Consider the following 44,275-nt stretch of genomic DNA (forward strand, 5'->3'; position numbering starts at 1 on the left):
AACTCGTCGCCGCCGTCATCAACTCCCGCACCACGAACGTCGAGGAGTTCGAGCGGGCCCTCGACGGCCTGGTCCGGCACGCGCACCGGGACCGCGCCGCCCTCGCCGAAGCCCTGCGCCCGGCGCTCGCCGACCAGTGGTGGCTCGACCCCGCCCGCTCCCGCTGGTACACCGGCGACCTGGAGGGACTGGCGCACGTCGCCGCCGCCGTCCTCGGCGCGCGCCCCACGGGGGTGGCACCGGAGCCGCTCGCGACCTGGCGCAGCGACTGCCACCACACGGCGTTCGCCGTCGCCCGCCACGCACGCCTGGCCGAAGCCGCCCGGCACGTCACGACCCGGCCGCTGCCCTTCCTGCTCTCCACCCCCACCGGGCGGACCGGCACCCTGGACCCCCGGGTGCTCGTCGAGCGCCTCACCGCGTACGGACGCCTCGGCGAGCGGCCCGCCCCGGTGGACTTCGGCCAGGCCCTGCTGCGGGTCCGCCGTGACGCCGCCGTCGTTCCCGCCGCGACCGCCCTCGGCACGCCCGAGGGGGACCGGCTGGCCGCCTGGCTCGGCGAGGCCGGAGAGGCCGCGGCCATCACCCGCCGCACCGCGGCGGCCGTGCCGTACGCCTACGGGGAGACCCCGGCGCACCTCGTACTCGACACGGCGGAACGCACCACCGTGCTACGGGAGTTCCCGGACACCTTCCACGAACTGGCGCAGGCCCGCGAGGCCACCGGCCGCTGCTGGGACGGAGGCGACGAGGCCCTGCTGATCGCGGCCCTGCCCGAGGACCGGGAAACACTGGCCGCGTGGTGGCTCCCCGAGATCACGGCCTGCGCCGTCCAGGAAGGACGCGGCGGCCTCGCCGCCCTCCCCGGGCTCGCGGCGGCCGGCGGACCCGCCGGTCCGGCCCTGCACCTGGCCGTGGCCACCGGCCTGGGCACCCGCCACCCCGAGGACCGGCTGCGGGCCGTGGACGCACTGCTGACCCTCGCGGCCCGCGAGGAACTGGACGCGGGGCGACTGGGCAGTGACCTCGCCGAGCTCCTCGAGCTGGGCACCGTCAAACCCAACCGGCTCGCCGACTCGCTGCGCACCGCCGCCGCGACCGGCGCCTGCGCGACCACCTGGGCCGTCCTGGCCGCCGTGCTCCCCGCGCTGCTCACCGGCACGGCCGACCCCAGGGGCGCCGGAGACCTCCTCGCGACGGCCGCCGACTGCGTGGAGCAGTCGGGAGCGGCGACCCCCGAACCCGAGGGTCTGGCCGCCGTCGCGGCCCGCGCCGGCCGCTCCCGCCTGGTCACCCAGGCCGGCCGCCTCCGCGACGCGCTGCGCCGCAACACACGCGGGTAGCGGCGGCCCCGCCGCGTACGGGCCGCATCCGTGCGGGCCCCTTCGGGAGAAGACGGGGATACGGGCGAACAGCGCCGGCCTTCCCGGCCGGCGCAACGCCGGTCGTCCCACCCGCCTCGACCGTCGAGATCGTCACCCGTAGAAAGGGACCGACGGATCGATGGACCCCCGGAGCGTCATGTCTGCCTCATCACGGTTCACCCGGTGGCTGGTTCCAGCCGTCCTGCTCGTCGCGTGGCTGCTCGTCGGAGGCGGGCTGGGCCCGTACGCGGGGAAGCTCGGCGAGGTGGCCACCAACGACCAGACCGCCTTCCTGCCCCGCAGCGCCGAGTCCACCCGGGTCGTCGAGGCGCAGAAGGCCTTCCGGCAGGACGAGAGCCTGCCGCTGATCGTCGTCTGGACGGCGAAGACGGCCGGCGCGACGCTGGGTCCCGAGCAACAGGCGGCCGCCACCGAGGTCTTGGCCGCACTGGGCGGCGCCGGCCGGCAGGCCGGCCCCCCTCCCTCCGGCGCCGTCCTCTCCGCCGACGGCCGGGCGCTGCAAGGCGTCGTACAGCTCGCACCCGATCTCGGGGAGGAGCTGCCCCGCACCCTGGAGGACATCGCGGCGGCCGCGGCCAAGGTCCCGGGAACCGTTGCCCAGCTCGCCGGCCCCGCGGCGAGCCAGGCCGATCTCTCCGATGCCTTCGCCGGGATCGACGGACTCCTGCTCGCCGTTGCCCTCGGCGCCGTCCTGCTGATCCTCCTGCTGGTCTACCGCAGCCTGCTGCTCCCCCTGGTGATCATCGTCGGGGCCGTGTTCGCCCTGGGACTCGCCTGCGCGATCGTCTACGTACTGGCCGACCGGGGCATCGTCCGCGTCGACGGACAGGTGCAGGGCATCCTGTCGATCCTCGTGATCGGCGCGGCCACCGACTACGCGCTCCTCCTCACGGCACGCTTCCGCGAGGAGCTCCAGGCCCGGTCGGACCGCTTCGCCGCGGTACGGGCGGCCCTGCGCCGGTCGGCCGGCCCCATCACGGCGAGCGCGGGCACCGTCGCGCTCGGACTGCTCGCCCTGCTGCTGAGCGACCTCACCAACAACCGGGCCCTCGGCCCGGTGGGCGCGATCGGCATCGTGTGCGCGGTGCTGAGCACCCTGACGTTCCTGCCCGCCGTCCTCGTCCTGCTCGGCCGCGCCGCCTACTGGCCGGCCCGGATCGGCCACACCGCCGAGGACGGCGCCGGCCACGGAATCTGGAGGAACGTGGCGGCCGTGGTCGACCGTGCCCCGCGCAAGGTCTGGGCCCTCAGCCTCGCCGCCCTCCTCGCCTGCGCCGCCTTCGCCCCCACGCTCAACGCCAAGGGCGTGCCGCTGGACGAGATCTTCGTCCACGACGCCCCGTCGGTGGCCGCCCAGCGGACCCTGAGCGCGCACTTCCCCGGGGGAGCGGGCGACCCGGCCGTGGTGATCGCCGACGCCGGCCGGCTCGACGAGGTCACGCGGGCGGCCGAACGTACCGCGGGCGTCGCCGCCGTCACCCCCTTCACCGCACCGGGCCGGCCGGGCGGCGCGGCACTCGTGGCGGACGGAAGGGTCCGGCTCGACGCCACGCTGGCAGCACCCCCGGACAGCGGGGCGGCGCAGCAGACCCTCGTACGGCTGCGCCAGGCGGTGCACGCCGTACCGGGCGCGGACGCGATCGTCGGCGGCCGCAGCGCGCAGCAGTACGACACGCAGCGCACGGCCGAGCGGGACCGCATGCTCATCATCCCCGTCGTCCTGGTGATCATCCTGATCATCCTCATCGGGCTGCTGCGCTCGGTGCTGATGCCCGTCCTCCTCGTGGCCACCGTCGCCCTCAGCTTCGTCGCGACCTTGGGCGTCTCCGCGATCGTGTTCCAGCAGCTCCTCGGGTTCAGCGGAACCGATTCCTCCGTACCGCTCTACGGCTTCGTCTTCCTCGTGGCCCTCGGGGTCGACTACAACATCTTCCTGATGACCCGCGTCCGCGAGGAATCCCTCCTCCACGGCACCCGCCAGGGAGTACTGCGCGGGCTGGTGGCCACCGGCGGCGTGATCACCTCCGCGGGGGTCGTCCTGGCCGCCACCTTCGCGGCGCTCGGCGTCATCCCGCTGGCGTTCATGCTCCAGATCGCCTTCATCGTCGCCTTCGGGGTACTGCTGGACACGCTCCTCGTACGGTCCCTCCTGGTACCGGCCCTCGTCCGGGACATCGGCCCGGCCGCATGGTGGCCCGGCAGGCTCAGCCGCACCCCCGACGGGGACGCCCGGACCGGGCCGAAGCGTTGAACCGGGCTCCGGGCGGGCAGGACACCACCATGGACACGTCCTCCGCCGCGGACCGGAGCCTGCGGGGCCGGCTCGGCTCGGCGCTGTTCAGCCGCGTCGCGGGACCGGCCGGCCCCGCCAACCGCGCACGGATCCACACGGCACCCGGTCCCCGCTGGTTCGGCCCCGACCGCCCCATCCGGACGGTCCACGGCGACGCCTCCATGTTCATCGGCGGTCTCGCCGCCCTCCTGCTCCAGTCCCTGCACCCGTTCGCCATGAGCGCCGTCGCCGCGCACTCCGGCTTCCGCGGCGACCCCTGGGGCAGGCTCCAGCGCACCAGCACCTTCCTCGCGGTCACCACCTACGGCACGGCTCAGGACGCACAGCTCGCCGTCGACAGGGTCCGGGCGGTCCACGCACGGGTGGCCGGAACCACGACGGCGGGCGAGCCCTACCGGGCGGCCGATCCCCACCTGCTGGGCTGGGTGCACGCCGCGGAGGTCGACAGCTTCCTCCGCGCCCACGAGCGCTTCGGCGCGCACCCCTTGGACGCGGCCGGCTACGACGCCTACGTCGAGGACACCGCGAGGGTGGCAACGGCTCTCGGCGTGCTGGACCCGCCCCGCGACCGGTCCGAGCTGCTCGCCCTTCTGGCCCGCTACCGGCCGGAGTTGCGGGCCACCCCCGAGGCGCTCGACGCCGCCCGCTTCATCCTGCGCGACCCGCCGCTGCCCTGGCCGGCCCGGGCCCCGTACGCGCTGCTCGCCGCGAACGCGATCTCCCTGCTGCCCCCGTGGGCACCGGGCATGCTCGGCCTGCACCCGGCGAGCGCCCCGGTGGACACCTGCGTACGCCTGTCCGGGCAGGCCCTGACACGGGCGATCCGGTGGGCGATGAGCCCACCGCCCCCGCCCCCGCTGCCGGCACCGGGCGGGGGCCAAGAGCCCCCGCGGTGAGCTCCGGGGCGGCGGATAGTGTGCGGGCATGACGATCACGGGGAAGCGGCGGGTCCTGTACCGGCAGGGCAGCGGGTTCTGGCGGATGACGGCGAAGTGGGCCCTCTTCTTCGGGGCCCTGTCCCTGCTCGACGGCGCGCTGCTGCGCTCGTGGGGCGACGCCCTGGTCTGGCCGGTCATCGGAATCCTGCTGTGGGCGCCGTTCGGGGTCGGGGTCGTCTGGTATCCGAAGAAGGACCAGCGCGTCGAGCTGACGGCGCGTGAACTACGGGTGCGGCGCAAGCGGTTGCCGATGGAGAAGGTGAACCTGCTGCACGTGGCGCGGTTGTGGCTGGAGGGGCGATCGACCGCGGACGCCGAACCGGTGCCGGAGTGGACCCGGTCCGAGCGGCTGGTGTGGGTGCCGCTGCGGGACGGCCGGGCGTTCGGCGTCGAGTTCCGCGACCCGGCCGCGTTCGCCAAGGTGTTCGGCGCCTTCGCGGTCGACGCGTGCGGCGGGCCGGACATCGTCCGTGCGAGGGCCGCCGCGGAGACCTACCCGGATCCGCGCCCGACGCGCCCCCGGCGTTCCGCCGACCAAGCGGACTCCTGGCCGGACGTCCTGGACGTCTTCGGCTGAGCGTTCCGCCCCCGAGCGGCGGAGCCGGTCCCGCCCCGCTACCGGGCCCGGCCGGGGGGCGGAGGGGTGCGTGGCCGCAGGCGCTCTCCCTGCGGCCCGAACATGATCAGGTACTCGACCGGTCCGCCGGGACCGGCGTTCGCGACTCCGTGGGCGGTGCGGGTGTCGAACTCGGCGACGTCCCCGGCGCTCAGGACGAGGTCCTGGTCTCCGAGCGCCAGCCACAGCCGCCCGTACAGGACGCACAGCCACTCGTACCCGTCGTGGGAGACCTGCCGCGGCCGCGCCGGCGGTGCGCCGACGGCGGGCAGGACGTGCTTGTGGGCGTGCAGGCCCCCCACGTACCGGGTCAGCGGCAGCACGGCCTTGCCGTCGTCGCCGGGCCGCTGGGGTACGGGCGTGCGCGGTCCGGCCGCGGCGCCGGGCGGCGCGCCGGCGGCCGCGGTGCCGGCCAGCTCGTCCAGGGAGACGCGGTAGGCCTTCGCGAGCTGCAGCAGCACCTCCAGCGACGGCTTGCGCCGGCCGGTCTCGATCCGCGAGAGCGTGCTCGGCGAGATGCCGGTCGCACGGCCGACGCCGGTGAGCGTGACGCCGCGCCGTTCGCGCGCCGCCCGCAGCCGGGGGCCCATGGCGGCCAGTACGGCGGCCGGATCGTGGTCCGTCACCGTCTCACCGTGGTCCGTCATTGCCTCCCCGCTCCTTCGTCCGGCCGTCGCGCCTCCACGCCTCTGTCCTGGGAGTTTGCCAGATTGGCAACGCTGCTCGCGCCGGGAGTCCGCCCCGCCGCATGATCGGTGGGCAGACCGAGGCCGCCAGTGAACCCCCGCCCGTGAACCGCCGCCCGCGAACCGAGGAGAATCCATGCACCAGCCTGTGCCGAGCGACGGCCCGCGCCACCGCACCATCGAGGCACCCGCGGGGCGCCTGCACCTGGTCGAGCAGGGCACGGGTCCGCTGGTCCTGCTCGTGCACGGCTTCCCCGAGTCCTGGTACTCCTGGCGCCGCCAGCTCCCGGCCATCGCGGCCGCGGGGTACCGGGCCGTGGCGCTGGACGTACGCGGCTACGGCCGCTCCTCGAAGCCGGCCGCCCCGGCCGCCTACCGGATGCTCGACCTGGTGGAGGACAACGTCGCCCTGGTGCGCGCGCTGGGCGAGGAGCAGGCCGTGGTGGTCGGTCACGACTGGGGCGCCACCATCGCGGCGACCTCCGCGCTCCTCCACCCCGGGGTGTTCCGCGCCGTCGGACTGCTGAGCGTCCCCTACGCGCCGCCCGGAGGCCCCCGCCCCACCGAGGTCTTCGCGCGGATGGGCGGCGACGAGGAGTTCTACGTCTCGTACTTCCAGGAGCCCGGCCGCGCCGAAGCGGAGGTGGAGCCCGACGTCCGGGGCTGGCTCGCGGGCTTCTACGCCGCCCTCTCCGCCGACACGATGCCCGCCCGGGGCGAGCCCGACCCGCACTTCGTGGTGCGCCCCGGCGGCCGGCTGCGCGACCGCTTCCCCCGCGGCAGGCTGCCCGCCTGGCTGACGGAGGACGATCTCGACGTGTACGCGGGGGAGTTCGAGCGCACCGGCATGACCGGGGCCCTCAACCGCTACCGCTCGATGGACCGCGACTGGGAGGACCTCGCCCCGTACGCAGGCGCCCCGATCCAGCAGCCTTCGCTGTTCATCGGCGGCTCCTCGGACGCCTCCACGACCTGGATGGCGGGCGCCATCGACGCCCACACCACCACCCTCCCCGGCCTGTCCTCCACCCACATCCTCGAGGGCTGCGGGCACTGGATCCAGCAGGAGCGTCCCGACGAGGTCAACCGCCTGCTGCTCGCCTGGCTCGCCTCCCTGGAGGGCTGAACCGCCGGGCGGGCCGGCCCGCACGCGGTCCGCGCGGAACCGGCGCCGCGGCGTCGGTGCGGCCCTGGTGCGTGGGCCGGTGGCCGGGCAGGTACTTTGCTCGGATGAGTCTTCTTGATGATGTGGCCGAGCGCGACAACTGGCTGTGCTGGGTGTGTGACGAGCCGGTCGACCCCGACGAGTCGGTGAACGACCCGCGGGGGCCCAGTGTCGACAGCCGGACCGCCGACCGGAAGGCCAAGGTCGCCGAGCGGCTCGCGCACCGCGGGTGCAACACCCGCAAGGGTGCGGTCAAGGTGGTCATCGCCTGGCCGGAGCGCCTGTACGTGGTCGAACCCGCGCCGCTGATCACGGTGGCCGAGCGGCTGGAGCGCAAGGGCGGCCGCGAGATGGTGGGGCGCTGTCCCACCAAGAAGGACGCCCAGGAGGCGGCGGACTGGCTGGTGGACCGCTTCTCCCGACTCGTGCCGGGCCTCCCGGTGAGCGCCGACATCCAGGCCGGCGGCGGCCAGTTCCTCGTCATTCTGTCCACCGGCCGCCGCTGACCAAAGGCGGGCGGCCTCCGAGGGGAGCGGACCGGAGCGGACCGGAGCGGAGCGGACCGGCGCCGAGCCGGCTCCCGGGAGGGATGGATCATGGCTGACGGGCCGGACTGGGAACAGCGGAACCGGGCCGCGTACGGGACGGTGGCGTGGCGGCGGGCCGTTCTGACCTGCGGCGCGCTCGTGGTGTGGCACACGGGCTACGACAACCGGACCGCGCCGGGCCGGCCCGGACCGCGCCCCGGCCGCCCGGACGCACCCGACGGGGCGCAGTTCACCTCGCGGTGGATGCCCGTCGTCGCGCTGCTGGCCCTCGCGGCCTGCCGGGCCGCCCGCGAGGCGGACGTCCTGGTCGACGACGTGGAGCTGCCCGGGCTGGTCGACTGGGTCGACGGCGCGTACACCGGGCGCCTGCACCAGGGACCCCTGGAGACCGGTGAGGGCCGGGGACGCACCGCGCAGGGGTGGCTGGACCTGATCGGGGACGAGCAGCGCCGGCGCCGGGCCCGCCAGGTCCTCGACGACCACGTCAGGGCCGACGGAACCGAGGAGGCAGAGCCTGCGGACAGCCGCGGCGGTCCGGTCGCGGCGCCGGCTCCGGTGCCGGGTCCGGTGCCAGGTCCGGTTCCGCTGACGATCGGGGACCGGGCCCGCGCGGTCCGGGCCGCGGGGATCGCGGATCTCGCACCGGAATGGGCCGGGGACGTGGCCCGTGCCCGCGCGCGGATCGACCGGCTCGCGGCCGCCCTGAGCGGCGGCCTCTGGCGGCCCGCCCGCCACCACCGGGCGTTCGCCGGGATCCTGCACGGCACGCTGATCGCCGCCCCCGACTACCCGGCCGTTCCCGAAACGCTGCCCGGCCCGCTCTGGGTGCAGCGGGTGCTGAGGATGCCGCACATCACTGCCACCGTCCGCACCCTCACCGACCTGCCCGAGTTCGCGGTGTTCGGCCCGAGGGGGGACGCCGGTGACCCACTCGGCCGCGCGGTCGATGCCCTCGCGCACCACGCGGTGCACTCCCTGGCGAAGCCGGCCGCCGACCTCGAGCAACTCTGGGCGGCCCGCCCGGCGGACCAGCCGGTGGCCGTGTGGGAGCGGACACACCTTCCCGCACCGCTGCGCACCCAGGTCCTGGCCGTGGAGAACGTGACGCACGAGCTCTCCGCGCTCCTCTTCGACATCGCCCACCCCGACGCCGCGCAGTAGCGAGCGAGGGCGTCTTGCGGGTCCGGAGCCGGTCCGGGCGAACGCCCCACGGGCCGGACCGGCGGAGCATACGATTCCGGCACGAGCCGCGCCGTGGGGGAGAACCGTGGATCCATCGCACGTGCAGGACGCGCCCGCCCCCATCAGGGTGGCCGCGGTCGACGACCATCCCATCGTCCTGATCGGCCTGCGCGCCTCGCTGGCCGACACCACGCCCGACATCGCCCTGGTGGCGATCGCGGAGGACGTGGACGCCCTCCTCGCCCAGGAGGACGGGGCCACCGCATCGGTCGTCCTGCTCGACCTGCGGCTGCGCGACGCGAGCGACATCGGGGAGAACGTGCGCCGGTTACGGGCCACCGGCGCCCGCGTGCTCGCCTACACCACCGAGCAGCGGCCCGCCCTGATCCGCAGGGCGCTCGACGCGGGCGCGCTGGGGCTCGTCCTCAAGGAGGATCCGCAGACCAGGCTCGCCGAGGCCGTCCGCGCCGCGCACGCCGGGGAGGCGTACGTGTCCAGCAGGCTCGCCCACCAGATCGTCAGCGACCCGCGCGGGGGCATCCGGCTCTCCCCGCAACAGCACCGGGTGCTGGAGCTGATCGCGCGGGGCCTGCCGCACGGACAGATAGCGAAGCTCCTCCACATCACGGAGGACACCGTCCGCACGCACCGCAAGCGCGCCATCGAGGCCTACACGGACGCCGGTGACGGGCTCCTCGGCAAGAACAGCGAGATCGTCTGGCGGGCCGTCGCCGACGGCCACATCGACATCGGCCCGGAGCGGCCCGGTGCTCCCGGCCGATGACGAGCCGATGACCAGCCGATGATCGGGCCGAAGTCCGGGCCGAAGTCCGGGCCGGTGCCCGGGAGTTCCTACCGTGACGGGGTCGAAGCCGGGCTCTCCCGGTCCGTCGCCGCCGTCTCGGTCCTCTTCGCCCTCAACTGGGCGACGGTCCCCTTCTCGGGCGACCGGCCGCCGGCCGGCGTGACGGCGGTGGCGATCGCCTTCGTCGCGCTCAGCCTCCACCTCGTGGTCCGGGGCGTACGGGCCCGGCTGAACGGGACCGACGCCCTGGCGGCCCTGGCCGTCGCCGTGGTCGCGCACCCCGTCCTGGTCCTCGGCGGAGGCTCGCCGTACGTGGTGATCGGGCAGCGCTGCATGCTGACCGTGCCCGCCGTGCTCCTCGCCACCGGGTTCCTGCCCCGGGCCGCCGGACGATGGTCCTGGCTCGCCGCCCTCACCGCCCTCGCGGCCCAACTCGCCACCAGCTGGCCCGCGGACGGGCCGGCCGCGGCCGTGGAGGGCATCTGGCCGCCCCTGGCGACGGCGGTGGCCGGAGCGGTCCTCGCCCCGCTCATGCGCGGCGCCGGGGACGGCGCCGACCGGTCGCAGCGCCGGGCCGCGGCGGCCCGCGCCGAGGCCGCGCGGGCCGCCGCCCGGCGCGAAGCCCACCGGGACTTCCAGGGGATGCTCCACGACGAGGTCAGTGCCGCCCTGCGCGCCGTCGGCCAACCGGGCATCGCCGCCGACCGCGTGCGGGAGGCGGCGCGCGCCGCCGCGGCCGCCATCGCCGGCGCCCGGACCCCACCCGGCGAGGCGGACCGGGGCGGGGGCGGTGGCCGGGACGGGGACCGGGGCCGCACCGAACTGGCGGCCCTGGTGCGTTCCCTCGCGCCCCCGCAGGGGATCGCGGCGCGCATCATGGCCGGGGACGCCGTCGCCGTGCCCCACGAGGTGGCGGCGGCCACGATCGGCGCGGCCCGGGAGGCCCTGCGCAACGTGTCCGACCACGCCCGGGCCCGCACCGTACGGGTGGACCTGAAGGTCCGGGAGCAGGGCACGGGCTTCGCCCTGTGCGTCACCGACGACGGCACCGGCTTCGTCAGGGAGGAGCTGAGGGCGTCGTCCGTGGGGGTCCGCCGCTCGATGCTGCGGCGGATGGAGGGCGTGGGCGGGCGCGCCGAGGTGCGCAGCGCACCGGGACGCGGAACGACCGTACGCCTGGAGTGGCCGGCGCCCGCCGACGGTGCGCAACGGCACCCGGTGCGGGTCCCGGACGGATCAGGACGGACGGACGAAGCGGCAGCGGCGGCGGCGGGCGAGGCGGCAGCCGGGACGGCCCGCCACGTCCCGGTGAAGGTGGCGCGGATGAACGCCGCCATCGGCGACGTCCGGCGCCCGCTGGCCGCCGTGTGCCTGCCCTTCCTCCTGGTCATGGGCGTCATCGCGGTGATCCACACCCGGCACGTTCCCGGAGCGCTCTGGCTGACGGCCTGGTACGCGATCCTGGCCGCGATCACCGTGGCCCTGCTGCTGCGGGCCCGGAGCGGGATCGGCCCCGCCGCCTCCTGGGCGGCCTGTGCGTTCGCCGTCGGGGGAGCCCTCGGGAGCTTCCTCGTGCTGCCGTTGTCCGGACTCGCCGACTACACCTCCTGGCCGGTCGGCGCGGTGACGCCGCTGCTGACCCTGCTGGTGATCGTGCGGCCCGCGCGGGAGGCGTTGACGGCCATGGCGCTCGAACAGGCGGGCGTCGTCGCCCTCGTGCTCACCGGCCCGCCGGTCGCCCCCACCTTCGGCGCGGTGGTCTCCCTGACGCTCCCCGCCCTGTCCGCGCCGGCCCTCGGCGTGTTCATGGGCCTGGCGATCGGCCGTACGGTCGCACGCCTCGGCGCGGTGACCACCCGCGCCCACGCGGACCGCGCGGCGGCCCTCGCGGAACAGGCCGTACGCGACGCCCGCGAGGCCCTGCACCGCAGGCGTCTCGCCGACCTGGGGGAGGAGATCCTGCCCTTCCTCGACGCCATCGCCACCGGACGGCGCTCGCCACGGGAGCCCGCGGCCCGCGACACGGCCCGTCTCCTCGGCTACGCCGTCCGGGACGAGATCCACATCCCCGGTGTCCTCGACGGCCCGGCACGCGAGCTGTTGAGCGCGGCGCGCACCGCGGGCTGCGTCGTCACGATCCAGTCGGACGCCGACGACCCGCATCCGCCCGCCCTGCTGCGCCTGTTGCTGACCACCGCCCTGGGGACCGGGCCCACCCCCGAGGAACTGGTCCTCAGCGTGACGGCCTCGGCGGACACCGTCGACGCGGCGTTGGTGGTGCTGCCGGGGGACCGGCGGAGAGCCGGCGCCCTGCACGCGGCGGTCGCGGGGCTCAGCGCGGTCGTGGAGGACGCCGCGGAGTCCACCTGGGTCGAGGCCCGCGTCCGTACGGCCTGAACCGGAGCCGGAGCCGGAGCCGGGGGCGTGGACGGTGCCGGTGCCGGAGCTGTCCCCGGGGGCGGGGCGTTGTCGGGGCCTTGTCCCCACTCCCGGGGACAGCCAGGAAGGGGTCCGGGCCGGGAGCATCGAGGGGTGCCGAAAGGTCCGGGGAGGAGCCCCGGAGCCCGTACTCCGGCGCACCTCACGAGGGAGACACCGTGAAGAGGCTCGTCCACACGTTCCGCAAGGAACTGCAAGCGGCGTCGGGTCGGTCCGACGCCCTCACCCCGGCCGAACAGGAAGCGCTGCTGCGGGGGTACGACGCGGCCCTCGACGAGGAGCGCCCGCCCCGGCTGGTCCTCATCGGCGAGGCCGGCGTCGGCAAGTCGACCACCGTCAACGCCCTCTTCAACGCGGGCCAGCCGGTCGGACACACCCGGGCGACCACCGACCACGCCTACGCCATCCAGGTCGAGGAGGTCAGCGGGCGGCGCGGCATGCTGGAGGTCGTCGACATGCCGGGCATCGGTGACGACGTGGCCAATTACCGCCGCTACCTCGACCTCTACCTACGGGTCCTGCCGACGGCCGACGCGATCGTCTGGGTCCACCCGGCCGAGGACCGCAGTGTCCACCTCGTCCAGCAGGCGCTCATGGACCTCCTCGGCCAGAGCGCCCCGGACCTGTCCGAGCGCCTCGTGCTGGCCCTGAACAAGGCCGACGAGATCGATCCGCACGACTGGAACCCGAGCGCCAACCTCCCGTCCGCACGCCAGCTGGAGGCCCTGAGGGAGCGGGCCGCCGATTTCACCGAGAAGATCGTCCGGGTCCTGCCCGGCTGGCAGGGCGGCGCGGTGACCTACTCGGCGCGCCAGCACTACAACCTGACGGCGCTCTTCAAGGAGATGATGCGGGCGGTCCCGCAACAGCGGCGCTGGGTGCTGGAGCGGCGGATGGACCTCGCGGACTTCACCGCCAAGGTGGACCGGAAGCTCTTGAAGGCCGCCTCGGCAGCGCGCATGCTCGCCGAAACCCGGCCCCAGACCGCCGCCGAAGCCGCGCAGGCGGCACCGGCCGCCGCGGCAGGCACCGGGCCCCGTCACGCGGTCGCCTCCGCCTCCGCCCCCGCCCCCGCCCCCGCCCCCGCCCCCGTGCCCGCCTCCGCCCCCGTGCCCGTCCCGGTCCCCGGCGCCCGGCTCTCCGAGGCGTTCGCCGCGCTGCCGGAGGACAAGTGGCGTGAACTGTGCCAGGACCGGGCCCTGTTCCTGGAGTTCACCCGGCGCGTGGAGCAGGAGAGCGGCCGGTGAACACGGAACCGGCCGGCGCCGGGGTGGACGTCGACGAACTGCTCCAACGCGTCTGGACCGCCATGAGGGTGGACGAGGCGAACATGAGCGAGATCGTCCGGCTCTCGGACGTCTCCTTCCGCCTGTGGGTCGACAGCCTGGCCCAGCGACTCTCGGCGGCCCTGGGCCTCTCCCTGGCACGGGTCCACGCGTTCTTCGACGACGTCGGCTCGATCGCGCGGCGCGCGGGCCACACCTTCGCCGACGCCTACCAGGACGGGTACCGCAGGGCGCGCAAGGTGCCGCCGCCCGGCGGTCGGCCGCGAGGGGCACGCGCATGACGTGGGTGGAGTTCCCCTTCCCCGCCTGTCCGGCCTGCTCCCGCGCCTGGGGTGCGAGCAGGCACCGGGACTGCCCGGCCGGACACCGGGGCGGTGCGGCGCTGGACGTCGACCCGGACGCGGCGCGGGTGCGGTGCGCGGACTGCAGGGGGACCTGGAGCGTGTGGGAGACGCGGTTCCACTGCGCGTGCGGGCGCCGCTTCGAGGCGGCCGAGGTGGGGGCCGCCCTGCGGGAGATCATCCGGGTCGCCTCCCTGCTGGCCGAGATCCTGATCCAGCAGGGCCGCGACCTCGCCGAGATCCGCCGGGCGGGCGAGGCGTCCTTCCGCTCGTGGCTCGGACACCTCACCGACGCGCTGGCGGGCACGCTCGGAGCGGCGGCGGGACGCGTCGTGGGCAGCCTCGTGCGAACCCTCCTCTGAACCGTCCCGCGGCCCTGGCCCCGGACCCGGCCCCGGCCCATCGGGGGCCGGGGCCGGGTCCGCGGGCGTTCCGGGGGCAGGAGATCCAGCTCAGCAGGGCCGTGTCATGATGCGAACGTCAGTCGGGGAGCGGACCGCGTTCGACGACTGACAACCGACCATGGACGATTGACGACTGATCACGGGGGCTTGGGGATGGGCGCGGGCACGGAGCCGGACGGTTCTTCCAGATCCGACGAGGAGTGGGAACGGTTCCTGCGCGAATCGGTGGCCGGCGCCGTCGACGCTCCCAAAGAGCCGTCGGCGCGGGCCCGAGCCGTGACGCGGCGACTGCACTCGGAACCCGCGGACGGCGCGGCGGGCTGGCGCACCCATACGCCCGCGCGGCCCAAACGGCGTACGGGCTGGTACGTGGCGGGGTTTCTGCTCTCGCTCGTGCTGCTGGTTGTGGCCCTCGCGCCGGAGCGGGTCCTGGACCTGTTCGCCGGCGGGGGCTCCGGCTCCGCACCGCTGGCGGGCGAAACGGCCCGCCCGACGCAGGTACCCCCCGCATCGTCCGCCCAACGCCCGACCAGGGACGAGCCGTTCCGCGGGTCGCCGGCGGAGAACTGGGCGAGCGGAGCGGCCGGAATCACCGTGCCGCAGGCCGCCGTCGTGGGCCGGATGAGCGCCGCCGAGGTCGAGCAGGCCCTCGGCCGGAGCCGCGACTTCCTCGTCGCGGCCAACCTGGACCCCGCGGTGCTGCGGGGCGAGCGCCCCGAGAAGGCGATCGCACTCATCAACCCGCACCAGAAGGACGTCCAGGACGTTCTGGCCTCCGCCTTCGACAGCCCGAGCGAGAAGAACGACCCCCTCCTCCTCTTCAGCCGCTTCCGCCCCTCCCACGCCCAACTGGTCGGCGACGTCGTCAAGACCCGCGGCCGGCTCACCTATCAAGCGGGCGAGTACGGCGGGCTCCGGGTCACCGCGGACGTCACCTTCGTCTACCCGGTGACCCGCGCGGGCGGGGGCGGCGACGACGAGATCGAACGTACGATCGTGCGGCGCGAGCTGGTCCTGAGCTGGGACAACCCCGACAAGGTGCTCACCGTGCCCGGCACCTTCTCGGTCCTCTCGTACAAATACAACATGACCAACGCCGGCTGCGGCGCCCCCACGGGATACCTCACCCCGTCCTTCGGCACGGACCGCCGGACGACCGGTGAGGGCACGGAGATGGACCCCTACGACCGCAGCGGCCCCCTCGTGCGGGACGAGTCCCCGGTGGACGCATGCGGGAGGGCGACGCGGTCCTAGTCCGCGAAGTCCCGCCCGCCTCGCGGCGCCCGGCACGTGCTCCCGGCGCACCGGGCGGAACGCGAAGTGCCCCGCGGCGGCGTGAACTGGCGCGGATGCCCGTACAACCCCCGGGGCCGCTCGGCAGTCAAACCCCCTGCACAGACCGGATGTCAGGCGCGGGGAGACCAGTGAACAGCTTCAAGAGTCCTATGGCGGCCGTCGGTTCGGCAGCCGTACGAGGGGCGGAGGGTGCGAAGGGCCTCGCCGCCCCCGGCGGGCTCCGCACGGCGTCGCTCGCCGTTCTCCTGGCCACCGCCCTCACCGGCTGCGGTTTCCTGGGAGGCTCGGGCGCCTCGGCGAACGGGGCCATGTCGGCCGGCGGTCATGGGCGGTCCTTCACCGTGGCCGCGGCCGGCGACATCCTGATCCATCCCCAGCTGACCGAGCAGGCCGCCCGGGACGCGAAGTCCGCAGGCCGGTCCGGGTACGACTTCGACCGGATCATGGCGGGCGTGAAACCCGTCATCAGCAAGGCGGACCTCGGCATCTGCCACATGGAACCGGTCCTCGGAACACCGGGCGGCCCCTTCCAGAGCTACCCGGACTTCCTCGTCCCGCCCCAGATCGCCACCACGATCAAGAACGTCGGGTACGACACCTGCTCGACGGCCTCCAACCACTCCCTCGACCACGGCCCCGGGGGCGTGTACCGCACCCTCGACACCCTGGACAAGGCCGGCCTGAAGCACACCGGATCCGCCCGTAACCGGAAAGAGGCCGACACGCCGCTGATCATGGACGTCAAGGGCGTCAAAGTGGCGCAGTTGTCCTACGCCTTCGGGTTCAACGGCCGTGAAGTGCCCGAGGACAAGCCCTGGCTGGTCAACCAGAACGACTTCGACAAGATCGCCGCGGCCGAGAAGGCCGCCCGCAAGGCGGGCGCCGAGGTCGTGATCCTGTCGATCCACTGGGGCCGTGAGCACCAGCCCAACGCGAGCAAGCCCCAGCTCAAGCTCGGCCGCCAGCTCGCGGAGAAGACCGGGATCAACCTGGTCATCGGACACCACGCGCACGTGGTCCAGCCCTTCGAGAAGATCGGCGACACCTGGATCGCGTACGGCCTCGGCAACCAGCTCGCCCGCCACGACGTACCCACCGGGCTGACCGAAGAAGGCGTCATCGGATGGTTCGAGTTCGCCGAGAAGGGCGGCAAGTGGGACGTGCAGGCCCGGTTCGTGCCGACCTTCACCGACATCCCGCCGGACCCCGAGGCCACCGCGGACGGCGCCACCGCCGGGGGCGGGATCAAGCCCGTACGCGATCACCGCGTGGTCGACGTGGCCGAAGCACTCCGCGACGCCGGGAAACTGCTGCCCGAGCAGCGGTCCCGCTACCGCATGGCCTTCGAACGCACCGTGGGCACGGTCATGAACCGGGGCGCCGCGCAGGACGGCCTGCGCCCCCTGCAGGAACTCCCGCGCTGATCCCCGCCTGATTCCCGCCTGATCCCTGCCCGGTCCCTGCCCGGTCCCTACCCGGTCCGGCCCACGGCACCCCCATGTCATCAGCACCACGCCCGTGCACGGGCACGTACGTCGACATCCCAACGAACCACACCCCGGAGAGGAGCGCCCCCGTGGCCGCTTCCCGTACGAAGCGGCGGCGCAAAGCCCGCCGCAGAGCCGACATGTCCCTGCTCGGCGGCATACGCCCGCCGATCGCCGTACTGTTCGCCCTGCTGCTCCTCCTGGCCGGTCTCACCGCCCTGAGCCTGGGCAGTGTCCGGAAGGACCGGCTGCCCGAAGCCGTACTGACCTCCCAGCAGTACTTCGCGGAGGACGGCGCGATCGCCCTGCGCGCGTCACTGGACGAGAGCGTCACCGACCTCAACCGGACCGCCGCGCTCTTCTCGGCCGGCGAACCGGTCGCTCCCGACGCGGTCCTCGACAAGATCGGCGGGGCCTACCAGAAATGGCGCGGCACGGCGCTCGTGGAGATCACCACCGGCCGGCTGCTCGCCGCCCGCGGCGAGAACCTCCCGCTGCCCGCCATCGACCTCTCCACGCTCTCCAAGGAGGGCGGGCTCACACCCCGGATGATCCGCCTGGAGAACGGCGAGACCCGTCTACTGACGCTCGCCCTGCTCTCCTGGCCCGGCCGGCCGCAGCAACTCCTGGTCTCCTCCAGCAGCCTGCGCTTCCCGGGCATCAGCCTCGGCGACTTCCGGGCCATCGCGGTCGTGGACCCCGAAGGCCGCATCCTCAGCAGTGACGGCATCCCCGAACCGGAGCAGGTCCTCACCGACCTCCAGCGCGAGGACGTCAAACGGGACACCAAGCAGCTCAAGTCCTTCGCCCGATCGGCGGCGAAGAAGGCCAGGAGCCACCCGCTGACCACCAAGGAGCCGGGCTCCGGCGGGTTCCGCGGGGTGAGCGGCAGCCTGCTGGGCGGCGAGTTCGCGGGAGACCGCGCCGCCGCGGGCTACGCGACCCTCACCGGCCCCGAGGCCGGCGTCGGGACGACCGCGACCAGCCTCGGCCTCACCGTCGTCGCCATGGTCAACGTCGCGGAGGACACCCGGTCGGCGACCGGCGCCTTCGCCGGCCTCCTCGCGGCCGGCGCCCTGCTGCTCATCGGCGGCCTGGTGATCCTCCTGCTCGTCACCACCGTCCAGCGGCCGCTGCTCGTCCTCTTCCTGGAGAGCCGCCGGCTCACCCGAGGTGACCTGCACCGACCCGTACGGGTCCCGCGCAGCGGTGAGGGTGCCCGGATCGGCCTGGCGCTGGAGCGGCTGCGCCGTCAGCTGCTCGACCGGCCCGACCCGGGCCCGGACGGCATCGCCGCCGGCGGCAGGCTGCGCAAGACCGGTGTCCGCACCCTCGTCGCCCTGTCCCTGGTCCTGCTGCTCGGCTGGTGTCTGCCCCTCGGCCTGATGCTCAACCAGGCCGGGGAGGACGTCGTCGTGCCCCAGCAGGTCGTCAACGACCAGCGCGAGCGCACCGACACCATGAACGACCGGGTCCGCCGCGCGCTCAACGAAGGACACGCCGACCTGGTGTCGGTCGGCTCGCTGATGAACGACCGCACCAGCGAGCAGCACATGACCGTCGTGCTGGAGCGCACGCTGCGCGAACACCTGCGCTACCAGTCGCTGTACGTGGTCGACGCGAACGGCAAGGTACTGGCCAAGGCCGGTACGGAGCCCAAGGCGCCCGCCGGCAGGGCGACCGGCCGGGAACCGATCACCCTGGTGAGGGGTGGCAAGGAGCCGCTCCTCGTGGCGACCGCCGAGACCACCGGCCGCCGGGGTGCGGCGGTCGTCGGTGAATTCCGGGTCGACTTCCTCAACTCGCTGCTCAAGCGGCCCGGCCTGGGCCAGGTCCGGGTCGTCGACGCGGAACACCGGGTGATCGCCTCCAACAGCGGCTACCGGGCCTTCGAGAAGCTCGACGACGAGCGGCTCGGCGCGCTGGTCGACGGGGCCGCCCTCAAGGTGGGCATGGCTCCCCGCCCGGCCGGGGTCCTCTACCGCGACCACGGCTCGCAGACCATCGCCGCCGCGACCCCGTTCGTGGGCGGCGGCGCGGCCAAGAACATGAAGTGGACCGTGGTCAGCTGGCAGCCGGCCAAGGGCCTGGCCATCCCCGAGTACAGCCTGCAGAACCGCACGGTGCTCGCCGGCCTGCTCGGCCTCACGGCGGCCCTGGTCTGCCTGGGCTGGCTCCACATCGTGGTGGTGCAGGCGCTGCGTGAACTGGCGCAGCGGGCCGAAGCCCTGGCGGACGGCGACCGCCGTACCGTCCTGTACCCGCGCCACCACGACGAGGTCGGCGCCGTCACCCGCAGCCTGGAAGTCATCAGGCAGCAGCTCCAGGAGCTGCGCAAGCGGGACGCGACCGGCACCACCGGCCGGACCGGCCGGGGGACCCGGCTCGTTCCCTAGCGTCCGGCCCCGGGCGCCCCGTTCCACGCGGTCAGCTGGAAGAGCCGCGCGGTGTGCATGTAGGGCGCTAGCGCAGTGGTGGCGAGCTCCAGTCGCTCGAGGTCGGCGTAGAACGCCGGGTCGTACTTCCGCGCGTCGTCGGTGATGTAGTCGCAGAAGCCGCGGATGCCGTAGTGCCGTACGTCGAGACAGCCGAGGTGGTGGAGGAGAGGGGTGATCTCCTCGGCCGTGTGAAGCGTCAACGTCGCGTCGAACATCTCGGTCCGGAGACGATCGGTGCCGAGCGCGGCCAGCGCGGCGGCCGGGTCCATCGCGCGGACGGCGACGTTCAAGGCCGCCGAGTGCCGGTTGATGGCCATCACCGAGAACAGCCCGCCGCGCCTCAGCGGGGCGAGGGCCGTGGCGAGCGTGCCGGGCACGTCGTCCACGTACTGGAGGAGGTTGTGGCACAGGACCACGTCGAACTCCCCGTCGGCGAGGCCGGCGGGCAGGGCGGTCACGTCGGCCCGGACGCAGGTGAGCAGCTCCGTCAGACCGGCCGCCGAGGCCCGCTCGGTCGCGGCGGCGAGCATGGCCGGCGCATGGTCGACGATGGTGACGTGGTGCCCGCGGCCGGCGAGGCGCAGGGCGTCGCCGCCGTCGCCGCCGGCAAGGTCGAGTACGCGCAAGGGCCCGTCACCCAGGCCGCCGAGATGCCGGGCCAGGTTCACCTCGGCGATCGCGTACCGCAGGCGGCCCCAGGGTGCGTCCTGCCACTCCTGCCAGGTGGTCATCGCGGCGTCGAACTTCTCGGGAGGAGCTTCAGGCATGTGGGGACCTCTGGGGACCGGAGCGGGCGCGGACCGCGCCGGACGTACCGGGTGGACGGACGAGGGCGAAGGAGGGGAGGCTGGAGCGTGCGTCCGGCGTCACCAGCTCCGGCTCACGGTCGCCTTGCCGCCGGTCACCAGGCTGGCCGGTGGAACGTCGTCGGCCACGACGGCGCCGGCGGCGATCACGGCATCACGGCCGATGGTGACACCGGGGAGGATCGTGGCGCCGGCACCGATCCACACGTTCTCCGCCACGTCGATGGGCGCGCCGGTGAGGTACAGCCGCCGCTCCTCGGGATCGACCGGGTGGCCGCTGGTGATGAACGTGACCTTCGGGCCCACCATCACGCGCGGGCCGAGCCGGATGCCGGCGTAGTCCAGGAACGTGCAGTTCTGGTTGATGAACACGCGCTCGGAGAGTTCGAGACGCAGGCCGTGGTCCGTGTAGAAGGGCGGATAGATCGTGACCCTCGGTGGCAGGGGCCTGCCGAGGATCTGCTCGAACAGCCGCGCCTTGCCCGCTTCGTCCTCGAAGGGCAGGACGTTCAGGCGCGAGGTGAGTTCGGTGACCCGGAGGACCCGCTCGGCCATGGCCTGGAACTCGGGGCTGTGGATGCGCATCAGACGGTCGCTGGACATGCCGCGATCCTTCCCGATGGAGTGGCGACCGGCCAAACCGGTGGAACGGCCGGCCCGGGGGGAGCCGGGCCGGCCGTCGGTGTGCGGTGTGCGATGCGCGGACGCGCTACGAGGTGTACGCCTCCAGTTCCGACAGCTGGCCCGCGGGCCAGCCGGTGTTGCCGGTGAAGGTCAGGCGCAGGTGGCGTACGGCGGACGAGGGGAGCGTGACGGTGACCGTGTTGGACCCCTCGGTGAAGGTGTAGGCGGCGGAGGCCTTGAGCGTGGACCAGGCCGCGTTGTCGGTGGAACCGAGCACGGAGAGGGTCTGGCTGCGGGTGCCCCAGGCCGCGGGGAGCTTCAGTACCAGTCGGCCGACGGTCTGGGCGGAGCCGAGGTCGACGGTGAGCGACTGGGGGAAGGCGTTGTTGTTGCTCTCCCAGTAGCTGCCGGAGTTCCCGTCGGTGACGTTGGCGGCCACGTAGCCCTGGGTGTGGGTCGTGTCGGTCGCGCTCTTGCCCTGCGCGAGGTTCGTGCCGGCCGGCGGGGTGGTCGGCGGCGGGGTGGTGGGCGGCGTGGTCGGCGGCGTGGTCGGGGTGCCGTCGCCGGCTGCGTAGACCTCGAACTCGGAGATCTGTCCGGCCGCCCAGCCGGTGTTGCCGGTGACGTTCAGCCGTACGTAGCGGACGTCCGCTGCGTCGAGGGTGAGCGTCGCCGTGTTGCCGGAGGCGGGATTGAAGGTGACCCCGGCGGAGGCGCGCAGCGTGGACCAGGCGGAGTTGTCGGTGGAGCCGAGCACCGCGAGGGTCTCGGTCCGCGTGGCCCAGTCGGAGGAGGGCGGCAGCTTGAGGGTGACCTTTCCGACCCGCTTGGTGTCACCGAGATCCACCGTCAGGGTCTGCGGGAAGGAGTTCCCGTTGCTCTCCCAGTAGGTGGAGGCGTTGCCGTCGACGGCGTTGGGCGCCGTGTACGACTGGACGGCCGAGGAAGCGGTGGCCGGCCTGCCCTGGGCGAGGTTGCCGTTCGGCGGGGTGGTGGGAGGCGTCGTCGGCGGGGTCGTCGGCGGCGTGGTGGGGGGAGTCGTGGGCGGGGTGGTCGGGGGAGTGGTGGGAGGTGTGGTCGGGTTGCTGGGCACGCCGCCGTTGGTCCACACCGGCGCGGGCCACACACCGGAGCAGGTCTGCCCCGTGTTCCAGCCGGAGTTGCCCCCGCCGTCGGTGATCTGGAGGCCGGCGCCGATGCAGTTGTGGATCGGGGTGGCCGACTGGGCGATGTTCTTGGCGGTGACGCGGGTGAACTTCGCGGTGAGGTTGGACTGGGCCTGGATGGCGTAGGTCCCGGCCCCGTCGATGTTGACGTCCGAGAACTCCACCCCGCTGATCGGCCCCTCGATCGAGTGGATCGCCGCGTACGAGGAGTCCAGGATGTCCGTGTCGGAGATCTTGATGCTGGCGCCCTGCACGGCCTCGTTCAGCCCGGAGAACCAGATCGCACCGACTCCGAAGTTCCAGTTGAAGTCGCTGTTCCCGGTGCGGATGAGGGTGTTGCGCGCGGCGGTGATGGTGCCGGCCACCGCGGTGCCCTTGCCGGAGTTGACCCCCGGGTAGCGGTTGGCGATGTGCAGGCCGCCGCCGTTGCTGATGGTGTCGGACATGACGTTGTCCGAGATGGTGAAGTCCTTGCCGCCGTACGTGACGATGTTGTTGGCGAGGATCGGCAGCACGACCGTGTTGTGGTCGAAGCTGATGTTGGTGTTCGGCTTGTCCTGCGGCCAGGAGGCCAGACCGTCGTCACCGGCGTTGCGCACGAACGTGTTGGTGACGCGAGAATTCGTGACACCCGTGTGGAAATTCACGCCGTCGGCCGTCATGTCGAGGAAGCGGCTGTTCTGGATGGTGAAGCGGTCCATCGGGCCGTCCATCCAGGCGGCGACCTTCACGTGCTGGATCCAGAGGTTGTCCACCGTGGAGTTGGACATCGCCCCGCCCAGGGCGTTGACCTGGTCGTCGTCGATGCGCTCGCGGATGTCGCCGACGATCGCGAAGTCCTTGAGGGTGACGTTCCTGCTCGGCCCGTTCGCCTCGTGGGACCGGACCGGGCCCGTGTAGCCGCCACCGGGGACGTACTTGCCGTAGAAGCCGGCGGCGCGGTTGCGGTTGACCGGGTCGCGCCCGCCGAAGACGGAGTACCAGGGGCCCGCGCCCTGGACCGTGACCCCGTCCACGACGACGTGGTCGTAGAGCGTGTAGCTGCCCGGCGGGACGTAGACCGTCTTGCCCTGCGCCTGTCCCGCGTTCACGGCGGCCTGCATGCGGGCCGTGGAATCCGTGGCGCCGGTCGGGTCCGCGCCGAAGTCGGCGACGGCGTCGAGCGCCCCGGCCGGCTTGCCGGTCGCGGGGGCGACCTGCTCGAAGTCGGCGAGGTCGATGGTGAAGGAGGGCGACTGCGCGGTCGAGGTGACCTGCACGCGGATCTTGGTGCCCGCCGGGTAGGTGGAGCCCAGCAGGGTGCGGGACTCGTCGTAGAAGTGGTGCGGGTTGGTGTCTCCCGGGTTGTTGTTGAAGGGATAACCGCCGTAGTACCAGCTGTACTTCGAGGTGACCGGAAGGGTCTTCACCGACTGGCCGTTCGCCCGTACGTCCAGTGTCGCGTCGCGCCCCTTCCCGTCGCCGGTGTCCGGGAGGCTGTAGCGCAGGGACATCGCGTTGGCGGGTTTGGTCAGGGTGAACTCGACGTACTGGCCGACCTCGTTCAGGGTCACGGCCTGCCGGCCGGACGCCTCCGAGGGGAGGTGTCCGTAGAGCCGGTCGGGGCCGATGAGCGCCCCGTTCGTCGCGGCGTACTCGGCCTCCAGCTCGGTGAACGGCACGCTCGCCCCCCGCCCGGCTATGCCGATCGGAGAGGGTGCGGGCACCCCCGCGGCGTGCGCCGCGGGGGCGGCGCCGAAGGTCAGGGCGGTCAGGGCGGCGCTTCCGGTCAGGGAGAGGGCCAGGAAGACGGCGCTGGCCCGCCGTCTGAGGGAGCGGACTTGCTCGGGTGTCGGGGGACTGCTCTGTGGGGGCTGAGGCACGGGCACGCACGTCCTTGCGGCTCGATCGGCGGGAGCGGAAGTGGCTCAACCCGGGACGCTACGACTCCACATGGAGGAAGTCTATGATCCTGCGCAAAAAACAGACGCGAGGCCGCAATAAATGTCCGCAGCGCAGGCTCGCGTGGGCGACGCCGGACCGCTCCTGCGGTCGGCAAGCTCCGGCGGTACGGCTCAGGAAGCGGTGAGGAAGTCGTAGTGGCCGGCGCCCGCGACGAGCGCGGATGTGAAGGAGAGGGGCAGTCCGGCGGCGTCGCGGGGGACTTCTTGCGCGGTCTGGCGGGTGAAGCCGAGCGAGACGCCGGGCACGGCCAGGCTCCCGGTGTCCGGGGCCGTCACGCTCCAGCCGCGCTCGCGCACCCGGCGCAGGATCCTCTCCGCGGGGTCGGCGAACACGTCGTGGCCGTCGAACAGGACCCGGGTGGTCGTGGCCTTCCCCTCGCCCGGCCACCACAGTTCGACCGCGTCGAGGCGCCCGTCCGCTTCGAAGAAGGCGGTGTAGCCCACCCCGTCGAAGGAGCCCAGCGCCCGCCGCTGCGGGCGTGCCGGGCGCGGCCCGACGACCCGCGGCTCGCCCCACGGAGCCACGGCGGCCATGGCCTCGCCGAAGGACATGCCCAAACGCAAAGGGTGCACACCGTTCGGCGGGTCGAGGATCAGGTCCATCACGTTCTCCGGTCGGTCCGTCCGAGGACCTCGCAGCCTATCGATCGGTGCTGTCGGCGCCGTCCGTGCTGACGCCGCGGTGGACGCGGCGCAGGGTGCGGATGGCAGGGATCGACAGCAGTGCCGCACAGCCGGCCAGGCAGGTGCCGGCGGAGACCAGCAGCAGTGTTTCCGGGGAGGCCAGCCCGGTGGCGGGGCCCGCCAGGATCTGGCCGAGCGCGATGCCGGACACCGAGCCGGCCAGCTCGTACGCGGTGACCCGGTTGAGGACTTCGGGCGGCGTGTGGGTCTGCACGCTGGTCGCCCACATCACCGACCAGAACGCCCAGGCGCCGCCGCCGATGACGTGACCCGCCAGCAGCGCCGGCAGCCCGGCGCCCAGCGCCACGCAGAGCGGCAGCACCGCGAACAGCGTCATGGCCAGCGCGCCGGCCGCCAGCGGCCGGGCCGGACGCAGTCGCAGTGCCAGCAGACCGCCGAGTACGGTGCCGACGCCGAGGGAGGAAACGGCCAGGCCGTAGGCGTTCGGGCCGAGCCGGGCGCCGATCACCGCTGAGCTCAGAGGCACCATCGGGCCGAAGAGCAGTACGCCGTAGGCCACCCAGATCAGGATCACCGCCCACATCCAGGTACGGGAGCGGAACTCCCGCCACCCTTGGCGCAGATCGCGCCGGAGCGAAGCCGGCTTCGGGGCGGCGGCGTCGGCCGATGCTCCCGGGGATGCGGGCGCGGGGGAGAAGCGGATGAGCCCCAGGCACAGGGCGCTGAGCGCGAAGGTGCCCGCGTCGATGGCGTACACCGTCCCGGCGCCGGTGAGCACGATGAGCAGTCCCGCCAGGGCGGGGCCGAGCAGTTGGGCGAGCGCGTCGGCGACCTTGAGCGTGGCGTTGGCCCGCTGCGGTTCCCGTGCGACCAGGGGGACCATGCCGTTCACGCCCGGCTGGAACATCGCGACGGCCGCGCCGGCCACGGCCGCCATGGTCACCAGCAGCCAGAACGGCGGTGTCCCGGCGAAGAACGCGGCAGCCAGCACGCCCTGGGTGACCACCCGGACGAGGTCCGCCCCCACCATCATCCGGCGGGCTCCCACCCGGTCGGCGAACACCCCGCCGAACAGGACCAGGAGGACGAACGTGCCCGTCCAGGTGCCGAGCACCAGGCCGACTCCGGAGATCCCGTACAGCGGGCCGACCGCGAGCGCGGCGGCCACCGGCATCATCGCGTCGCCGACGAGGGAGACCGCACGGGCGGTGAAGTAGAGCGTGAACCGGCGGTCCCACAGGGAGGGCCTGGCGGTTGGCGGATCGGTCGGCGGCGCTGCCTGCGCTGTCTGCGTCTGCGTCTGCGTCTGCTTCTGCTTCTGCTTCTCTACGGTCGTCACAGAACGATGCTGGACTAGACCAATTCCCCGCTCCAGTGTCCTGACCGACACGATGGGGTACTTTCGCGCCATGACGTCTCGTACGCCGCCCAAGTCCCCTGCACTCCACCGGGTCGTGGCCGTCCTGCAGCCCCCGCAGTCGACCTTCCCGCTGGCCTGCGCGACCGAGGTGTTCGCCGATCACAGCCCGGCCATCCCCACCCGCTACGCGTTCGAGGTCTGCACCGAGCACCCCGGCCCGGTGCGCACCCAGGCCGGCTACGACCTCCTGGTCACGACGGGCCTGGACGCCCTGGAGCGCGCGGACACCGTACTGGTCCCGGGCTGGCAACAGCCCGCCGGAACCGAGGTGTCACCCACCCTGATCGCGGCGGTCCGGCAGGCCCACGGCCGCGGCGCGAGGATCGTCGGCATCTGCTCGGGCGCCTTCGTGCTCGCCGCCGCCGGACTGCTGGACGACCGGCGGGCCGCCACCCACTGGGCCCAGGCCCCCGAACTGGCCACCCGGTTCCCGCGGGTCCAGGTCGACCCCGCCGTGCTGTACGTGGACCACGGCGACGTCGCGACCAGCGCCGGATCGGCCGCCGGCGTCGACCTCTGCCTGCACCTGGTGCGCACCGACCAGGGCGCCGCGTACGCGATGCGGATCGCCCGCCACATGGTGATGCCCCCGCACCGCGAGGGCTGCCAGCTCCAGTACGCCGAACTTCCCACCTCCGGACCGGTCGCCGACTCGCTGGCCCCGCTGCTGGATTGGCTGACCGGCAGGCTGGACCAGCCGGTCAGCGTCGACGACATGGCGGTCCGCGCCCAGGTCTCCGCCCGCACGCTGACCCGGCGCTTCACCGACCAGCTGGGCATCAGCCCCGGACGCTGGCTGCTGGACCGGCGGATCGCCGCCACCCGGGCCCTGCTGGAAGAGACCGACCTGCCCGTGGAAACCATCGCGCACCGGGTCGGCCTCTCCTCGGCCGTCAACCTGCGCCGGCGCTTCCACGAGGCCCTGCGCACCACACCCGCCGCCTACCGGCGGGCCTTCCGGGCGGACGCGAAGGAGCCCGCCCGCCCGCCACACGAGGTGGCGGGCAGACGGGCGCAGGAGCGGGAGCGGGATCACTTGCCCCGGTAAGCGTTGATGATCGTGACCTCGGAGACGTTGCCCTGCTTGTCGCTGACCTTGGCCCGGAAGGAGATCCCCTGGTTCTTGGCGGGGTTCCGGACGGAGAACGCGCCGTCGGTGACCTCGACCTGCTTCCAGGTCGCGCCGCCGTCGAGGCTCACGGAGACCGTGAGCGACGCGAGGTTCTTTCCGGAGGCCGAGCCCTGCACGGTCACCGGGATCCGGGTGACCTTGCCCGCCGGAGCGCGGGAGGCGAGGTCGAGCGGAGCGTCGAAGCGCACCGTGGAGACCGGGAGCGCGGTGCGCGCGGCGACCTGGCCGGAGCGGAAGGTGAAGCTCGTGTCGATGCGGGTGGAGACGGCGGAGACGTCCTTGGACCGCTCGACGGAGGTGGTCAGCCGGTACTTCGCGTCGGCGCCGTCGACGGTGAAGGGCTCCCAGCCGCTCAGCGCGTCCTCGTTCTCGGCGACCTTGACACCGTTGCGGTACAGGGTCGTGGCGGTCTTGGTCAGCGCCGACGAGCCCGTGTGGCCGGAGCCGTCGCCGAACAGCGGCACCGCGCCGGTGAGGGTCTGCTTGCCCGTCTCCGGGTCGGGCGCGCTGCGGAACACGCCCAGGCCCTTGCCCAGGACCGGTCCGAAGACCCCGGTGTTGAAGGTCTCGCGGTACGAGGAGCCGGCCTTGTAGCGCTTCGGCTGCAGGGAGGCCTGGTCCGCCTCGACGCGCTGGTCACCGTCGGCGTTCGGCGCGCCGAGCTGCCAGAACCCGCTGCGCCAGGTCGCACCGTCGAGGGCGGAGAGCAGCAGGGTACGGGTGCCGGGCGCGGGCTGGACCGCCCCGTAGAAGTCGCCCTGGGACATGCCGGGCAGGGTGGGGGCGGCGTAGGCGTAGCCGGACTTGCCGCGGGCGGGCGAGCCCATCTCCACGGAGAGCTTCGCCAGTTGCGTCGCCTTCAGGTGCCGCACGTAGCCGGTGGCGAGACGGTTCGTCGCGCCGCCGAGGGCGACGTTGTACTGGGAGGCCGGCGCCTTGAGGAAGGTCGCGAGCCAGCTCTGCGTGAGCGAGCCGTCGGTCACGGCCGGACCCATGTGGGCGGAGCGGAACCCGGTGTAGCCCTTCGGGAGGACCCAGCCGTTGCCGAGGTGGCCCACGCCGACCTTCTGCTCGTAGTACGGAAGGGCGAAGTCGGCCGTGGCCAGACCGGGCACGGTGATGTCCACCGGCTTCGCGGTGCGCGCGTCGACCTTGACCTTGGTGGTACCGGCGACCTCCAGTCGCGGCTGGACCAGCCAGTCGACGCCCTTCGTGAGGTCCGAGCCGTCCTGGTACACGGCGCCGTGGAGGGCGTAGGTGCCCTTGGGCAGGCGCAGGGTGCGGGTGCCGGTCTCGTTGCTGACGCCCTCCCAGATGCCGTCGGCGGCGCCGCCGATCCCGAACAGGGAATGGGAGAACTCGCGGGCGGGGCGGCCGTCGCGGTCGACCGTCGTGATGGTGACGTCGTACGCCTCGGCCTCACGGACGGCTGCCGCGCCCGAGCGCACCGACTGGCCGCCGCCGGTGGCGGTGACGTAGGCGGAGAAGTCGCCGTCGACCGTGCCGAGCCGGGTGTCGGCGGACAGGGCGACCTCGGCCCGGCCCCCCGCGGGCACGGTCACCTTCTTGGCGCCGAGCGTGAAGAAACCGGCCGGGGCGGGCTTGCCCCGGGAGTCGGTGCCCGCCACCGCGAGGTCGAGGGTGATCGCGCTCTTGCCGAGGTTGCGGTAGGCGATCTTCTTGGTGAGCGGCTTGTCGTCGGCGTGCGGCCACTGGGCCGTGCCGAGGGACACCGACGGCTGCTCGGTGATCACCGTCTGGGTGAGGGCCTTGTCCACCTGTACGCGGCCGGTGCCCTGCTGCTGGACGCCGGTCGCGCCGTCCTTCGTGGACGCGGTCAGTGCGCCCTTGAGCTCGGTCCCGGTCCAGCCGGGGTTCTTCTGCTTGAGCAGCGCCGCCGCTCCGGCCACGTGCGGGGTGGCCATGGAGGTGCCGCTGAGCACCAGGTAACCCGGGACGGGGTGCTGGGCCGCGGGGTCGGTGTCGAGCTTGCTCCCCGCGGCCGCCGCGGCGGTGATGCCGACGCCGGGCGCGGTGAGGTCGGGCTTGACGGCGCCGTCGCCGACGCGCGGGCCCCGGCTGGAGAAGCCGGCGAGGACGTCCTTGCCGTCGACGGCGCCCACGGTCAGGGCGGCGTCGGCGCTGCCGGGCGAGCCGACCGTGGACGCGCCGGGGCCGTCGTTGCCGGCGGCGATCGCGAACAGGACGCCCTTCTCGGCCGACAGCTTGTCGACGGTGGCCTCGACCGGGTCGACGCCGGGGAAGTCCCGGCTGCCGAGGCTGAGGTTGACGATGTCGGCGCCCTCGGCGACGGCCCACTCCATGCCCGCGATCACCGCGGAATCGCTGCCGTAGCCGCTGTCGTCGAGGACCTTGCCGCTGATCACCTTGGCGCCGGGCGCGACGCCCTTGAGGCGTCCGCCGGACGCGGCCCCGGTCCCGGCCGCGATGGAGGCCACGTGGGTGCCGTGGCCGACGCGGTCCGCGGCGTCGGGGGAGTCCGAGAAGTTCTTCTCCCCGACGACCTGGGTCTTCAGGTCCGCGTGCGTCTTGTCGACGCCGGTGTCCAGGACGGCGATCTTCACGCCCTTGCCGTCGAACCCGGCCTGCCAGGCCCGGTCGGCGCCGATCTGCTTCGTGCTCTTGTCCAGGCTCGCCCTGCGCACCCCGTCCAGCCAGACCGTGCCGATGCCGGCTCCGGCCGCGCGGGCCCCGCGCGCCGTGGGATTCGTCAGCGCCTCCCAGACCTTCGTGGCATCGGCGGGCGAGGCCACGAGGGCTTCCGCGTTGACGGTCGGCAGGACGTGCTGCGCCGCGTTGCCGGCCGCGGACCGCAGTTCCGTGCGCGCCGCCGCGGCGTCGCCCTCGTACTGGACGATCAGGCCGAGTCCGCCGCGGTGCAGTTTGCGCAGGGTCGGGTCGGCGAGCGCGGCGACGTCGAAGAGGCGACGGTCCAGCTTGCCGGAGGCCAGCAGGGCCCGGGCGTCGGCGGGCAGGACCAGCGTGCGGCCGCCGGCGCGTTCGATCTCGACCGGTACGCGTTCACGGCCCTTGCCGGGTTCGAAGCGCACGAGGGCGCCGCTGCCGTCGACGGTCACCCGGTCGCCGGTGATCAGCGTGACGGTCACGGGGGTACCCGTGGTGGCGGTGGCCGGGGCGCCAGGTGCCCAGGAGGCGGCGGATGCCGCCCCCGCGGGGCCGGTCAGTCCCGTACTGAGGGCGACGACGGCCGTGGCGAGGGCGAGGGCCCCGGCGGCGCGTCGAGGCGTGCGTGTCCGTATGAACAACTCTGCTCCTGTGGAAGGCGTGCACGGCGGCCTGAGCCGCGGCACGCATCCCGTCGTGTGGCGTACGAGGCGTACGCGGTGTGTGCGTGGCGTGGGTGACGCCGGCCGCCGGGGCCCGGACGACCCGTGTCCCACCCGCCCCCAGGGGGAATGCAGGGGCGGACGGGGCGAGCCGTCCGGGCCGCTCGGCGACCGGGGTACGACAGCAGTCCACCGGCTCGCGGATTGTTCAGCAGCCTCCATCCGGGCGGCTGAACAATTGTTTTCCGTGGCTGACGAGGCCCTTGTGGCTGCCGGGGTTCCCCTCCTACGGTGGAAAGGATCTTGATCGGTGGGGAGGGGAACAGCATGGGGAGCGGCGCGGGAAGGCCTGAGAAGGCGCTCGATCCACAGGCCGGTCCCGTGGCCCGGTTCGCCGGTGAGCTCCGCGCACTGCGCCGCGAGGCCGGCTCCGTCCCCTACCGGGAACTGTCCGCGCGGGCCGGCTATTCGGTGACCGCGCTCTCCCAGGCCGCCGCCGGGAACCGGCTCCCGAGCCTGCCCGTGACGCTGGCCTACGCCGAGGTCTGCGGCGGCGCCCGGACGGAATGGGAACGACGCTGGCGCGAGGCCGAAGCCGAGGCCGAAGCCGAGGCCGAGGCCGAGGCCGGAGCCCTGGCCTCCCTCGCGCGCGGCGCCGAGGGAGGCGGCACCCCGCCCTACCGGGGCCTGACACGGTTCGAACCCGAGGACGAGCCGGTGTTCTTCGGCCGGGAACGCCTGACCGCCGAACTGACGGCCCTGGTCGCCGAACACCGCTTCGCCGTCGTCCTCGGCCCCTCCGGCAGCGGAAAGTCCTCCCTGCTGAGGGCCGGTCTCATCCCGCGGCTGCGCCGCTCGGCGCCGCCGCTGCCGCCCGCCGCGGCCCTGCGCGTCCTCACCCCCGGCGAACACCCGATGCGCACCCACGCGCCGGTCCTCGCCCCGGCCGCCGCAGAGGGCGAGACCTGGCTGATCGTCGACCAGTTCGAAGAGGTCTTCACGCTCTGCGCGGACCCCGAGGAACGCGAGGAGTTCCTCGCGGCCCTCCTCGCCGCCCGCCACCCCGGAAGCCGGATCCGCGTGGTGCTCGGCGTACGCGCCGACTTCTACGCGAACTGCCTGGCCCACCCCGCTCTCGCCGAGGCCGCCCGGGCCGCGACCCTCCCCGTGGGCCCGCTGACCGCCGAGGAGATGCGCGGCGCCATCGTGCGCCCCGCCGCAGCGGCCGGCCTCACCGTCGAACGCGCCCTCACCGCCCGGCTCGTGGAAGAGGTCACCCGGGAACCCGGCAGCCTGCCGCTGCTCTCCCACGCCCTGCTGGAGACCTGGCGCCGCCGTCGCGGACGCACGCTCACCCTGGCCGGCCACGAGGCGGCCGGTGGGCTGCGCGGAGCCCTGGCCCAGACCGCCGAGGAGGTGTACGCGGAACTCGGGCCCGACCGCGCCGCCGTCGCGCGGCGCCTCCTGCTGAACCTGATCACCCCCGGCGAGGGAACCCCCGGCGACGGAGCCCCCGGAGAGGGAACCCCCGGAGAGGGAACCCCCGGCCATGGAACCCCCGACACGCGGCGGCCCGTACCCCGCGACACCCTCGTGCCCCCGGATTCCGCGGAGGCCGCCGAGGCGGGGGCCGTGCTCGACCGGCTGGCCCGGGCCCGCCTCGTCACCCTCGACCACGACGTCGTGGACCTGGCGCACGAGGCCCTGATCACCGCATGGCCGCGGCTGAGCGGCTGGATCGACACCGACCGCGAACGGCTGCGCCGCCACCGCCGGCTGACCCAGGCCACCGAGAACTGGCTGACCCGCCGACGCGACACCGGAGCGCTCCTGCGCGGAGGGGAACTGGCCGAGGCCGAGAGCACGTTCGCGGAGGGAAATGCCCGCTCCACCGAACTGGTCACACCGGAGCGGGAGTTCCTGCGCGCGGGCCTCGCCTTCCGGGCCCGTGCGCGCCGCATCCGCCGCGGCGTGACCTCCGTCGTCGCCCTCCTCCTGGTCCTCCTCACGGTGGCGAGCACGACCGCCTGGCAGCAGGGCCGCGACAACGTCCGCCAGCGGGTCGACGCCGAGATCCGGCGGGTCAAGGGGGAGGAGCTGGCCGCCGGTCAACTGGCGGCCGTGGCCGAGGGGCTACGGAGCTCCGACCCCGCGCTGGCGATGCGGCTGAGCCTGGCCGCCTGGCGGGTCGCCGAGACCGCCGAGACCCGGTCGGCGCTGCTGGCGGCCTCCGTCCAGGCCGAGACGGACGCCTACGACGTGCCGGACGAGGCGGGCCCCTGGACCTCCCACCCGGCGCTCCCGGTCCGGTTGAGCGCGGACGGCCGCACCGCGGTCACCGTCGACGTCGACTCCGTACGCGCCTGGGACGTCAGGAAGAGGACGGCGATCGGACCGGCGACGGCCCTCGACCGGACCACCCTGTTCCGCGGGATCTCCCCGGACGGCCGCACCGCCCTGCTGCAGGGCGGCGGGGAGGACGTGGAGCACGGAGGCGGGACCGGGGCCCGTCGACTGGACCTGGTGTCCGGGACGGCTGTGGACGCCTCGCCCCGGCGGGCGGGTGCCTCGATCGCCTGGACGGCCGCCGAGCAGGTGGTCGCGAACATGGACATGGACGGCGCCGCCGGCCGGCTCTCGCTCCGCGACGTACGAGACGGCCGGACCCTGCTGGAGGTGCCGACCGGGCGGCATCCGATGTGGGCCCTCAGCCCCGACGGACGCCACCTGGCCGTGTGCGCCAGGGGAGGGGACGCGGCGAGCCCCTTCGCACGGGCCGACGTGCCCCTGAGGGTGTGGGACGTGGCCCGGGGCACGGAACTGCCCGCCACCCGGCCGGGCGGGTGCGCCGTCGCATCGTTCCGTTTCACCGGCGACGGCGCCGGCCTCATGGTCCAGGCGCCGGACGGCCTGAGCGTGTGGGACCCGATCACGGGCGGGGAACCGGTCCGGATCGGTCACCCCGGCCTGACCGAGATGACCACCAGCCCCGACGGCCGGTTCGCCGCGGCCGTCGACGGCCGGGAGATCCTGATGTGGCGGCTCGCCGCGCCCGAACGGCCGGTGTTCCGGTACTCCCTCGCCAACGGGGCCGCCTCCCAGCTCCGGATCGACCCGCAGGACGGGGTCATCAGGTACCTGACCGAACGCCGGCTCGGTGACACCGTGGTGCGGACGATCTCCTACGGACCGGCCACGACACCGGCCTGGACCGCGGCGCCGGCATCGACGGGCACCTTCAGCGCCGACGCCACGACGGTCGCGGTCGACCGACGGCAGGGCGACAGCACCTGGGCCGAGGCCTACGCCGTCGCCGACGGCCGGCGCACCGCCCGCACCCCGTCGGCCGACTGCCCGACAACCGCACCGGGGTCCACCGAGGCCGGCACGCGATCGCCGACGGGAACGCCCACCGAACACGACTGCCGCGTCCTGCTGGCCCTCACCCCCGACGGGCACACCCTCGCCCACGCCCGGACCGACTTCGCCGAAGGCCCGGAGGCCGCCACCGAACGGCGCGAGAGCGCCGAGGAGCCGGCGCTGTGGGACATACCGGCGAACACGGCCCGCCCGCTCCCCGCGGACCCCGAACCTCCGCGCGCGGCCCGGATGCCCATCACCGCGATGGCCATCTCACCCGACGGCCGGTCCCTGCTCACGACGCGCGCCGGCGTGGACGCCCTGGACGTCCGGGACCTGGCGAGCGGCCGCCGGACCCTGCCCCAGAGCCCCACCGAGGACCGGAACTCCCCGGTGGTACTCCTCCGGAGCGACCGGTCCTCCCGGGTCGCGGTCCGCCCCGACGGCCGGCTCCTCGCGACCTCCTCGACCACCTACGACATCCCCACCGGCCGGCGCACCGAACGGGGCTCGGCCGTGGAACGCGGCGGGGTGATGGCCTACAGTCCCGACGGCGCACGCCTCGCGGTCGGTGACACGGCCGGCGGGGTCACCCTGTGGGACGGACAGGCCGAACGGCGACTGGCCACCCTCCCGGGCGGGTTCGACGCGGCCGGGTTCGACGCGGTCGGCTCCGACGCCGTCAAGGCCGTCACCGCCCTGGCCTTCTCCCCGGACGGCCGGACCCTGGCCGTGGCGGCCGCCTCCGGCACGCTCCGGCTCTGGGACGTGGACGCGGGCCGGCCCCTGGGATCCCCGCTGCCGACCCCCGGCGACGGGATCGTGGCCGTCGCCTTCTCTCCCGACGGCCGCACCCTGTACAGCGCGGGCGAGCACAGCACCGTCCGCACCCACCAGGTGGCTCCGGCCCGGCTCGCGGAGTCCGTCTGCACCCGTGCCGGAACGGGACTGTCCCGGGCCGACTGGCGCACCTACCTCCCGGACCTCCCGTACCGGAAGACCTGCTGACGGCGCCCGCGCGGCGCGCGGCGCGAAGCGCCGGCGCTAGTGCTGCTGCCGCTGGGGATGCTGGGGCTGCTGCTCGCGGGGGTCGGACGCCGCACGCATCGTGGCGAGGGACTTGTCCAGCCCGCGCTTCATCAGACCGCTGAGCGGTCGTTCCACGAGGCGGTGGATGAGCCAGGCGGTGAGGAGCGCGACGGCCAGGGAGACGGCGAGGGCGGCGCCCGATCCGATCCCGAGGGTGCGCAGCCAGTGGATCAAGGTCCAGCCGGCCTCCTGGTGGATGAGGTAGAGCGGATACGTGAGGGCGCCGGCGACGGTCAGCCCCTTCCACTGGACCCGGTCCAGGTACCCGAGGGCGACCACGATGATCACCAGGTAGCAGAGGGTGATGACGGTGGCGACGACCGCCCAGGAGAGCGGGTGCCCCGTGGCCTTCTCGTAGGCGTGCTTCATCCCCTCTATTCGGCTCATCGCGACGAGCCACGTGAATCCGACGATGCCCCACAGGAGCAGGTTCGGCCCGAACCGGTACATCAGGAACATGGCCACGCCCGCGATGAAGTACGGGGACTCCTGCGGCATGGCGAAGCTCTCCAGGAGCGGGATCTTCGTCTGCGGGGCGAGGAGCGCCGCGGCGGCCCAGATGCCGCAGAACGCGACGACCCGGCGGTAGGTGAGGCCCATCGTCACGACGATGGCGAAGAGCAGGTAGAACTGCAGCTCCATCCACAGCGTCCAGTAGACGCCGTCGATGTACTTGTGGCCGAGCGGGTCGACGAACATGGTCAAGTTCGCGAGCACGGTGGGGAGTTCCAGGCCGGCCCGGGCCTTGGGCCGGCCGAGGTGCGGCACCAGCAGGAGTACGCCCGCGGTCAGCAGGACGGCCGCCCAGTAGCCGGGGAAGAGCCGGATGACCCGTGAGACGAAGAAGTCGCCGGGCTTGCGCCCCCAGCAGCTCATGCAGATCACGAAGCCGCTGATGATGAAGAAGAGCTGCACGCCGAGCCAGCCGTACGAGGTGAACCGGGCGATGTGCGGCATGAAGTCGGACGGGACCTTGCCGCCCCAGATCTGGGGCACCCCCGCGAAGGCCGTCCAGTGGAACGCCAGAACGGCGAGGGCGGCGATCAATCGCAGCCCGTCGAGCGCGTACAGGCGGGGCGTGGATCTGCGCCCGGCCGTCTCTGCGGGCGCCGGGCCGGAGGCTTCGGGCGTGGTCGGAACATGCCCCTCGGTCGGTCTTATTGCGGCCTGGGCCATGGGTCCATCGCATTCTGCTGGTGGATTCTGGACTGCTGTGCACATCTGCACCACCTGGAAGTGAGCCGCGTCCCAGGCATGCGAAGGGGCGAGGCCCCGTGCGAGACCTCACCCCGGCGGGCCCGGCTCCCCTCCCCGTTCCGAAACCGCTGCCCATGATGCCGCGCCCGGTGAAGGCCGAGGGCGCCGCAGGGATTCTAGCCTCGGGCCTGGCGTGGCGCGGTCTCGATGGCCGCGATGGTGTCGTGAATTCGTAGGGTGCGGCGAAAAACGGAGCCGGCCCCCGCCACCGCCGAACGGGTCGCCGTCGTCGCCGCGTACAGCGTGTGTCGGGGGTTTGGCCGCGCCGTGCAGTGGAAGAGTCGAGTGCGAGGTGGGCGACCGGCGGTTCCTGCCCGGCCGGGGGACCGCAACCGCACCCCTCGCCACCGCGACGTGAACGGGAGTTCCCTCGATGCGCATCTACGCCCAGACCCCGGCGCGTCGGAACCGCCAGATCCTCGCGGACCTGATCGCGGTCCTCCTGATGGCCGCGGCGGTGACCTTCGCCCTCGCCGTCCGCAGAACGATCATGCTGCTGGCCGAGCCGGGGCGGAAGGTCGAGAGCTCCGGCGACAGCCTGGCCACCGAACTGGGCAACGCCGGCAACGCGGCCTCGAAGGTGCCGCTCGTCGGTGACCTGCTGAAGACGCCACTGCAGTCCGCGGCCGACGCGAGCACCGGGTTCGCCGACGCCGGACAGTCGCTTCAGGACACCGTCGCCCAGGTCGCCACACTCACCACCACGGCTCTCATCGTCATCCCCGTCGCCTTCGTGCTGTTGCTGTGGCTCCCGCCGCGGCTGCGCTGGATCCGCCGCAGCGCCGCCACGCGCCGCCTGCTCGAGGCCCCGGGAGGCGCCGACCTGCTCGCGCTGCGCGCCCTGACGGGCCCGCTGGGCGATCTCGCCGCGCTGCCCGTTCCGCCCGGAGGGCTCGCCGATGCCTGGCGCCGCGGCGACGAGCCCGTCATCGCCGATCTCGCCGCCGTCGCACTGCGGCGGGTGGGCCTACGGGGCTGAAGCGCGAGGCCCCGGCTCAGCTCAGCTCCTCGGCCAGCCCGATGATGATCCCCTCCGGGCCGTGGAGGTAGCAGAGCAGATAGCTGTCGCCGAACCGGGCGATCTCACCGACGAGTTCGGCGCCGTGAGGACGCAGACGGGCCACGGTGTCCTCGAGGTCGTCGACGGCGAACATGACGCGGTGCGTCCCCAGGACGTTGTGCGGCCGCTTGCTCGGCCCGGTGCCGATGACGGCCGGGCTGCGGTACTTCGCCAGCTCGAGCCGGCTGTTCCCGTCGGGCGTCCGGACCATCGCGATGTCACAGTGCACACCGTCGAGCCCTGTGCACTGGTCGGCGAAGAGCCCCTCGATCTCGGCCCTGCCCTCCAGCTCCATACCGAGTTCCACGAAGAACGCGATGGCGGCGTCCAAGTCCTCGACGACGATCCCGACGTTGTCCATCCGCTGAATCGCCATGCGGGCTTCTCCTCTTCCTCGTGCGGCCGGGGGCGGCCACTGACACCCCTGGGACGTAACCGGTGGCGCGTTCTCGACATCCTCCCGCGGCACGACCTCCGGCGAGGGCCGGCCGCGCGGGGCCGGGGTGTTGTCCGCGCGCGGACCATCGGGCTTGGCTGAAATGGGTGCTGGACGGAGCCTCCGGCAGGGCACAGACTGCGCTGGACGATCACGTGGTGCTGGAGCGGACAGGGTGGGGGGATGCTCGGTGCTGCGCATTCACTTCACCGCCGAGGATCTCGCCCGGACCCGCGTGGCCGTGACGGTCGGCGTGGCCGCCGAGACGATGTACAGCCTGAGGCTGCTGCGCGACTGCGCCACCGCGGCCCTGCCCTTCCACCCCTGGCAGGCGGCGGTCCGAGGGCGGCTGGGTGCGCGGGCCCGCCCGTTCACGAGCCTGCTGGCCCTGGACGGCCCGGACATCGACCTGACGGTGCTGATGGGCGACACTCCGTCGGTCGAGGAGGGCATCGAGAACCTGCTCCGGGCATCGCCGGCCATGCTGCTGACCGAGCTCGAACACATCGACTTCCATCCCGCCCAGCTGGCATGGGCCCGGAACCTGGCGGGAGGCGACCTCGAAGCCCGCAAGGACTACGCCGCGGGACTCGCCGCCTGCCACGAGGCGCTCGTCGCCCCCTACTGGAACAGCGCGAGATCCCATGTGGAGGGCGTCCGGGCGACCTTCGCCCGCACCGTGCTCGACGGCGGGATCGAACGCCTGCTGGAGAGCATGTGCGCCCCCCTGGCGCGCTGGCGGCCGCCCGTACTCGAAGTGCAGTACCACCGGCACGTCGAGGCCCACCTCGGGGGCCGCGGACTCGTCATCGCGCCGACGGTCTTCCTGTGGCGGAGCGCGGCCCTGCTGTGGGACACCCAGGACGGCACCGCGGCGCCCACCCTCGCCATACCCACCCTCGGCGACGCGGCGGCGGCCGCCGCGCTGTGGGATGCGGCACGGGCCGCGGACCAGTCGCTGGGCGCGCTGCTGGGGCGCACCCGGGCCGCCGCACTGAAGGTGGCCACCGAAGGGTGCAGCACCACCGAGCTGGCGCGCCGCCTGAACGTGTCGATCGCGGCGGCGAGCGAGCATGCGACCGTCCTGCGCAACGCCCATCTGATCACCACCAGCCGACGCGGCAAATCGGTGGTGCACACCGTCACTCCGCTGGGCGCCGAGCTCCTGCGGAGCCCGCTGACCGAGCACGGCTGACCCCGGAGCCCCCGCCCGCTCCGGCCAGCTCGCGCTCGGCGCTCTCCAGCAGCATGTCCAGCGCGACCGGATAGGCGCTGTGCGGCATCCGGGCCGCGAGGAGTCCGGCGGTGGCCGCGATGTTCGGGTACGTCCCGGCCGGCAGGCGGGCGTACGTCGACTCCCACCGCTCCTCGTCGGACTCCCGGGCCTGCTCGGTCAAGGCCAGGGACCCCGCGTCGAGCGCCGCGAAGGCCAGGCACTGGTCGATGTAGGCGTGGTAGATCCGCACGGCGCCCTCGTCACCGAACCCCGCGCCGCGCAGACTGCCGAGAATGGCCTCGTCGGCCGCGATCTCCCGGGGCCGGCCGCTGACCCGGCTCGCCGTCAGCAGGGCGGCCTGGGGATGGGCGAGGTAGGCGCCGTGGATGCGCAGGCCCAGGGAACGCAGGTCCTCGCGCCAGTGCCCGGTGGGGACCCAGCCGGCGAGGGCCCGGCCGATGAGCTCCTCACCGATGGCCAGCGTGAGCCCGTCCATCCCGTCGAAGTAGCGGTAGAGGGTGCTGGGGTCCGCGCCCAGGGCGGCGCCGAGCCGCCGGGCGGTCAGGCCCGCGCTTCCGTGCTCCCGCACCATCCGCAGCGCCGTCTCGACGATCAGCCGCTCGGTGAGCACCGTGCCTTGCCGGGTCGGACGCCGCCGCCGGCGGGCCTCCTCCGGAACCACGTCCTTCGGCATCGCGGACTCGCCCCCTGGACTGTTCGGTGCCCCGGCCGCGGTTGCGGCCGCAGGCCGCGGCCTTATGCCAACACCATTGACCTTAACTCTTCGCAGGCGGTTCCATCAGCCCCCTGGGGCGCACGCCCCACCGAGAAAGGACCTCGTCATGCGTGTTCTGCTTGTGGGCGCCGGCGGTGTCGGGAGCGCGATCGTCAAGATCGCCGCCCGCCGCGGCTTCTTCGACCGATTCGTCGTCGCCGACTACGACCTGGCCCGCGCCGAGGCCGCGGTCGCCGCCCTGGGCGGTGCGGAGCAGCGCTTCGCCGCCTGCCGCGCGGACGCCTCCGACGAGGAGGGAGTCGCCCGGCTGCTCACCGAGCACGGGTGCGACGTCCTGATGAACGCCACCGACCCGCGTTTCGTGATGCCGCTGTTCCATGCCGCTCTCGCGGCCGGCGCCCATTACGTGGACATGGCCATGTCCCTGTCCCGGCCGCACGCCGAGGACCCGTACGGCACCTGCGGGGTGAAGCTCGGCGACGAGCAGTTCGAACGGGCCGCGGAGTGGGAGAAGTCGGGCCGGCTCGCCCTCGTCGGCATGGGGGTGGAGCCCGGGCTCTCGGACGTCTTCGCCCGCTACGCGGCCGATGAGCTCTTCGACGACATCGAGGAGATCGGCATCCGGGACGGGGCCGATCTGTCCGTCGAGGGATACGAGTTCGCACCGTCCTTCAACATCTGGACGACGATCGAGGAGTGTCTGAACCCCCCGGTCGTGTACGAGCGCGAGCGCGGCTGGTTCACCACCGAACCCTTCAGCGAGCCCGAGGTCTTCGACTTCCCCGAGGGCATCGGGCCCGTGGAGTGCGTCAATGTCGAGCACGAGGAGGTCCTCCTCGTCCCGCGCTGGGTCGGAGCCCGCCGGGTCACCTTCAAGTACGGCCTCGGCGACGACTTCATCGGCAAGCTCAAGACGCTCCACGCGCTCGGCCTGGATTCCACCGAACCGGTCACCGTGCGCGGCGAGGACGGCAGCCCGGTCCGCGTCTCACCGCGCGACGTGGTCGCGGCCTGCCTGCCCGACCCGGCGACCCTCGGGGACCGGATGACCGGCCGCACCTGCGCCGGGACCTGGGTCAAGGGCACCAAGGACGGCCTGCCCCGCGAGGTGTACCTCTACCACGTGGTCGACAACCAGTGGTCCATGCGCGAGTACGGCTCGCAGGCCGTGGTCTGGCAGACCGCCGTCAACCCGGTCGTCGCCCTCGAACTGCTCGCCACCGAGGCGTGGTCCGGGTCCGGGGTCCTCGGCCCGGAGGCCCTGCCGCCCCGCCCCTTCCTCGACCTGCTCACCGCGTACGGATCCCCCTGGGCGATCCGGGAACAGGACCCGAGCCCGGCCCCGGGCCCGGCGTAGCGCCGCAGGGGTGTCCCTCCGCGTTGGAGGCCGTGGGGGGCGGGGCGGACCGCTGGGGCGTCGGACCCGTCAGCGTTCCGACAGCTCCGAGGGCGCTTCCTGGACCACCCAGCCGTTGCCGTCCGGGTCGCTGAAGGTCAGGAAGGAGTTCCAGGTGTCGCCCTTGCCGTCCTCCCAGCCCTTCTCGCCGATGTGCCGCACCGGCGACACCTCCACCCCGCGCGCCGTCAGCTCCTCCCGAGCGGCCTCGATGTCGGTGACGCAGAGCTGCAGGCCCTGCAGCGTGCCCGGTGCCATCTGGCGCGTGCCGGGCGCCGGGGGCATCCCGTGCTCCAGCGCGATCGAACAGCGCGAGCCGGGCGGCGTCAGCTGGATGATGCGGATGCCGGGCGCGACCTCGCTGTCGAGGTCGACGGTGAAGCCGGCCTTGTCCGCGTAGAACTCCTTCGACCGGTCCATGTCGGTGACGGGGACCGGAACCACTTCGAGCGTCCAGTTCATGACGGATCTCCTCGGAACACGAATGGTGCAGTGAAGGTCCACCGTCGCCCAAAGGGCGCCCGTGTGCGAGCCGAAACGCGGTACGCGGCACATCTGGCGGTGGGTGGGGAGGATCTCCGGCCGGGGCTGCCGTGCAGGGCGGTCAGGGTGACTCCTGACCGCCCTCCTCGCGGGCGAGGCGAAGGGCGAGTTCCTGCAGGATCGCGTCGGTACCGGGCTCCGCGCCGGTCTGGTCGTAGGCGTAGGCGACTGCCGCGAAGGCGGCGATGAAACCGTTCACCAGAGCGCTGAGCGGCGCGGAGAGCTGATCGAGCACGGCGCCGCCGACCTCTTCGGGGGCGGCTCCCTCCGGCACCAGGAAGTGACCGGGGGTCACTTCCGCCAGCAGCTCGGAGGCGAGGCCTTCGCCGACGTCCGCGCGCAGGGCCGTCAGTGCGGCGATGGCTTTGAGTTTGATCTCGTTTTCGTGCACCGCCCGAGACTACGACGCCGCGAGCGGGAGGGAGCCCCTCATTCCCGCGCCAGCCCGCCCCGCGCGATGACGTCCGCGTACCAGCGCGCACTGTCCTTCACCGTCCGGCGCTGGGACGCGAAGTCCACGTGGACGATGCCGAACCGCTTGCTGTACCCGTACGACCACTCGAAGTTGTCCAGCAGGCTCCACAGGAAGTAGCCGCGCACGTCCACGCCGTCCCGGATCGCCCGGTGCACGGCCGTCAGGTGCGCGTCCAGGTACGCCACCCGTTCCGGGTCGTGGACCTGCCCCTCCGGGTCCGCGTAGTCGTCGTACGCCGCCCCGTTCTCCGTCACCAGGAGCGGCAGGTGGGGGAGTTCGTCCCGCAGCCGGGTCAGCAGCTCGTACAGGCCGTCCGCGTCCACCGGCCAGTCCATCGCCGTGCGCGGGCCCGCCGCAGGGCTGAACGCCACGTGCTCCTCGGCGCCCGCCCAGGGGGCGGGGGAGGCGGACGAGCCCGCCGAAACCACGCTGGGGGAGTAGTAGTTGATGCCCAGCGAGTCGATCGGGGTGGAGGTGACCTCCAAGTCGCCGGACCGCACGAACGACCAGTCCGTGATCCCCGCCGTGTCCTCCACCAGGTCCTGCGGCAGCCGCCCGTGGAAGACCGGGTCCACGAAGATCCGGTTCGCCACCGCGTCGATCCGCCGCACCGCGTCACGGTCCGCCGCGGTGTCCGTCAGCGGGCGCAGGGCGTGGAGGTTCAGCGTCAGGGAGATCTCGGCGGTGGACGGGAGGCGCTCGCGCAGCACGCGGGCCGCGGCTCCGTGCGCGAGGTTGAAGTGGTGGGCGGCGCGCAGTGCGGCGAGGTCGCTGGTGCGGCCGGGGGCGTGGACCCCGTTCCCGTACCCGAGGAACGCCCCGCACCAGGGCTCGTTCACCGTGGTCCACGTCGTCACCCGGTCGCCCAGGGCGCGGGCCACCAGGTCCGCGTACTCCGCGAACCGGTGTGCGGTGTCCCGCTCGGGCCAGCCGCCCGCGTCCTCCAGCTCCTGCGGGAGGTCCCAGTGGTAGAGCGTCACGACAGGCCTGATCCCCTTCGCCAGCAACTCGTCCACCAGACGCCGGTAGAAGTCCAGGCCGCGCTCCACGGCCGGGCCCCGTCCCGTCGGCTGGACCCGGGGCCAGGAGACGGAGAAGCGGTAGTCCGTGACGCCGAGCTCCTTCATCAGCCGCACGTCGTCGGGCATCCGGTGCAGGTGGTCGGCGGCGATGTCGCCGGTGTCACCGTTGCGGACCTTGCCGGGCGTGCGGCTGAAGGTGTCCCAGATGGAGGGCGTCCGGCCGTTCTCGGTGGCCGCCCCCTCGATCTGGTAGGCGGCGGTGGCCGTGCCCCAACGGAATCCGGCGGGGAAAAGGAGCCCCGTACCGGTCCCGGGGCGGGTGCCCGTGGAGGTCGCCGGGCGGGCGTCGACAGCGGTCATGGGACGGACACTCCAGGAAGTAGGGGAAGAGGAGGGCGGATCGGAGGGAGAGCCGGCCGGGCCGGCGGGCAGGCTTCAGCCCTTCACGGCTCCCTGCATGATGCCGCCGACGATCTGCCGGCCCAGCAGGCCGAAGACGAGCAGCACGGGAAGCGTGCCGAGCAGCGTGCCGGCCATGATGACCGACTGGTCGTTGACGTATCCGCCGCCGAGCTGCCGCAGGGCGACCTGCACGGTCGGCTCCTGCGAGGACAGCGCGATGACGGGCCAGAAGAAGTCGTTCCAGGCCGCCATGAACGTGAGCATCCCGAGCACCGCCATCCCCGGCCGCGCGATCGGGATCACGATCGACCAGAAGATGCGCGCCGTGGAGGCCCCGTCCACGCGGGCCGCCTCGATCAGTTCGTCCGGCAACGACTGGATCAGGTACTGGCGCATGAAGAACACCCCGAACGCCGACACCAGACCCGGCAGGATCACCGCCTGGAGCTGGTTCACCCAGTGGAGTTCGGCGATCAGCATGAACAGCGGGATCACCCCGAGCTGCGGCGGGATCATCATCGTCCCGATCGTCAACGCCAGGAGCGCGCCCCGGCCGCGGAACCTCAGCTTGGCGAAGGCGAAGCCGGCGAGCGTGCAGGAGAGCACCGTGCCCACGGTGACGGACCCGGAGACGATCAGCGAGTTGAGCAGCGCCTTGCCGATGTCGGCCTCTTCGAGGACCGCCTCGACGTTCTTCATCAGGTTCGGGCCGGGCAGCAGGCTCGGCGGCACCCGCGCCAGGTCCGCGTTGGACCGGCTCGCCGCGACGATCGTCCAGTAGAAGGGGAACGCCGAGACCAGCAGGGCGCATCCGAGGATCAGATAGGCGATCCAGCCGCCCGTCATCGTCCTCCCGGCCCCGTCGCCCCCGGGGCTCTTCACGGGCCAAGCCCGGGCAGATTTCCAGCGTGCTCACGGGACTGCCTGGCG

General features: G+C 73.4%; 34 protein-coding genes. 20 read left to right on the forward strand and 14 right to left on the reverse strand.

Annotation, left to right across the window (positions count from 1 at the left end):
• The 4 genes from ACWCP2_RS32975 to ACWCP2_RS32990 all read left to right on the forward strand — a co-directional run.
• Nucleotides 1-1,343 (forward strand): DUF7824 domain-containing protein (locus ACWCP2_RS32975; protein WP_450912231.1); only part of this gene is annotated, 1,343 nt, incomplete at its 5' end.
• Nucleotides 1,344-1,521: 178 nt separating this feature from the next.
• On the forward strand, nt 1,522-3,636 hold the full coding sequence (locus tag ACWCP2_RS32980) for an MMPL family transporter (RefSeq protein WP_450912232.1): 2,115 nt from the start codon (nt 1,522-1,524) through the stop codon (nt 3,634-3,636).
• Between the two features lie 29 nt (nt 3,637-3,665).
• Nucleotides 3,666-4,574 (forward strand): oxygenase MpaB family protein, encoded by a 909-nt coding sequence (locus ACWCP2_RS32985; RefSeq protein ID WP_450912233.1) that lies wholly within the window; start codon nt 3,666-3,668, stop codon nt 4,572-4,574.
• A gap of 28 nt (nt 4,575-4,602) precedes the next feature.
• Complete coding sequence (locus ACWCP2_RS32990; protein WP_450912234.1) at nt 4,603-5,193, forward strand: hypothetical protein; 591 nt, start codon at nt 4,603-4,605, stop codon at nt 5,191-5,193.
• A gap of 38 nt (nt 5,194-5,231) precedes the next feature.
• Here ACWCP2_RS32990 and ACWCP2_RS32995 read toward each other — a convergent pair whose 3' ends face one another.
• Nucleotides 5,232-5,879: a helix-turn-helix domain-containing protein gene (locus ACWCP2_RS32995; protein ID WP_450912235.1), complete on the reverse strand. Its 648-nt coding sequence runs from the start codon at nt 5,877-5,879 to the stop codon at nt 5,232-5,234.
• Nucleotides 5,880-6,054: 175 nt separating this feature from the next.
• Here ACWCP2_RS32995 and ACWCP2_RS33000 point away from each other — a divergent pair, with 175 nt between their 5' ends.
• From ACWCP2_RS33000 to ACWCP2_RS33050, 11 genes are all read left to right on the forward strand, one after another.
• Nucleotides 6,055-7,044 carry an alpha/beta fold hydrolase gene (locus tag ACWCP2_RS33000; RefSeq protein WP_450912236.1) on the forward strand — a complete coding sequence of 330 codons (990 nt, stop codon included), beginning with the start codon at nt 6,055-6,057 and terminating at the stop codon, nt 7,042-7,044.
• Between the two features lie 104 nt (nt 7,045-7,148).
• Nucleotides 7,149-7,589, forward strand: coding sequence for a hypothetical protein (locus ACWCP2_RS33005; protein WP_450912237.1), 441 nt, complete (start codon nt 7,149-7,151; stop codon nt 7,587-7,589).
• Between the two features lie 90 nt (nt 7,590-7,679).
• Nucleotides 7,680-8,792, forward strand: coding sequence for a hypothetical protein (locus tag ACWCP2_RS33010; protein WP_450912238.1), 1,113 nt, complete (start codon nt 7,680-7,682; stop codon nt 8,790-8,792).
• Between the two features lie 106 nt (nt 8,793-8,898).
• Nucleotides 8,899-9,597 carry a response regulator gene (locus ACWCP2_RS33015; RefSeq protein ID WP_450912239.1) on the forward strand — a complete coding sequence of 233 codons (699 nt, stop codon included), beginning with the start codon at nt 8,899-8,901 and terminating at the stop codon, nt 9,595-9,597.
• 18 nt (nt 9,598-9,615) lie between these two features.
• A complete protein-coding gene (locus ACWCP2_RS33020) occupies nt 9,616-12,015 on the forward strand; it encodes an ATP-binding protein (RefSeq protein WP_450912240.1) in 2,400 nt (799 codons plus the stop codon).
• A 200-nt stretch (nt 12,016-12,215) separates the two neighbouring features.
• A complete protein-coding gene (locus ACWCP2_RS33025; RefSeq protein ID WP_450912241.1) occupies nt 12,216-13,304 on the forward strand; it encodes a GTPase family protein in 1,089 nt (362 codons plus the stop codon).
• Nucleotides 13,301-13,624, forward strand: a complete 324-nt coding sequence (locus ACWCP2_RS33030; protein ID WP_450912242.1) for a hypothetical protein — start codon at nt 13,301-13,303, stop codon at nt 13,622-13,624. The genes ACWCP2_RS33025 and ACWCP2_RS33030 overlap by 4 nt, the downstream gene beginning before the upstream one ends.
• Nucleotides 13,621-14,046, forward strand: a complete 426-nt coding sequence (locus ACWCP2_RS33035) for a hypothetical protein (RefSeq protein ID WP_450912243.1) — start codon at nt 13,621-13,623, stop codon at nt 14,044-14,046. Before ACWCP2_RS33030 ends, ACWCP2_RS33035 begins: the two co-directional genes overlap by 4 nt.
• A 195-nt stretch (nt 14,047-14,241) precedes the next feature.
• Entirely contained in the window at nt 14,242-15,342 is a 1,101-nt protein-coding gene (locus tag ACWCP2_RS33040; protein ID WP_450912262.1) for a hypothetical protein, read from the forward strand.
• Nucleotides 15,343-15,512: 170 nt separating this feature from the next.
• A complete protein-coding gene (locus ACWCP2_RS33045) occupies nt 15,513-16,808 on the forward strand; it encodes a CapA family protein (RefSeq protein WP_450912244.1) in 1,296 nt (431 codons plus the stop codon).
• Between the two features lie 203 nt (nt 16,809-17,011).
• Nucleotides 17,012-19,267 carry a HAMP domain-containing protein gene (locus tag ACWCP2_RS33050; protein WP_450912263.1) on the forward strand — a complete coding sequence of 752 codons (2,256 nt, stop codon included), beginning with the start codon at nt 17,012-17,014 and terminating at the stop codon, nt 19,265-19,267.
• On the opposite strand, the gene ACWCP2_RS33055 is transcribed toward ACWCP2_RS33050, so the two are convergent.
• The 5 genes from ACWCP2_RS33055 to ACWCP2_RS33075 all read right to left on the reverse strand — a co-directional run bounded on the left by ACWCP2_RS33055 (nt 19,264) and on the right by ACWCP2_RS33075 (nt 25,832).
• Nucleotides 19,264-20,076: a class I SAM-dependent methyltransferase gene (locus tag ACWCP2_RS33055; RefSeq protein ID WP_450912245.1), complete on the reverse strand. Its 813-nt coding sequence runs from the start codon at nt 20,074-20,076 to the stop codon at nt 19,264-19,266. The genes ACWCP2_RS33050 and ACWCP2_RS33055 overlap by 4 nt on opposite strands.
• A 99-nt stretch (nt 20,077-20,175) precedes the next feature.
• Nucleotides 20,176-20,718 carry a DapH/DapD/GlmU-related protein gene (locus ACWCP2_RS33060; RefSeq protein ID WP_450912246.1) on the reverse strand — a complete coding sequence of 181 codons (543 nt, stop codon included), beginning with the start codon at nt 20,716-20,718 and terminating at the stop codon, nt 20,176-20,178.
• A 106-nt stretch (nt 20,719-20,824) separates the two neighbouring features.
• A complete protein-coding gene (locus ACWCP2_RS33065; RefSeq protein WP_450912247.1) occupies nt 20,825-23,767 on the reverse strand; it encodes a discoidin domain-containing protein in 2,943 nt (980 codons plus the stop codon).
• A gap of 192 nt (nt 23,768-23,959) precedes the next feature.
• Complete coding sequence (locus ACWCP2_RS33070; protein WP_450912248.1) at nt 23,960-24,451, reverse strand: hypothetical protein; 492 nt, start codon at nt 24,449-24,451, stop codon at nt 23,960-23,962.
• 37 nt (nt 24,452-24,488) lie between these two features.
• Nucleotides 24,489-25,832, reverse strand: a complete 1,344-nt coding sequence (locus ACWCP2_RS33075; RefSeq protein WP_450912249.1) for an MFS transporter — start codon at nt 25,830-25,832, stop codon at nt 24,489-24,491.
• Nucleotides 25,833-25,902: 70 nt separating this feature from the next.
• Between ACWCP2_RS33075 and ACWCP2_RS33080 the strand changes: the two genes are divergently transcribed.
• Entirely contained in the window at nt 25,903-26,961 is a 1,059-nt protein-coding gene (locus tag ACWCP2_RS33080) for a GlxA family transcriptional regulator (RefSeq protein WP_450912250.1), read from the forward strand.
• Here the strand turns inward: ACWCP2_RS33080 and ACWCP2_RS33085 are convergent.
• Nucleotides 26,946-30,332, reverse strand: coding sequence for a S8 family peptidase (locus ACWCP2_RS33085; protein WP_450912251.1), 3,387 nt, complete (start codon nt 30,330-30,332; stop codon nt 26,946-26,948). The genes ACWCP2_RS33080 and ACWCP2_RS33085 overlap by 16 nt on opposite strands.
• Before the next feature lie 348 nt (nt 30,333-30,680).
• Here ACWCP2_RS33085 and ACWCP2_RS33090 point away from each other — a divergent pair, with 348 nt between their 5' ends.
• Nucleotides 30,681-34,721 carry an nSTAND1 domain-containing NTPase gene (locus ACWCP2_RS33090; RefSeq protein ID WP_450912252.1) on the forward strand — a complete coding sequence of 1,347 codons (4,041 nt, stop codon included), beginning with the start codon at nt 30,681-30,683 and terminating at the stop codon, nt 34,719-34,721.
• Nucleotides 34,722-34,757: 36 nt separating this feature from the next.
• On the opposite strand, the gene ACWCP2_RS33095 is transcribed toward ACWCP2_RS33090, so the two are convergent.
• Nucleotides 34,758-35,978: an acyltransferase family protein gene (locus ACWCP2_RS33095; protein WP_450912253.1), complete on the reverse strand. Its 1,221-nt coding sequence runs from the start codon at nt 35,976-35,978 to the stop codon at nt 34,758-34,760.
• Between the two features lie 454 nt (nt 35,979-36,432).
• On the opposite strand from ACWCP2_RS33095, the gene ACWCP2_RS33100 reads away from it, so the two are divergent.
• Nucleotides 36,433-37,038, forward strand: coding sequence for a hypothetical protein (locus tag ACWCP2_RS33100; RefSeq protein ID WP_450912254.1), 606 nt, complete (start codon nt 36,433-36,435; stop codon nt 37,036-37,038).
• Nucleotides 37,039-37,054: 16 nt separating this feature from the next.
• Here the strand turns inward: ACWCP2_RS33100 and ACWCP2_RS33105 are convergent, their stop codons facing one another.
• Nucleotides 37,055-37,495, reverse strand: a complete 441-nt coding sequence (locus ACWCP2_RS33105; protein ID WP_450912255.1) for a VOC family protein — start codon at nt 37,493-37,495, stop codon at nt 37,055-37,057.
• A 250-nt stretch (nt 37,496-37,745) separates the two neighbouring features.
• On the opposite strand from ACWCP2_RS33105, the gene ACWCP2_RS33110 reads away from it, so the two are divergent.
• Nucleotides 37,746-38,750, forward strand: a complete 1,005-nt coding sequence (locus tag ACWCP2_RS33110; protein ID WP_450912256.1) for an ArsR/SmtB family transcription factor — start codon at nt 37,746-37,748, stop codon at nt 38,748-38,750.
• Here ACWCP2_RS33110 and ACWCP2_RS33115 read toward each other — a convergent pair.
• Nucleotides 38,698-39,465, reverse strand: coding sequence for a TetR/AcrR family transcriptional regulator (locus ACWCP2_RS33115; protein ID WP_450912257.1), 768 nt, complete (start codon nt 39,463-39,465; stop codon nt 38,698-38,700). The two genes, ACWCP2_RS33110 and ACWCP2_RS33115, sit on opposite strands and share 53 nt — an antisense overlap.
• Before the next feature lie 148 nt (nt 39,466-39,613).
• Here ACWCP2_RS33115 and ACWCP2_RS33120 point away from each other — a divergent pair, with 148 nt between their 5' ends.
• On the forward strand, nt 39,614-40,864 hold the full coding sequence (locus ACWCP2_RS33120) for a saccharopine dehydrogenase C-terminal domain-containing protein (RefSeq protein WP_450912258.1): 1,251 nt from the start codon (nt 39,614-39,616) through the stop codon (nt 40,862-40,864).
• A 69-nt stretch (nt 40,865-40,933) separates the two neighbouring features.
• Here ACWCP2_RS33120 and ACWCP2_RS33125 read toward each other — a convergent pair whose 3' ends face one another.
• From ACWCP2_RS33125 to ACWCP2_RS33140, 4 genes are all read right to left on the reverse strand, one after another.
• Nucleotides 40,934-41,365 carry a VOC family protein gene (locus tag ACWCP2_RS33125; protein ID WP_450912259.1) on the reverse strand — a complete coding sequence of 144 codons (432 nt, stop codon included), beginning with the start codon at nt 41,363-41,365 and terminating at the stop codon, nt 40,934-40,936.
• 142 nt (nt 41,366-41,507) lie between these two features.
• Complete coding sequence (locus ACWCP2_RS33130) at nt 41,508-41,837, reverse strand: hypothetical protein (RefSeq protein WP_450912260.1); 330 nt, start codon at nt 41,835-41,837, stop codon at nt 41,508-41,510.
• Nucleotides 41,838-41,875: 38 nt separating this feature from the next.
• Nucleotides 41,876-43,303, reverse strand: a complete 1,428-nt coding sequence (locus tag ACWCP2_RS33135; protein WP_450912261.1) for a GH1 family beta-glucosidase — start codon at nt 43,301-43,303, stop codon at nt 41,876-41,878.
• 75 nt (nt 43,304-43,378) lie between these two features.
• Complete coding sequence (locus ACWCP2_RS33140) at nt 43,379-44,191, reverse strand: carbohydrate ABC transporter permease (protein WP_450912264.1); 813 nt, start codon at nt 44,189-44,191, stop codon at nt 43,379-43,381.
• Nucleotides 44,192-44,275 lie beyond the last annotated feature (84 nt).

The sequence above is a fragment of the Streptomyces sp. NPDC002104 genome (genome assembly GCF_053593795.1).

Excerpts from the sequence above, each read along its gene's own strand:
- ACWCP2_RS32980 (WP_450912232.1), top strand. The coding sequence starts at position 1,522 with ATGTCTGCCTCATCACGGTTCACCCGGTGGCTGGTTCCAGCCGTCCTG.
- ACWCP2_RS32985 (WP_450912233.1), top strand. The coding sequence starts at position 3,666 with ATGGACACGTCCTCCGCCGCGGACCGGAGCCTGCGGGGCCGGCTCGGC.
- ACWCP2_RS32990 (WP_450912234.1), top strand. The coding sequence starts at position 4,603 with ATGACGATCACGGGGAAGCGGCGGGTCCTGTACCGGCAGGGCAGCGGG.
- ACWCP2_RS32995 (WP_450912235.1), bottom strand. The coding sequence starts at position 5,879 with ATGACGGACCACGGTGAGACGGTGACGGACCACGATCCGGCCGCCGTA.
- ACWCP2_RS33000 (WP_450912236.1), top strand. The coding sequence starts at position 6,055 with ATGCACCAGCCTGTGCCGAGCGACGGCCCGCGCCACCGCACCATCGAG.
- ACWCP2_RS33005 (WP_450912237.1), top strand. The coding sequence starts at position 7,149 with ATGAGTCTTCTTGATGATGTGGCCGAGCGCGACAACTGGCTGTGCTGG.
- ACWCP2_RS33010 (WP_450912238.1), top strand. The coding sequence starts at position 7,680 with ATGGCTGACGGGCCGGACTGGGAACAGCGGAACCGGGCCGCGTACGGG.
- ACWCP2_RS33020 (WP_450912240.1), top strand. The coding sequence starts at position 9,616 with ATGATCGGGCCGAAGTCCGGGCCGAAGTCCGGGCCGGTGCCCGGGAGT.
- ACWCP2_RS33035 (WP_450912243.1), top strand. The coding sequence starts at position 13,621 with ATGACGTGGGTGGAGTTCCCCTTCCCCGCCTGTCCGGCCTGCTCCCGC.
- ACWCP2_RS33040 (WP_450912262.1), top strand. The coding sequence starts at position 14,242 with ATGGGCGCGGGCACGGAGCCGGACGGTTCTTCCAGATCCGACGAGGAG.
- ACWCP2_RS33050 (WP_450912263.1), top strand. The coding sequence starts at position 17,012 with ATGTCCCTGCTCGGCGGCATACGCCCGCCGATCGCCGTACTGTTCGCC.
- ACWCP2_RS33055 (WP_450912245.1), bottom strand. The coding sequence starts at position 20,076 with ATGCCTGAAGCTCCTCCCGAGAAGTTCGACGCCGCGATGACCACCTGG.
- ACWCP2_RS33060 (WP_450912246.1), bottom strand. The coding sequence starts at position 20,718 with ATGTCCAGCGACCGTCTGATGCGCATCCACAGCCCCGAGTTCCAGGCC.
- ACWCP2_RS33070 (WP_450912248.1), bottom strand. The coding sequence starts at position 24,451 with ATGGACCTGATCCTCGACCCGCCGAACGGTGTGCACCCTTTGCGTTTG.
- ACWCP2_RS33080 (WP_450912250.1), top strand. The coding sequence starts at position 25,903 with ATGACGTCTCGTACGCCGCCCAAGTCCCCTGCACTCCACCGGGTCGTG.
- ACWCP2_RS33090 (WP_450912252.1), top strand. The coding sequence starts at position 30,681 with ATGGGGAGCGGCGCGGGAAGGCCTGAGAAGGCGCTCGATCCACAGGCC.
- ACWCP2_RS33095 (WP_450912253.1), bottom strand. The coding sequence starts at position 35,978 with ATGGCCCAGGCCGCAATAAGACCGACCGAGGGGCATGTTCCGACCACG.
- ACWCP2_RS33100 (WP_450912254.1), top strand. The coding sequence starts at position 36,433 with ATGCGCATCTACGCCCAGACCCCGGCGCGTCGGAACCGCCAGATCCTC.
- ACWCP2_RS33105 (WP_450912255.1), bottom strand. The coding sequence starts at position 37,495 with ATGGCGATTCAGCGGATGGACAACGTCGGGATCGTCGTCGAGGACTTG.
- ACWCP2_RS33115 (WP_450912257.1), bottom strand. The coding sequence starts at position 39,465 with ATGCCGAAGGACGTGGTTCCGGAGGAGGCCCGCCGGCGGCGGCGTCCG.
- ACWCP2_RS33120 (WP_450912258.1), top strand. The coding sequence starts at position 39,614 with ATGCGTGTTCTGCTTGTGGGCGCCGGCGGTGTCGGGAGCGCGATCGTC.
- ACWCP2_RS33125 (WP_450912259.1), bottom strand. The coding sequence starts at position 41,365 with ATGAACTGGACGCTCGAAGTGGTTCCGGTCCCCGTCACCGACATGGAC.
- ACWCP2_RS33135 (WP_450912261.1), bottom strand. The coding sequence starts at position 43,303 with ATGACCGCTGTCGACGCCCGCCCGGCGACCTCCACGGGCACCCGCCCC.
- ACWCP2_RS33140 (WP_450912264.1), bottom strand. The coding sequence starts at position 44,191 with ATGACGGGCGGCTGGATCGCCTATCTGATCCTCGGATGCGCCCTGCTG.